A 57,671-nucleotide genomic window follows, 5' to 3' on the forward strand; every position below is an offset into this window, starting at 1 on the left:
GCATCGGCCAATATGTTTTTGATCATAACCGCCAGGAACTGAAACATGAAGCAGCTACCATCCGGCTCTCCCTCCGGGAAGCAGATATGCTGCGCATGCTGGCAGAACGCCCCAACACCACCACCCACCGGAAAAGCATGCTGCTGGAATTATGGGGCGATGATAATTTTTTCAATGCCCGTAACATGGATGTATATATCAGCAAACTCCGGAGATACCTGCAACACGACGCCACCGTGCAACTTATCAATGTAAGAGGACAGGGATATAAGCTCGTCTTTTAACAATCATTCACACTATACTCAGGTTCGTTAACGGTTACGTGTACACGATGATCCTACTTTCGTATCGTTCAATTACAAACGATGATACAAAAAGCAGCGATCCTTCTTTGTACCCTGCTGGCAGCGGCTGTCAGCAGCCATGCACAGGCCACCAAACAACTGAAGGAAGTAGTTATAAAAGGTAAAGCAGACATCCGCGCGAAAGGAGATACCCTGGAATATGATGCCGCGCGCTACAAAACAAAAGACAATGCCGTAGTGGAAGAACTGCTGCGCAAGCTGCCCGGTGTCCGGGTAGACCGCGCCGGCAACATCATCGCCCAGGGTGAAACTGTACTAAAAGTATTGGTAGACGGAAAAGAATTCTTTGGCAACGACCCCGCCATCGCCACCCGTAATCTCCCGGCCAACATGGTCGCCAAAATCCAGGTGCTGGATAAGAAAAGCGACCAGGCCGCCTTTACCGGCATCGACGATGGTAACAGCACCAAAACCATCAACATCGTTACCAAAAAAGAAATGAAAAAAGGATACTTTGGCAATGCTTCAGCGGGCGGTGGCACCCATGAACGCTATGAGGCCGGGGTAAACGTTAACAGCTTCGCCGGTGATAAACAGCTCTCTCTTTTATTCAAAGCCAACAACGTAAATAAGTCGGGCTTCAGCGCAGGCGAACTGCTTCGCCTCGCCGGCAGCAACCCCGAAATATTTGACCAGCTTCCTTCCTACGCAATGGCCGAAATCCTTAAAATGAAAGGCGTACAGGCAACAGCAGATAACCCGGAGGAACTGGCGCAGCTCTCTAATCCCACAGGATTAAACAATACCCAGTACGGCGGCGTGAACTTTAACAACGACTTTAGCAACAACACCGCTCTGCGCAGCAGCTATTTCTTTAACCGGTTCGCATCACGGAATAATTATGATAACCACCGGTTTTATCAACTCCCCGACACCAGTTATCACTACTACCAGCAAGGCCATCAAACAGATATCAATAATAACCACCGCGTAAATGCCAGCATCGATATACCTGTAAATGCACAGAACAGTATTAAAATCTCCCCGGTATTCAACAGCATCCAGTCTTCCGGTGTCAATCAACTCTCCTATCGCTCCCTGAATGAAGCGCAAACACAATTGCTGAACAACGGCACCCAATACCATGAAAGCAATGCCAGCAGCTGGCAGTCGGCCACCGATATTCTTTTCCGGCACAAATTCCGGCAAGAACGGCACACCTTATCACTCACCGTAACTCCCGCCTGGCTGGAAAACAATAACCAGGTACGAAATATCTCCCTCAACAATATCTATAACATTAAAATACCCCGCACAGATACCATTAATCAACAGCTCCGGATACAGGGCCATGGCTTTTCGGTAAATAATCAATTCGTATATACCCTGCCGTTATCACGCACACATACGTTGCTGATCAGTGAAAACTTCTTCTACAGCAATACCCGGCAACAACAAACCGCATTCAGCTTTGATCCGGTGCAACAACAATACACATTGCCCGATGAACGCTACCACGACGACTTCTCCACAACCAACACCCGCAGCACACCCGCTGTGGCGGTGTCCGCAAAGTATAAGCGTTTTAGTTACACCGCGGAAGCAGCACTGCAAATCAACTGGCAGCAAAGTAATTCGCGGGTACAGCACTACCAGGTGAATAACACCTATCATAACCTGCTGCCCCGTATCAACGCCCGGTACCAGTTTTCTCCGGCACGCAAAATCAGCGTCGATTACCAGACCAGCGTTCAGCTACCTGCCATTTCGCAGCTACAGTCCCTCCCCGATATCAGTGATCCGATGTATGTGCGCCAGGGAAACCCTGCTCTGAAACCGGCTATCAGGCGCAGTATACGTGCATCTTATCTTTTCACAAACGCGGATAACGGCAGTTATACCAATATTATGGCGAATGGCAGCATAGTAGCCCGCCAGTTTACTGACTATGCCGTTACAGACAGCAGCGGTAAACAACTGATCACCACTATTAATGCTAACGGATACGCCAACACGAATGTATCATTCCAGCACTTTTTTAAAACAGACGACGAAGGATCAGGTATCACCTATGGTCTGCAGCTGGCTTACAATGCCTATCCATCGCTATTCAACAGCATACAACGCAACAACCGGCAATACAGCGTGGCGCCCGATATCAGCTTTAATTACTATCCTGCGGCATTCCTGAATATTTCAGCGCACCTCAACACTGCCTGGAACAACACCACAATGCTGCAAAAACCCTACTGGTTGTTTAACTACGATCTGTCCGCTGTCGCTACGCTTCCCTGGAACATGCAGGCAGAAAGCGAATGGACAGGTTACACCACCTCCGGCCTCAGTAACAACTATAACACCACCGCCCTGTTATGGAATGCTTCCCTCAGCAAAAACATAGGCAAAAAGTATACACTGAAAGTAGCCGCCACCGATTTGCTGCGGCAAAACAAAAATGTGATGCGGATGGTGCGGGGCGGATATACGGAAGATCAGCGGAACAACATGCTGGGGCAGTATTTCATGGCAAGCCTTGTTTACCAGCTCCGCTCTTTCAAAAAAAAGTAATTCATCTCACTAAATATATATTATCATGAAAACAACTTCCATCTTAACATTTGTATTACTGGCCGCTGCTTATATGCCAGCGGCTGCGCAGGACAAAAGCAGCGGAAAAATAAGCTATACGCTTACCATGAACCTGCACGCTAACCTGAAGCCGGAACAAATGCAATACAAAGACATGATTCCCGAAACTGCTACGCAGGACGCGTCATTGTGGTTTAACAAACAGCGTTTCAAAACATTCTATAACGCTAACCAGAAAAAGGAAGGAGACGACGTGGAAGTAAACGTAAACATTCAGTCTGATAACGGGGATGAATTGTATGTGGATCTCGACAGTAAAAAACAATGGGCAAAGAAAAATGGCAAACTGAAAGAAGCGCCGTTAGACATACGTAAAGGCGAAAGCATTGCCACCGGCGCAACAAAGGAAATCCTCGGTTATCCCTGCCAGCAGCTTATCCTCGTTAATAAAAAAGATTCCACCACAATATGGTACACCACTGCCCTGCCGTTACATGCAGGCAGTCCTATTGGCATGTTCACCGACAAAGGCGTGGTACTGGAAATGCAGCACAGGAAAATGAGTTTCATGGCAACCGCGATTGAATTTATGCCCATCAGGGACGAAGAGTTAGCCATCAGCCGTTAAATAAAAAAACGCAGCGGGAGATGATCCCGCTGCGTTTCCTTCTCAAAAAAAATATTATAAACTCACTACTCCCTTTACCGGTGCAGCTGTTTCCTGGTGCAAATCAAACACTACAATTTCATTGGCGCCTTTCTTTAGCCATGGAGCAGGACAGTACAGATTTTTCTGCGGTCCTATTTCCCAGTAGCGGCCAAGATTGTGACCGTTTACCCAAACAATTCCTTTCTTATATCCCGACATATCGATGTAGGTATCACCGGGTTTATCCAGGTTAAAAGTGGCTTTAAAAAACTGGCCGGGTTTAGCAGCGTTACCGGAAGAAGCGCTCAGTTCCTGTACGAATTTTTCCGTCATAGGCAGGCTGTACACTTCCCAGTTCATCAGCGTCATACCGTTCAGGACTACACGATCTGTGATTCCTTTACGGTCAATCAGCGCTTCTGCAAAGTTGATGCGGCCCATGCCCTCAACGAGGATTTCCAGTTCGGGATCTTTCACATCGCTTACCGGCAGATCAATTGTTTTCTCCCCAAGCCGGCGGTCAATTTTCCCGATGTACTTGCCATTGAGAAACACGGTTGCATAGTCGTGCAGGTCTTTTACACTCAGCTTGCCGCTTTTATGTCCTATCAGCGTGGTTTTATACACCATAAAGCCATAGTCCTGCCCATAGGCTTCAAATGGCTTTGGCTGCGGGGATTTAACCGGCTGTGGTAAATGATCCCATACCGAAGTGAATGGGGTAAGATTAAATTCAGGAATTGTAATGGCCGGAACAGGCTTTGGTATGGCAGGTAATTTTTTGCCCTTCGGGAGATAGGAACCGATCAGCTGACGCAATGCCTGGTATTTAGGCGTCGCATTTCCCTGCTCATTGATAGGCGCATCATAGTCGTAGCTGGTTACATCGGGTTCATAGCCCTTTCCGCCGGAATTTGCGCCGGCAGTATAGCCGAAGTTGGTACCGCCATGAATCACATACAGGTTGAATGAACGTTTGGTATCCATCAGGAATTTCACTTCCTTCGAAATGCCGTCTATGCCCGGCCGTTGCCATTGTTCGCCCCAGTGGGTTAACCAACCCGGGTAAGATTCGCTGCTGAAGGCGGGTACATTGGGGTTTTGTTTTTTGGCGGCGGCGAAATCAGCTTCCGATCCGCCGGAGTCGAGCCCGATGGCGGCGCCTTCCACGCCTCCTGCTTCCAGCATATAGGCGGTAGCGCCATCGGCCGTGTAGAATGGAACATTGATGCCATTCTTTACCCACATATCTTTCAGCGTATTTAAATATTCTTTATCGTTACCGTAACTGCCGTATTCATTTTCAATCTGCACCATTACTACCGGTCCGCCGTTAGTTACCAGCAACGGCTTTATTTCTGCCGCCAAACGATCTACGTAGGTGGATACCGCGGCTATATAGCGCGGATCCATACAGCGCACCTTTATATCCGGTGTTTGCAGGAGGTAAGGAGGCAAACCACCAAATTCCCATTCTGCACACACATAGGGACCGGGGCGCAGTAATACCCACATGCCTTCTTCCTGGGCTATTTTAATAAATTCCGCAATGTTGTGATTACCGGTACTGAAATCAAACTGGCCTTTCACCGGTTCGTGATAGTTCCAGAACACATATGCCGCAATGGTATTACAACCCATTGCCTTCGCCATCTGAATGCGGTGACGCCAGTATTCGTGTGGTATACGGGCCGGGTGCATCTCTCCGCTGATCATCTGGAAGGGTTTGCCATCCAGCATAAAATCAGTTTTACTTAATGCAAAAGAATGTTTGTTTTGCGCCTGCACTGCCTGCCCCGTCCAACAGGATAGCGCCAGCATGCCGCTTAGGATTACTTTCTTCATTGTTCAAATAAGTTGCAGATAAGCGTACAAAATACACCAAAATATTTGATTGGAAATATTTTTTATAAGACGCCTGGCTTTACTCCTGAACACTGATATCCGCTACTATGGCCCGGTGGTCTGATACATACACTTTCAACACCTCGTCATAACCGCCGATATTATTATACCGGGTTACTGAGAAGCGGTTTACCGGGGTGGTCATGATGTAATCAATGGTGCGATCCGGCTTATCTGAAGGAAAAGTAAGCGGACATTGCTGGAGGCAGCCCAGGTTCATGAAACTCCGCATAATGCCTATGGTCTGCGATGCGGGAATAGCATTAAAATCCCCGCCCAATATCAATGGCTTCCCCAGTTCCGTTACTGCCTTTTTTAATTCCGCTGCCTGTAATAAACGGCTGTCTTCCTGCGCCAGGTGGTCGAGATGAGTGGATGCAAAATAAAATTCCCGGCCGTCTTTTTTCACGCGGATCATAGCCATTGTCCGGAACTCGCCACCTATATCCGGTGCCACCGGCAAGGCATAGCGTTTCCGTTCAAGAATGGGTAACCGCGAAAGCACGGCATCGCCATACTCTCCTCCGGTTACATCCATTGCTTTTGTAAAGTACCAGTCCATTCCTGTAAGCTTTGCCAGTTCTGCTGCCTGGTGAACGTTCACACCGGTACGACGGGTATACACATCTACTTCCTGCAGTGCCACCAGGTCCGGCTTTTCCTGGTTGATCACTTTGGCCAGGGCCTCCAGGTTGGCCGGCGGACCGGAAGAAGCCCGGGCGCCGTAAATGTTATAAGTCATCACTCTTACCATTGTTTTCGGACGCGCCGGTTCTTCCGGTGAAGTATTTACTGTTTCCCGCTTGCCACAGGACAACAGGCAGCTGGCTAAGCCTATCAACCAAAATATCTTTCTCATCATCAAAAGGCGTTGATCTCCGCAATATGCGTCAGGTAGATATCTCCCTGGCTGGTGTTCACGGTCAGTTTCACAAACCTGGCCCACTGCGCATACGCCAGGTAAACGGTGCTTACTTTATCATTGGCCAGTGTAAAGGATTCGGCATAGTTCCAGGTGGCGCCGTCGCGGCTCAACTCCACGATAATATTTTTGGGGTTGCCGGTAGCCTTTACCTCCCCGGTATTTTTATCTGTCCGGCCAGTAATACTGATACCGTGTATCTTTTGTTCCACCTGTGTATCAATGGTAATATAATGCGGAGGGCCGGGCTTCGACGCTTTCCACCGGGTGCTCCAGAAGGTGGCTGTATCGCCATCCAGCGCGTGGATAGCATGGCCGTTGGCTGCCCCTTCGCCGGTGGTTTCCTCCGATGAGAAGCCGGTAATATTCCAGTTGCTGCGATCCAGCATAGGAAACGGATTGGCAGCATAACGCCCGCTGATCAGGAAGTAAGCAGTGCGTAGCTTCTCATTTACTTTCATGCTGGTTTCAATAGTCACCGGCAACAGGTAGCTGCCTACGCCATCCAGTTTATCCATATGCACTACCAGGTTTAACGGCGCCGTGCTGAATCTCCCTGCCGGGATTGTGGCGGAAGACTGTTCCAGCTCATAGCTACCCTCGGGTAATACCGGGTAACTGGTAAAGTTGTTAGTGTTGAAATGATCTGTCAGCGAAGCATCTACTTTGAATTTTACATTTATATCAGATGCCGGTGAATGCGGCCCGCCATAACAGGCGCCATAAACAATACTGTCGCCCTTTCCGGATATTTCAAATGAATACACTGCGGGAGCAATAACTGCCTGTGGCATGTACACAACAGCGGTGCTGTCGGATATATTTTCCAGTTCGGCACTGTTGTTCCGGCAACCGCTCCAGGCAGTGGCCGCAGCAAGCGATAATATCAATAATTTTATCTTCATTTTTCTAATATTGATCATCAGGAAATAATTTACCAGCCTGGATTTTGTACCAGCTTTCTGTCACGGTCTATTTCCGATTGAGGAATAGGGAACAGGTAATAATTCTTCAGGAAAACCCTCCGCTCAAATATGGTTCTTTGATAAAAAACCTGGTCGGTAAGTTTGGTACCTGCGTCTACGTTCATGCCGTAGAAGTTTCCGCCATCGGTTTGTTCAGCGATCTTCCAGCGGCGGGTATCGAAGTAACGGAGGCTTTCCAATGCCAGTTCCACTCTCCTTTCATGCCTGATCTTTGCGCGCATGGCGGCCTGTCCCAGCCCACCTGCAACATCAGGTACGCCGGCCCTGTTACGGATTTCGTTCAGGTATTTAAGGATATCCGGGTTACCAGGCTCGTACTCGTTCAATGCTTCGATATAGTTCAGTAATATTTCCGCATAACGAATCAGTATAAAAGGCCTGGCCACATACTGGGTGATCCTGGGATTACTGTCGGGATGCACGTTTTTCCGGGCGATGTAGCCGGTACGCGGAAAGTCCCACGATCCTTTCTTACCGGTATTGCCGGTGAAGAAAGTTTCAATCACTTTATTGCCTTCGCTTTTATTGATCCAGAGACTGCCATTGTAACTAACATTTACATAAAACCGGGGTTCCCTGTTTACATACATGTTATAGGTACCGGCAGTTGTATATTTAGTAGCAGTAGAAGAAAAACCGGTTTCTTTATAACCCGATCCGGATTCATAGATCCCTTTTCCATTTTCCATTTCAAATTCATCTACCAGTTGCTGCGTAACAGCCACCGCGGCGTATCCGCTGGCTAAACGGGGTGTTACGGAACGTTCCCAGTCTTTCAGCCCGTTAGAAGTCCTGGTGAAAATCACTTCCGAATTCCAGGGATCCAGGAATACATCGCGGGTAGAGAGATAAGGATCAAAGTTTCCGCTGGTATCATTCTTACGGTACAGGGAGAAACTGAAACCGGTCATTACATCTTTGGCGGCATCGGCGGCACGTTTCCATTTTTCACGATCATATTGCGCGCTTACCAGCTGTTTGCCATCCAGGTTGCGGAAGCCGGCGTAGTCGGGGTTACCGTTGAACTGCGGACTTGCCGCCAGTAACAGCACCCTGCTTTTAAAAGCTTTGCATGCGGCCTGTGTGGCGCGGCCATAATCATTTTCGCCCTGTGCGGTAAAATGTTTGGGAAGTTTCTGCGCGGCGAGGTCCAGCTCTGATACAATGTAGTTAACACATTCGTCGTACGAATTCCGTGGCTTTTGCATCTCTTCATCGGTAGGCGCCAGGTCGCCCGCAATCGGGATATCCCCCAGAATAATAGCGGGGCCATATTGACGGATAATACCGTAATAAAAGAACGCCCGCAGGAAACGCGCCTCGGCTTTATATTGGTCAATAAGATCCTGGCCGTTAGGCAGCGCCAGTATCTCTTTATTCCCATCAATATGCTGCATAAAATAAGTAGCCGAACGGACACCCTGGTAGAATTTAGTCCAGTTGTTCATGTAATCGGATGCCGCACTCCAGTTACCCAGGTTCATGGGATAGGTGTTATAACCGGAACCGGGCCGGTCGTAGGTAATATCTGCATCATCTGAACATCCTTCCCAGGCGCAGGTATTGCGGTAGGCTTCATTGGGAATGGTAACGTAAATATTAGCAAGGTATTCTTCAGAATATCTTCTTCGGTTAAATACCTGCTCAATAGTGATACGGTCGCTGGGAACCTGGTCAAGGAAGTTACTGTTACAGGAAGCCGTTTGTAAAGAAACGCCGACCAGTAAAATGTGAACCATCTTTTTTATTTTCATCCGGAGAGAATTATAATGTTTAGGAATGATCGTTGTTATCAGAAGTTGACGGCAACGCCGGCAGAATATGATTTAGTACTTGAATAAGAGGCGCCTCTTCCATTGCCTACCTCTACATCCCAGAGCTTAAACGGTGAGAAAGTGAGGATGTTTACCCCTTGCAGGAAGATGTTGGCGGATTTAAGTTTCGCGCGTTTCATCCAGGCAGCGGGCAGGTTATAACTTAGCTGTAAAGTCTTTAACCGGATATAGTCGCTGTTCTTTATCCACCAGGTACTGGCGGCATAGTTATCATTCAGTGATCCTGCCATCAGGCGGGGATAAAAAACGTCCTGGCGTGGATTTTCTTCGGTCCACCGGTCGTTGATATTGCTGAATAAATTTCCGCGGCTCAGTCCCTGCTGGAAAGGCATGGTGCCTTCACCGTTCAGCAGTACATCCACATGAGCGGCGCCCTGGAAAAGGGCCGACAGCCCAAACGCTTTGTAGCCGAGTGTAAAACCGAAGCCATATACCATTTCAGGAACATCGCCATATCCGATAGGCGCCTGATCATAGGAATCGATCACGCCGTCGCCGTTGATGTCTTTGTATTTAATATCGCCGGCCCGCACATCGCCTGTTTGCCTGGGTGAGTTCTGTACTTCCTTATCGCTTTCAAAAAGTCCGAGTGCGATGTACCCGAACCGCTGTCCTACGCGCAGCCCTTTGCGGTCCAGCCAGGGATACTTCCAGCTGGGATCATCATTCTCCACTACTTTATTCCTGTTATAAGTAAAATTGCCCAGCAGCTGCAGGGAGAAGTCGCCGAAGCGGCGGTTATAGGTGACGGATGCATCTATTCCTTTGTTGTCAATAATACCCACATTACCAAACGGCGCGTTGATCATCCCTATATAACCCGGTAACGATTTCCGGCGCAGGAAAATGCCGCTGCGGTATTCCCGGAAAAGATCCACCTGCAACGTGAGATTATCATGCAGTAGCCCGATATCAAAGCCCAGGTTGGTTTTGCGGGAGGTTTCCCATTGTACATCCACGGCATATTCACCGATTTCCTTACCGGTAAATTTCTGGTTGATGTTCTTTCCAAAATAATAATCGCTGGTATTGGCTACGGTTGCCAGGTAGGCAAATCTTCTGCCGTCGATGTTGCTATTGCCTACGATACCATGCGAAAAGCGGATCTTAAAAAGTGATACTGTATTTTTAATACCGGAGAAGAAATTCTCTTCAGATACTACCCAGCCCAGGCCTGCGGAAGGAAAAAGGCCATAACGCTGATCGGGGTAAAAGTTTTCCGATCCGTTATATCCAAAATTTATTTCTGCAAAATACCGGCTGCGGAAACCGTAGGTGAAACGCCCCGCCAGTCCCTGGAACCGGTAAGGCAATGATGTTTCCAGGTCGGCCGCATAGGTATTGGCTTTATCACTGCGATTATAGAGCAACATACCGGATACATCGTGCTTACCAAAACTCCTGTTATAGTTGAGTCCAAATTCAGAGTAGAAGGTGCGTTCGCCCTGGTTACTTTTTGTATACTGGAGAAACTCTGTACCAATGGCCACCTGGTCAAACACCAGGTTACCATCGGCATCCCGGCCGGTGGCCAGCCAGGTGTCCGGTATTTTCGTATAGCGGTTGCTGGTATAGTTATAGGCGTCGAATGAAAACATACCCGTTACAGATAATCCTTTAGTAAGGAAGGGCAGCTCCTGCGTGAGGCGCAGATTAGAGTACACCTGGCTTCTCCACTGGTTGGCATAACCACCCTGGGTAAGGCTTGCCCAGGGATTGGACAAACCGCCGGAACGCACGTCTGCCACTTTACCATCCGGGTAACGGGTTGGAATCTGCACCGGCGTCATAAAATATGCATCCGTAAAAATATCGGATACGCCGGTAGTGGGCAGGTTTACATTACTCAGGTAACCTTGTATGCCTAGCTTAACAGTAGTAGTGGCGGAAGGCTTCAGGGTGATATTGGAAGTAACGTTATACCGTTTCAGAAAAATAGAGGAATTGTATTTGGTGAGTTCATCTGTTTTATACATTCCCAGCTCATCGTAGTAACCAAGACCGATATAGTATACCGCTTTTTCTGAACCGCCGCTGATATTGGCGTTCGCATTTCGTACTTTTCCATTGTTGCGGAAAAGTTCTTTAAACCAGTCCACATTAGGATACAGGTAAGGATCACTGCCATCGGCGGTTTTCCGGATAGCCTCGTCAGAATACACCGGCGCGCTGCCACGGGTGGTCAGCGCTTCGTTTGATAATTTCATATAGGTAGGGCCGTCTGCAAACGAAGGCAATTTGGTAAACTGGGTGATGCCTTCTGTATAACGCAGGTTATAGGCGGGCTTACCTGGCTTACCTCCTTTGGTGGTGATCAATATAACGCCGTTGGCGCCGCGCACGCCGTATACTGCGGTAGCGGAAGCATCTTTGAGTACAGAAAAACTTTCAATGTCTTCAGGGTCTACATTGGAAATACTCCTGGGCACACCGTCCACCAATGTGAGCGGTGCGCTGAAGCCCTGCGTAAAAGTGGAAATGCCGCGGATGTAAATATTGGCATCGTTGTAACCTAATTCCCCGCTGCGTTGTACGGATACCATTCCTGCTACGCGGCCACCGAGCGACTGTGTAAGGTTGGATACCGGCTGCTTGAGTTCTTTGGGGGTAATAGTGGCCTGCGCGCCCACCAGGCTGATTTTTTTCTGCTCACCAAAACCCACTACCACTACTTCTTCCAGCGCGGAAGATGCTTCCTCCAACACTACGTCTATTTTGTTTTTCCGCTGTACCGGTATTTCCTGCTTACGGAATCCCATCAAACTAAAAACCAGCACTGCGTTATCATCTACTGATAAAATAAACTTACCGTTGCCGTCGGTACCCGTGCCCAGACGGGTGCCTTTAATGGCAACGGTTACGCCTACCATCGGCTGACCAGTAGAATCCACCACTACACCGGTGATTTCCCTTTTGCCTGCGGCTGCAATATTAACGGCAGGAGGCGCTTCTTTTGTAGCTACTGAAATATTCTGGCCGGAAGTTCTGAACTGCAAACCGGTACGGCCTTCCAGATCCTGTAACAGTTTGGCAACTGCCATATTCTTATAGTTCACGGTTAACTTCTTTCCAAAAGCTTCCAGTGACTTATCATACAGGAAACGGAAAGTGGTTTGTTTTTCAATGGCGCGAAAGAGGGTGGTCACCGTGGCATCTTTCAGCTGGATGGTGACTGTTTGTGTTTTGGGGTCCTGTTCCTGTGCGTGTAGCGGCGCCATATAAACGGCTGCCGCCAGGAATGAGCACAGAACGACCCTCACGGCCCTTTTCAGGCCGCGTGAAGCGGATAATAAAATTAGGATCATACGTTAGGTTTTGTTAGCGTAGTATGTATTAAAACAGGATTAGCGGTTTATTTTTTATCTATACGGATTATATTTCCCTGGCGATGATATTGCAGATGATAAATAAAACAAATGGATTCCAGCACAGATTCCAGCGAAGTATTGGCCTGTTGCCCGGACAATACATGCCGCCCCATTTCCGGTGTGCCCAGCACAATACGTACACTGTACCATCTTTCCAGCACGGTGGTAACTTCCTTCAGGGTAAGATTATCCATCGTGATAATTCCCTGCTGCCAGGAGTTCATTTTATGCGGTTCTTCCCTGAACCTGGTGAAACCGTTGCTGGCGCTGTCGTAACTTACTTTGCTGCCTTGTTCCAATATGGCCTGTTGACCTTCAGCCGCCATTACTTTTACTTTTCCCGTGACAACGCCCACTACCAGCTTTTCGCCGGGATAATGCTTCACATTAAAAGAGGTTCCCAATACCTGCGTTTGTACATGCCCGGTGTGTACGATAAAAGGGGCCTGGCGGTCGGGATGTATCTCAAAAAAAGCCTCGCCATCCAGCATTACCTCCCTGGATGTGCCGGTATATGCTTCGCTGTAACGGATCACCGACCGGGCGTTTAATATCACCGCGGAACTATCGGGAAGCACTATACGTTTTATTTCTCCGTCGCCGGCAGCAATGGTGGTATACGACGGCTCATGACGGGGCCATAGTATCATCAGCCCCAGCAATACCAGCAGCATGGCCGCATAGGGCAACCAGCGGCGGAAATGACCGCCGCGGATATTTCTTTGCAGCGCCATGTTCACTACTTTATTTTTCAATCCGGCAGATAGTGGTTCCGGCTCGCTTTGAAACCATTCTTCAGGCGGCATCAGGTCGCCCTGGTTGTTTTCTTCGAGCAACTGTAAAAGCAACCGGAGCTCCTTCTGGCTGGCAGTATTATGTTGTACTTTTTCTATCAGCTCCTGTAACAGGCCGGCATCGGGTTTCATCATATACAGTTCACTTCTACCTACATATACACTAAAAAAAAGGAGGCTACTTAGTGGAAGAAAAAAATTATTTCAGGAAGAATAATATCAGCAGCAAAATATAGGAATCTTTCAGCTCAGCTTTTATTACTTTCAGACTGCTGTGGATGTGCGCTTCTACAGTACGTATGGAGATACCCAGTTTATCAGCGATTTCACGGTGCGATAATCCTTCTTCCCTGCTCATACGGAACACAGCCCGCTGCTTATCGCCCAGCGAGTCCAGCACGCCCTGGTATTGCTTGTACAGTTCATTATAATCCAGCCGGTGTAAAATACTGTCGGCCGGCTGCAATAAGGCATTCTCAGGATCCGTAGTCATTAGCCGGCGGCTGACTTTATTGCGGATAAAATTCAGGATATGATTTCTTGCGATCGTGAATAGCAATACCTGTATATCAGCAGTCTCATCCAGCTTTGCGCGGAAATGCCAGAGTTTGAGGAAAATGTCCAGCAGTAATTCTTCTGCATCTTCCTCAATACCCACCTTTTTCCTGCAATAGCCTAAAACGCGCGGGCCCAGCAGATCCAGTAAAGAACGCAGTGCTTCTTCGTCGCCTTCACGGAAACGGCGCAACAGGAAAGGTGAAATAAGAATAGTTGTATTGTCCATGCAGGAGACAAAATTAATAAGCCATTGTTAACGTAAGGTTATCATATGATTAACAGCGTGCAGTCTATAATTTTCATTGTTCGTCTGGTGGAATTTTACGTCCATCAATATTAATAAAAATAATCTTGTGGAGAAAGAAATTCCGGTGATCTCTTTTATTAAAATATACAGGTCAGTGGCCGGTTGCTAATTACTACTCCGGGGATTGTTCGGGGTCAACGGTAATCTTTGCAGTATGCCTGCTAAAAACAAAAGGGAAACCGGTAAGCTGGTTTCCCTTTTGCGCTGTTTAAATATTTCCTTTCTTCAGTTCCTTAACGGCATGATCACATGCCCGCGCAGTAAGCGCCATATAAGTAATAGAAGGATTCACACAGGAGGAAGACGTCATGCAGGCGCCATCTGTTACATATACATTTTTAGCGGCGTGTACCTGGTTAAAACCATTCAGTACAGATGTTTTGGGATCTTTACCCATGCGGGCGGTTCCCATTTCATGAATGCAATGTCCCGGAGGAGGCGCACCGTCGTAGCCATGCACATTTTTCAATCCTGCTGCTTCCAGCATTTCTATTGCACTGGCCTGCATATCCTTGCGCATGGCCATCTCATTGCCTTTAAATTCGCAGTCGATATCAAGTGTAGGCAATCCGTATTTGTCTTTCTTATTTTTATTCAGCACTACCTTATTTTCAAAATAAGGCAGGTGCTCACCCCAGGAACCTATGCCCATGCTCCATTTGCCAGGTTCACCCTGGGCTTCTTTCAACTGAACGCCGATACCCTCCATGCTGGTGCCACGGCCCCTTCCTGCGCCGCCCTGGTAGCCAAAGCCACGCACATAGTCTTTTTGCATGGTGTTGGCGTTGGTGTTACGGAAACGGGGAATATAAATGCCGTTGGGTCTGCGGCCGCTACTGTAATACTGGTCTTCAAAACCTTCATAATCGCCGCCGGCGCCTACGCCATAATGATGATCCATGAGGTTATGCCCCAGTTGTCCGCTGTCGTTGCCAAATCCATCCGGGAACCGGTCTGACACCGAATTGAGCATGATCCAGCTGGTACCTAATGTGGAACCGTTCAGGAAAATAATATCAGCATAGTATTCTACCGTTTTCAGGGTATGGGAATCCATCACTCTTACACCGGTAGCTTTACTTTTATCTTTATCATATAATACTTCCAGTACAATGGAATCCGGACGCAGGGTCATATTACCTGTTTTGGCGGCAGCAGGCAGGGTAACGCCGTTGCTGCTGAAGTAACCGGTAAACGGACATCCGCGGGCGCACAGGTTACGGTACTGGCACGGACCACGGTCCTTTAATCCTTTTGTGAGATGCGCCACGCGACCTATGGTCAGGATACGGTCGTTATACTTCTCTTTGACGCGTGCCGCAACATGCTTCTCCAGGCAGTTCATTTCCATTGGCGGCAGGAAAACGCCGTCGGGCAGCTGTGGCAGGCCTTCCGCCTGGCCGCTTACACCGATATATTCTTCCACATATTTGTACCAGGGGGCAATATCTTTGTAGCGGATAGGCCAGTCAACACCATGACCATCTTTCGCGTTGGCTTCAAAGTCCAGGTCGCTCCAGCGGTACACCTGCCGGCCCCACATGAGGGATCGGCCGCCTACCTGGTATCCACGCAGCCAGTTGAAGGGCTTTATTTCGTTATAGGGGTTCTCAATATCATTTACCCAAAACTGCTGCGTGCCTTCATCAAAAGCATAGCAACGGCTCTGGATGGGGTGCTTCTCCCGCATTTCATTGGAGGTATTGAGATGATGAGCAAATTCCCACGGCGCTTTCATCGCGGTAGTGTAGTCCTTGATGTGCTCTACATTGCGGCCTCTTTCCAATACCAGCGTTTTCAGTCCTTTTTCACTGAGTTCTTTGGCAGCCCATCCGCCGCTGATACCGGAGCCCACTACGATGGCATCATACGTATTTTCCTTCTCTGCCTTTATATTCAGGTTCATATCGTTGTGTTTAAAGCCGCAAGCGGCCAGGAATGAGCTTCTGAAAAGCTATCCCTGACCGCTACGCACCTATTGTATTTTTAAATATTGCCTTTCTTCAGTTCTTTCACGGCATAATCTACTGCGCGGGCAGTTAACGCCATATAGGTGAGAGAAGGATTTACACAGGAGGCGGAGGTCATAGCCGCACCATCTGTTACAAAAACGTTCTTCACCGCATGCATCTGGTTAAAGCCGTTGAGCACAGATGTTTTAGGATCGCGGCCCATACGTGCGGTACCCATTTCGTGAATGGCCATACCCGGATAAGATCCGTTGTCGTATGTTTTCACGTTTTTAATACCTGCTGCTTCCAGCATTTCTGCGGCATCATTCATCATGTCTACGCGCATTTTCTTTTCGTTCTCCTTGAACTCTGCATCGAATTTCAGTACAGGCTGGCCCCATGCATCTTTCACGGAGGTATCCAGGGTTACCTGGTTGGCTTCATAAGGCAAACATTCACCGAAACCACCTAAGCCAATGCTCCACTGACCGGGTTCGGTGATCATTTCCTTGAAGTCTTTACCCACGCCCATTTCGGCAATACCGCGGCTCCATCCTGAGCGGCTGGCGCCACCCTGGTAACCAAATCCGCGGATATAATCACGTTTATCGTCGCCGATGTTGCGGTAACGGGGAACATAAATCCCGTTGGCACGGCGGCCGAAATAGTATTTATCTTCATATCCTTCTGCAGTACCGGAAGCGCCTGTACGGAAATGGTGATCCATCAGGTATTTGCCCAGTACGCCGCTGTCGTTACCCAGTCCGTTCGGGAAGCGGGAAGAAGTGGAGTTCATCATTACAAAGGTAGAACCGAGGGTAGAACCATTGATGAAGATGACCTTCGCATAGTATTCCACCATTTCTTTGGTGTGCTTATCTATCACTTTTACACCTGTTGCCTTGCCTTGCTTTTCATCATAGATGATGGAATTTACAATGGAATCAGGGCGAAGTGTGAGGTTACCGGTAGCTCTTGCTGCCGGCAGCGTGGAAGATTGTGTGCTGAAGTAAGCGCCAAACGGGCATCCGCGGCTGCAGAGGTTACGATACTGGCATTTCTCACGACCAGGAAGCGGTTGGGTGATGTTGGCTACGCGACCCATCGTAATGTTACGGCCTTTGAATTTTCCTTCTACGCTGGCCTTCAGATCTTTTTCCACGCAGTTCATTTCCATGGCGGGCATAAACTGGCCATCAGGCAGTTGTGGGAGACCTTCGCGGGTACCGCTGATACCGGCAAATTTTTCTACGTAATCGTACCAGGGGGCAATGTCTTTATAACGGATAGGCCAGTCCACCGCAATGCCATCTTTCAGGTTGGCTTCAAAATCAATATCGCTCAGGCGGTACGACTGACGGCCCCACATAATGGATTTACCACCCACGATATCCGGGCGGTACCAGTCGAAACGTTTTACTTCATTATATGGACTTTCGGAATCGTTGATCCAGTATTTTTCGTTGTGTTCACTGTAGGGGTAGTCGCGGCTCAGTTTAGGATGTGTTTCGCGCTGATCTACCGTGATACGGCCGCGGTGTTTAAATTCCCACGGATCTTTGGTGGCCGTTTCATAGTCTTTCACATGTTCCAGTGGTTTACCACGATCCAGCATGAGTACTTTCAGGCCTTTTTCTGTCAGTTCTTTGGCTGCCCATCCACCACTCACACCTGAGCCAATTACGATGGCATCATAAGTATTTTCAGCCTGTGCTTTTATATTCAGGTTCATTTAATTCAGTTTTAAAAAGTAAAGAGAAGATTACACTGCCCAGGCTTTTTCTCCTTTGGTGTAAGGAGTACAACCTTCGTACTTGCCCGGAACGGGAACATAGCGCAACGCTTTGGTGGCACCCGGTTCGGAGGTGAAATAACCCAGCAGGGTTAATTCTTTCAGGTACTGGAAATAATGGGTAGGATCTCCTTCTTTTTTATCTTTACGCTTGTTGTAGTCTACGCGCTCTTTTTCAATCCCTGTGAGGAGCTCGGTGCGCTGTTCCGGTGTAATGTCCATGAAGCCTTTTTTGAATTGCTTCTCACTTGCCTCATTGATTTTTGACAACCCATCGAGGAATGCCTGCTGATCTTCTTTCTTGTAACAATCGTTCATCATTACAATGATAAAGTCTTCTACTTTGGCATCTTTTGCTCCAGGAGTGCTGGTTCTGGGTATGATGGTTTCCGCTATCTCCGCCAGCAAAGCTTTGGTTTCCGGCTTATGAAGATCGTAGTTCTTAGGACCAGAACCTGTGCAGCTTTCTAAAGCTGATAACGTGGAAGCGGAAATGGCAGTACCCAACAAAATCGCCACATTCCTTATTGCGTCTCTTCTGTGCATAAATAGTAAGTTGATTTGACCTTCGAACAAGTTGGAAAAAATTCTTCTAAAAACCAAATAAACAGGGGTGAAATATGCATGAGCGGCTAAAAATAGGAAGAAGTAAAAAAGAAGATGGGTAGATGTAAGTCTGTAATGCGACTTCCATCTACCCATCGGCCTGTACAGTGTGGCAACTGTTACAGGATATATTTTCCTTTGTCGTCTACCAGTACAACCGGCAGGCGGTGGTGTTTTTCGAAATAATCATAAGCCGACCGGAGTTCTGCCCAGAATTGTTTGGAAGAGCTGTCGGTCATGGTAAAAGTGCCCAGGTAGTTCATGGAACCGGGGTTGCCGAACTTCACGGGGAATACATGCACCGGTATGAAATCCTGTCCTGCGTTCTTTGCATTTACTGCCAAAATGTATACCTCATCAATGAATTCATCGGTTAAGGGAATACAACCTACGGTGATGCAGTTGCCGTGGATATAGATTTCACCACCGGGGTTCTTCGGATCGCTCAGGATGCGGTCGGAGAAATTCGGGTAGTTGATACCCAGCGACAGGTGATAGTTGCTGTTCGGGTTAAAATCGTTGATATAATAGAATCCTTCCGGCACCTGGCGGTCCCCTTCCTTACGCTTGGGTCCCATTTTACCGGAAAGTGTACACACCCGGTAAGATTTGAACAAACGGAAAGTGTCCTGGGGGTTATTTTTCACCCAGATCTCCATTTCGCTGTCCAGTTTGAAGGAACGGACAAACATATATCTTGCAGGGTAGGCAAGGCCCTTCTTTTCGAATTCTTTTTTCAGCAACTCCTCTTTTTCACGGTATGCCTCCCCTACTTTGGGAAACATTTTCTGGTTGTCGAGGAAAGATTGCTGGGCAAAAATTTTACCTGCACCCAACAAAATCAGGACGATTACAACAAGTCGCTTCATAATATTATTCAACAAAATTTTAATATTTATACCAGGTTTATATAAGCAAGATAAAACAATAACAGGGCAAAAATAAAATATATCACCATACTCACTTTCCTGTTGGCTATCTTTAAAATATAGTGTTTGTGCCCCTGATAGATCAATATCGCCGTAAAGGCCTGGAAAATCCCACCTAACAAAAACAATACACCGAACAGCGTTTGCATCCTCATAAAAACGGAACTCTTATTTTAATATTGTAAAGTTACACGTTTATTGCTTTACTGTAGCTTTATCCATTCCAGTTTTATGGTAGTCTCGTCCATGCCGGAGCTGAAAGTGGCGCGCACGGGGTACTTCCCGTTATAGGCGTAGGTATAGGTGTTGGTGATCACCCTGGAAGTGTTGGGACTGCTAATGTTTTCGGTGAGCACGTTGTGGGCCGAGAGGCTTCCGCCACCGCCATCCAGCAGGATACCCAGCTCTGGTTGCAGCTGCTGCGGGTTCCGCATGCGGTCGTAGGTGTAGCTAACAGAAGAGGTATACACAAACTTGCTGTATCCCGGCTGTTTGCCATAGGTATCCATCCGTTCCACGTCTCCTTCCTGATTCCAGGTATACTCCAGGTATCCGCTGTTTTCCCACGCTGCTTTGGCGCCATTATGGCCAAACTGGTAGCGCCGGGCTATTTTGCCACTGGCATCATACGCCAGGGAATCATAGGAATACACGGCGTTGTCGCGGTAATAACTGATCCTGGACACCTTGTCGCTGCTGTACTCAAACGACAGGTAAGGATCGCCGGTAACGGCTTTTTCATCGGCAGCCGACAGGCACTTCACCAGGCGGCCATTTTCATATACCGGCAGCTGGACATCGCTGTAGGTAGCATTTTCCGATTTCCGCAGCTGTATGATCCGGCGAATGGATTTGTCGGGGTTATATTCCACCGTTGTTTGTCCTGCGGGCGATACCACCTTGTGCAGGTAAGTTTGCTGATCGCCACCATTACGGAAGCTGATATGGTTGCCTTCGCTACGGAAAGCAGTAAGGATGGTGAACGATGTCACCAAAGCGGCATAGATAGCCCTGCGGGCTATGGAAGTTGTGTGCATAGGTTACAAATATTAAATATAAATATACTGTATAAAAATAACTAAAGTGTGGCTAATGTGGGAAAAGACGCAATATATACGCGCATTTTGACAAGTTGGTTTAAAATAACAAGTTATTTACATATCGTTAACATTCGCATGCGTAGGTTGTCTTACTCAGGATTAAACTTATTACACTGATTACGCTAATTTGATCACTTTTGATTTTTAAAGGATTTGGGGAGATGTTAGCGTAGGTTGTCTTTCTCAGGATTACGCTGATTTTACTGATTACCTGGATTTTACTTTTGGGATTTTTTAAAGGATTCGGGAAGATATAAGCGTAGCTTGTCTTTCTGCCTGATTGCGATTTTACTTTTTTCTTTGGGAGATGGGTATTTAAAAAAGCTGACGTGAAGACGGAATAGCCCATGCCTTACATCTGCTTTGTATATGCTTTGCACATGCTTTGCACATGCTTCGCATTTGCTTTATATGTGCTTTTGATTTGCTGTTAATGTGGAGGTGACGTGGACTTGATCGGTAACGTATTGTGCATCAATGCGCCAGAGCGGGTTTTAAGATATTCTTTAGACAGGTTCCTCAGAAAAAGAACCTGGATATCAACGCTTTAGGCATATTATAAAGATAAACATAATCAGGCAAAAAGACAACACCTGCATTTTTTTAGATTTAAAAGATCAGGGAAGATAAAAGCGCATATTCCGCTTCTATCTTCCCTGATCTTTTAATCTAAAAAACTCAAAAAAATAAAATCAACTTACACTTATATCTCCCCAAATCTTTTAAAATCAAAAAGTGATCAAATCAGCGTAATCAGTGTAATAAGTTTAATCCTGAGTAAGACAACCTACGCGGCGCATTATAAATTGCCGCGCAGTGCCTGTTCTCTTTCTATAGATTCAAACAAAGCCTTGAAGTTGCCTTTACCAAAAGATTGCGCACCCTTGCGCTGAATAATTTCGAAGAATACCGTTGGCCGGTCCTGGATAGGCTTGGTGAAGATCTGCAACAGGTAGCCTTCATCATCGCGGTCTACCAGGATGCCCAGCTTTTGTAACGGCGCAATGTCCTCATCAATCTTACCCACCCTGTCCAGCAGGGTTTCATAGTAAACCGGTGGCACCGTGAGGAATTCCACGCCCCTGTTTTGCAGTTCAGTCACCGTGTTCACGATGTCGTTGGTGGCAATGGCCACGTGCTGAACACCGGGTCCGCCGTAGAAATCAAGGTATTCTTCAATTTGTGATTTCTTCTTTCCTTCGGCGGGTTCGTTGATGGGGAATTTCACACGGCCGTTGCCGTTACTCATTACCTTGCTCATCAAGGCAGAATATTCGGTGGAAATATCGCTGTCGTCGAAAGAGATCAGGTTCCTGAAACCCATCACGCGCTCGTAAAATCCAACCCAGGTATTCATCTCATTCCAGCCCACATTACCCACGCAATGATCTACATATAACAGGCCGGTATCTGTTGGACTGTAATTCGTTTTCCATTCCTTGTAACCCGGCATAAACAATCCTTTATAGTTTTTACGTTCTATAAAAAGATGCACGGTGTCGCCGTAGGTATGGATACCACTCCGCACTACTGTGCCAAATTCATCCTTCTCTGTAACCGGCTCCAGGTAAGGCGTGGCGCCCCGTTTCACGGTTTCTTCGTAAGCCGACCGGGCGTCGTCTACCCACAGGGCCAGTACTTTCACACCATCGCCATGTTTGGCAACGTGACGGGCAATTTCGGTATCGGGCAACAGGGAGGTGGTGAGTACAAAGCGCAGTTTGTTTTGCACCAGCACATAGGAAACCCTGTCTTTTACACCGGTTTCAGGACCGGCATAAGCCACCGACTGAAAGCCGAAAGCAGTTTTGTAATAATGTGCCGCCTGCTTGGCGTTGCCTACATAAAACTCTACGTAGTCGGTACCATTGAGTGGTAAAAAGTCCTGCTGACCGGTTAAGTTGTCCGCATTCACTAATGCTGTTTCCATAACATTCAATTGTTTTGGTTTTATAAGTTGGTTGGTTTTTGTGAATCATTTATTCTGCCCAGCTCATGACGTAGCTGCCATCTTCAATACCCAATGCTGCTTCGGTGATCTGCAAAGGGTGAAAGGTATCTACCATCACTGCCAGCTCTTTTGTTTCTTTTGCGCCGATACTTTTTTCCACGGCTCCGGGGTGAGGCCCATGCGGGATGCCCGCAGGATGTAAAGTGATCATCCCCCGCACCACATGCTTACGGCTCATAAAATCGCCGTCTACATAATATAATACCTCATCACTGTCGATGTTACTATGATTATACGGCGCAGGGATTGACTGCGGGTGATAATCAAATAACCGCGGACAAAAGGAACATACTACAAAGTTGTTCCCTTCAAAGGTTTGATGCACTGGTGGCGGCTGGTGTACCCGCCCGGTGATTGGTTCAAAGTCGTGGATGGAAAAGGCAAACGGGTATTCACATCCATCCCAGCCAATTACGTCGAAGGGATGATGTTTATAATGAATGGGATAGATCACCCCTTTCTTTTTTATACGAATGAGGAAATCGCCTTCCTCATCAATGGTTTCCAGGTGCTGCGGCTGCCGGATATCCCGCTCGCAGTAAGGGGAATGCTCCAGTAATTGTCCATATTTGCTCAGGTATCTTTTTGGATAACGGATAGGACTAAACGATTCCACTATAAACAGGCGGTTATCTTCCGTATTAAAAGTGATCTGGTAAATAGTACCGCGGGGAACCACCAGGTAATCGCCATAGCCAAATTCCAGCTGGCCGTATTGTGTTTTCAATACACCGCTTCCTTCATGCACGAAGATCATTTCATCCGCATCCGCATTCTTGTAAAAATATCCTTCCATGCTTTTGCGGGGCGATGCCAGTACAATATGAAGATCACTGTTTACCAATACTGCTTTGCGGCTTTCCAAGAAGTCGTCTTCCGGTTTAATATTAAACCCCATGAAGCTCCGGTGCTTCAGCATCTTTTCTTCCGCCACCTTTGGTGCAACGGAATAGGGTTCATCTACTTTTACAATCTCCGTAGGGGGGTGACAGTGATACAACAGGCTGGAGTGGGAAGAGAATCCTTCTGTAGAAAACAACTGCTCCGAATACAGCTGGCCGTCCGGTTTGCGGAACTGGGTATGGCGCTTATGCGGTATTTGTCCTAGTTTATAATAATGTGGCATGACAGGTGGTTTGAAAAAATTGTTCTGGTGTACAATTAAAAGATTGAATGGGTGTATGATTCATTGTACTGGTGTACGATCCATATTTATATGATACAGTGCAACCTGCTGATGGCAGCAAAAAATTAAGATACACATGCGCAGGAATAGCAACTGAATACTATTACAAAGTTACGGTATATAAATACGAAGGATGGCCGGTAGCGGCCGTTGGGAAAGGTTATGCCAAAGTCGAATCCATGGCAAGCGTGGCCATGAGAAAGTAGTAGTTAAGCTGACTATTGCTTGTATATTTCAGTGAAATGGACAAGTGGCAATTGTTTAGGCGACTAAGGTAAGGAAAAACTGTGATTCCAAAATGATTTTTGTCACGGGCAATTATCAGTCACATAATTGTCATAAAACAACCATTTTGTCCAATGTCAGGAATTATGAAATCGCAACTATCTTATTTATATTTTGAATATAATTCTAAAAAATAACCATAATAAGTATCAAAAATCAACAAACGACCCTAAATTTAAAACATTTCTAAAAATCGCCACTGCACTTTTATTTACCAGTGTAATTGTAGACTTTTGTTACACAATCGTCATATTCCAATAGTGATACCGTTCTACACATACCAGTTCTCTTCGGTTTCTGCCTCCAGGCGGATAGCGGACACTATGGCGACAACGACCACCATTATTACAACCCCACTGCGGGGTTAGTTTTCACATATTATCCAACGACCACAAGGGTGGTACATAACCGGGAGGACCCGGACTTATCTACGTATAAATTTTCCATATGCAAGTATTAAAATTTGGCGGCACTTCAGTGGGAAGCGCCAAAGCAATAGAACAGGTTTGCAACATCCTCAAACAATATAAACCGGCCGGTAAATATGCCATCGTCGTATCTGCTCTCGGCGGGGTAACGGATAAGCTTATACGCTGCGGACAACTCGCGGAGCAAGGCAACGAAGACTATAAAAGTATATTACAGGAAATTGAAGCACGGCATCTCGATACCATCCGTGAATTATTCCCTATCACCGCACAAAGCGGGCAAATCAGCCAGCTGAAGAAAAAACTCAACACCCTCGAAAACCTCTGCGACGGCATCTTCCAGGTTGCAGAACTCAGTCCGCGTACCCTGGATAAAATCATGAGCTACGGCGAACTGATGTCCTGTGTTATCGTCGCTGAAAAGCTAAAACAGCAGGGATTCTCCGCTACCTGCAAAGACAGCCGCGAACTCATTGTAACAGATAATCACTTCGGCCACGCCACCGTTAACTTTGTTGCCACCAATCACCATATTATGCAGTTCTTTGCACAGTCGCCCGCCGATTATGTAGTACTGCCAGGCTTTGTAGCCGCTACCCCCGATGGTGAAACCACCACCCTCGGACGCGGCGGCTCCGACTACACCGCCGCCATCGTGGCGGCCGCCGTTAACGCCACCGTACTTGATATCTGGACAGATGTGAGCGGCATGATGACCGCCGACCCGCGCATGGTGTCACAGGCTATTCCCATCTCACACATTTCTTATGTGGAAGCAATGGAGCTGTCGCATTTTGGCGCCAAAGTCATTTATCCCCCTACTATCCAGCCGGTGATGAGTAAACGCATACCCATCTGGATCAAAAATACTTTTGCCCCCGAAGATCATGGCACCCTCATACAGGACAGCGCCGACCGCAGCTTCCCGGTAACAGGCATCTCCGGCATTCCCAACATCGCCCTGCTCACCCTCGAAGGAAGCGGCATGGTGGGCATCCCCGGCTTCTCCAAACGGTTGTTTGAGTCACTCTTACGGGAACGCATCAACGTAATTCTTATTACACAAAGCTCATCTGAACACTCTATCACTGTAGGTATTCATGAAACAGACATGCTGAAAGCCAAAACTGCGGTGGACAGTGAGTTTGCACAGGAGATAAGCGAAAAACGCATTGAACCCCTCCTGGTGGAAAAAGACCTCTGCATTGTGGCTGTAGTGGGAGATAAAATGAAAAACCATCACGGCACCAGCGGTAAGCTCTTTGGCACCCTGGGCAGGAACGGGGTGAACGTAAGGGCCATCGCACAGGGATCTACCGAGAAAAATATCTCCGCGGTGATCAACAAAGCCGATATCAAAAAAGCGCTGAACGTTATGCACGAAACCTTTTTTGAAACACCCCTCAAACAGGTGAACCTCTTTATCGCCGGCGCAGGAAATGTGGGCAGCAAACTGCTGGAACAACTGGAACAACAACAATATTACCTCCAGCACGAGCTGGGTTTGCAGATCCGGGTAACCGGCCTGGCCAACAGCCGCCACACCCTCATCAGCGAAACCGGCATCACCTTACGTGAGTGGCGCGAACAACTGGAGCAGGCCAAACATATCAGCACCGCCGATTTCGTGCAGCAGATAAAAAACCTGAACCTCCGCAACAGCGTATTCGTGGATAATACTGCCAGCAGCGACATTGCAGCTGTATACCACGAGTTCCTGCAACACGGTATCTCCGTAGTTACCTGCAATAAAATTGCCTGCTCATCAGACTATGCTTATTATAAACAACTGAAGGACCTCGCCCGCAAATACAACGCCTCCTTCCTGTTTGAAACCAACGTGGGAGCAGGACTACCGGTCATCAATACACTGAATGACCTGATCCGCAGCGGCGACAAAGTACACAGCATCGAAGCCGTGCTGTCCGGCAGCCTCAACTTCGTATTCAACCATTTCTTAAATGGCACCAGTTTCCGTGAAGTAGTAAAAGCCGCGCAGGACGAAGGCTACACCGAACCAGATCCGCGCATCGATCTCAGTGGTAAGGACGTTATGAGAAAGATCCTCATCCTGGCCCGTGAAAGCGGCGCCGCCATTGAAATGGATGAAATCACCAACTACTCATTCCTGCCCGCCGAATGCCTCGACGCCCCTTCTGTACCCGCCTTCTACGAAGAGCTGGATGTACACGCCGCTCACTTCCAGGGACTGCGCGAAACCGCAGAGGCTGAAGGTAAACGCCTGAAGTTCGTGGCCCGCTATGAAGATGGGAAAGCCTCCGTGGGCCTGCAAAGCGTAGCCCCCGATCATCCGTTCTTTAAACTGGAAGGGAAGGACAATATTGTGCTGTACACTACCAGCAGGTATAAAGACCAGCCACTGATCGTAAAGGGCGCGGGCGCAGGAGCAGATGTTACCGCCTCCGGCATCTTTGCAGACATCATCCGGAGCGCCAGATTGTAAACTTTCCATGAAATGAGTTGCAATCCTGACAATCAATTATTAAATTAAACTAACTTAAAGGTGATATGGACAGTATAAAAGTATTTGCGCCGGGAACAGTGGCCAATGTAGCTTGTGGGTTTGACGTGATCGGCCTGGCGCTGGACGCGCCGGGAGATGAAATGATCCTTCGCAGGAGCAGTGAACCAGGCATCCGCATTACTGCCATCCATGGCGCAGACCTGCCCCTGGAAACATCCCGTAATGTGGCCGGCGTAGCCGTTCAGGCATTATTACAGAAATACGACCAGCCGGATATCGGCATTGAAATAGAGATCTTTAAAAAGATCCACCCCGGCAGCGGCATCGGCTCCAGCGCCGCCAGCAGCGCCGGCGCGGTAGTAGGCGTTAATCATTTACTCGGGGAACCCTTCACCAAAAAACAACTGGTAAGGTTTGCCATGGAAGGAGAACGGCTGGCCTGCGGATCAGCGCATGCAGATAACGTAGCCCCGGCCATCCTCGGCGGCTTCACCCTGGTAAGAAGTTACCGTCCATTGGATATTACCACCCTCCATACACCGGAGCATCTGTGGGTGACCGTTATACATCCTCAGATAGAAGTAAAAACGTCTGACGCCCGCGAAATACTGAAACAAAAAGTGCTCATGACAGATGCCATCCGGCAATGGGGCAACGTGGGCGCATTGGTGGCGGGACTTTACCAAAACGATTATGAACTGATCAGCCGCTCGCTGGAAGATGTGATCGTGGAACCGATCCGTTCCATCCTCATCCCGGCCTTCCACGAGCTGAAACTGAAATGTAAGGAAGCCGGCGCCCTCGGCGGCGGTATCTCCGGCTCCGGCCCCTCTGTATTCATGCTAAGCAAAGGAGAAGAAAATGCCCGCAAAGTAGCGGCTACGATGGATAGCGTTTACGCACCACTTGGCGTGGATTATAAAATCTACGTTTCCCAGATTAACACCGCCGGTGTAAAAGTGATTGACTAACTAATTAACAACGTTTTATTCATGCAGTATTTCAGCTTACAGAACAAGCAGCACCAGGTAAATTTCGAAACAGCAGTAGTACAGGGATTGGCGCCAGACAGGGGACTCTATTTTCCGGAACAGATACCAGCACTGGATAAAGACTTCATCAATAACCTGCATAATTATACGGACCACGAGATCGGACTACAAGTTATCCGCCCGTTTGTTGGCAATGAAATACCCGAAGAGGCTTTAAAAAAGATAGTAACCGATACACTACATTTTCCTTTCCCGGTGCAGAAAGTGACCGGTCATACCTACGCCCTGGAACTGTTCCACGGCCCTACCCTTGCATTTAAAGATGTGGGCGCCCGCTTTATGGCCGGCGGCCTCGGCTATTTCCGCCGCAACAGCACCACTCCTGTAACCGTACTGGTAGCCACTTCCGGCGATACCGGCGGCGCCGTAGCCAGTGGTTTTTATAATGTGCCCGGCGTGGAAGTGGTGATCCTCTACCCTTCCAAAAAGGTGAGTGTATTGCAGGAAAAACAACTCACCACACTCGGCAATAATATTCATGCACTGGAAATAGAAGGCACCTTCGATGACTGCCAGCAGCTGGTAAAAACTGCTTTCCTGGACCAGGAACTGCAGGCACGCCGGCCGCTTACCAGCGCCAACTCCATCAATGTAGCCCGCTGGCTGCCCCAGATGTTCTATTATTTCCTGGCATACAAACAAATGAAGGCAGCACATCCCAGGCTCGTGTTCTCCGTACCCAGCGGCAATTTCGGCAATATCTGCGCAGGCATGATGGCCGCTGCCATGGGATTGCCGGTATCACATTTTGTAGCCGCCACGAATATCAATGACACCGTGCCCCGCTTTATGGACAGTGGTAAATATGAACCAGGCAAAGCATCGCCTACCATGTCTAACGCTATGGATGTGGCAGATCCCAGCAACTTTGTACGTATCCTGGAACTATTCGGCAACAGCCTCCCTTCCCTTGCTGAAAAACTCACCGCCTACAGCTTTAATGATAAAGATACCGCCCGCACCATGGAACAGGTATGGAAAGAAAACCATTATATGCTGGACCCTCACGGCGCCGTAGGCTTCATGGGACTGCAACGTTACCTGGAACATTCCCCGGAGCTGACAGGCGTTTTCCTGGAAACAGCCCACCCGGTGAAATTTGAAGACACAGCCCCTAAATCTATCCGGGAGGAAATATATACTCCGGCGAAAGTGATGTCTTTATATGGTAAAGAAAAACAGGCTACCCTGCTGGCCGCCGATTATCCTGCTTTCAAAAACTGGTTAATGCAATAATGATTCTGTAGTTTTGGCGCCAGTATGAAGTATTTACCTATCCTCCTGTTATTAATGGGTGCGCAGGCATGTAATAATGCCGGCACCCGGCAGCAAAATACTGCCAGCCGCCCGGACTCCGTGTTGTACAGCGATATCATCCGGCCGGTAACAGATTCTATTTCACAGTTTCCCGACCATCCCGATCTGTACTATCACCGCGCACTGCTGTTGTTTAATACCAACCCTGCACTGGCGCAGGCCGATTTTGAAAAGGCCGCCTCCCTGATGCCGGAAAATACCGACTACTGGGCAGGGGCAGGCGAAGCCGCCCTGATCGTAAATGATTATAAAAAGGCAGCCGCAAATTTTCAGAAAGCGCTGGCTACCGCTCCCGGCTATACGTACCTGGAATACCGCCTGGCCACTGCACTGATAGAAAATAAACAATATGCCCAGGCAGACAGCATCGCTAACGTGCTCGCACAAACGACAGATGCCCGCGATAAGGCATTCTACCTGAAAGCCCGCATGGCAGAAGATAAACAGGATACCACCTCGGCTATCCGTCACCTTACCTCCGCCATTCATGCCGCCGGGAAACAGCCTGAATTTGAGGCGGTCATGGAACTGGGCGACCTGCTCCGCAGCCGCAAAGCCACTGCCGCCCTCAACTATTACCAGCAGGCATGGCAACTGGATACTACCAACGCGTATCCTTTATTTGAAGCCGCTCAATTCCAGGAAGAACTGGGCGACCTGCCCGCCGCGCTCGGCGCGTACCGGAAATGCATTGTAACAGATCCCGGCTTTGAACAAGCCTACCTGGCACTGGGGAAAATTTACAGCAATAAAAAGGACTGGAAAACGGCGTACACCTATTACAACCTGGCCGCCAAATCAGCGCCAACAGACGCATGGGCCTATTACTACAGGGCTATGGCACAGGAACAACTAGGCAACAAAGCACTGGCTATAGAAGACTATACCAAAGCTACTTCCTTTAAAAAAGATTTCAGCGAAGCAAAGGAAGCCCTGAGAAGATTGAACCCGTAATTACTTAAATTTACATCATTCAAAAATAGAGCACTTGGAAAAACATCCTGTTTTAGTGGCGCCATCTTTACTGGCAGCAAATTTCCTGGAGCTGGGAAAAGAAGTGGATATGGTGAACCGCAGCGAAGCCGACTGGTTCCATCTCGATGTAATGGATGGACGGTTTGTACCTAATATCAGCTATGGCTTGCCCGTGATTGCACAGATCAAAAAGAAAGCGCAGAAACCCTGTGATGTGCACCTGATGATCGAAGAACCGGAGAAATACGCAGCCGACTTCAAAAAAGCCGGCGCCGACATACTTACCGTACACTTCGAAGCCTGTATCCACCTGCACCGGAACATCCAGCAGATCAAAGGACTGGGCATGAAAGCCGGCGTGGCACTGAATCCGCACACACCGGTAGGGTTGCTCGAAAATGTGATCCGGGATATTGACGTAGTGCTGATCATGAGCGTGAATCCGGGCTTCGGCGGACAAACATTCATCGAACAAACCTACCAGAAAATAAGGCAACTGAGACAACTGATCACAGACAATCACGCACATGCGCTCATTGAAGTAGATGGCGGCATAGGCACAGATAACGCCGGACAACTCATCCAGGCGGGCGCAAATGTATTAGTGGCAGGCAGTGCCATCTTCTCCTCTGCCGATCCTGAAAAAACCATTCACACGCTCAAGACAAGTGTGAAATAATTTCCTTTGATAGTGGCTTGGTGAGATATCCTGTTACAAAATTGTAAGCATTCACACGCTCCCTGTCCTTTTCATCAATGGAGGAAGTCAGTACAAAGATCCTGATTTGCTTCGGCAACTCCGCCTGGAAAACGGCATATTCTTCCAGGAACTCCCAGCCATCCATCACAGGCATATTGAGATCCAGCAATATAAGATCCGGCAAGGCCTGTGCTTCTCCTGCATTTTCCCGGAGAAGGTCCAATACATCCTGTGCGTCGGAAAATACACGGATATTACTGCTGATAGCCTGACGTTCGATCATGATTTTGGCAATCTGCTGGTGAATCGGGTCATCATCTACAATAAAAATCGTATTGATTAAACTCATAAAGGGGGTTTATTCTGATCTAAAAGTAATAATAAATTTGGTTCCCTCTCCGGGATGACTTTCTGCTCTTATATTACCACCCATCGCTTCTACCTGCGTTTTCGTGATAAATAAGCCTATTCCCTTCGCATCTTTATTTTTATGAAAGGTTTTGCGGAAGCCAAAAAGCTTGTTGCCAAACCGCTCCATATCTATCCCCACACCGTTGTCTTCCACACTCAGAATGATGTTATCATTTTCTTTCCAGCTCCGCAGATGCAGTGCAGGCGTACGTTCTGAAGAACGGTAGCGGATAGCGTTGGTAATAAAATTCAGCAGGATACTGTCGAGGTACACCCGGGGATATTCAATCACCGGCTCCTCCTCAAAATCATAGGTGATCTGGATATTGCTGGTTTCTATATCTACCAGCAAAATATCTTTTACCTTCTGTAATCTTTCGGCAAACGACAGTTTTTCTTTTTCCACATTCACATCTTTCCGGATCTGCACTACCTCCACCAGGTCGTTCAGTGTTTCATCAATCTTCTTTATCACCTCGTGTACCATGCCCAGGTAAAGATCCTTTTCCTGCTGGGCGGCAGCTTCATTGTGCATCTGCATCAGCGCCTTCAGGTTGGCAATAGGCGCCCGGAGGTTATGGGAAGTGATGTGGGCAAAATCTTCCAGCTGCTTGTTCTGGTTCAGCAGGTTTTTGTTCAGGTTAGATAACTGCTCGTTGGCCTTCCGGAGCTCTTTCTGCAATTTCCGGCTGTCCGTGATATCGCGCATAAACACGGAGATCCCGCCGTCCTGCATCGGGGTAAGCAGGAAATCGTACCATTTGTCTGCCCCCGGGAAGTAGATGCCGAACGACTGTGATGCCTGCTGCTGGATGCATTCCTGCAGCCGTGCATAAAACACGGTGCCGCTTAAGCGCGGAAATTCCTTGAAGATATTGCTGCCCATGGCCACAGGGTGACCAATCATTTTCTCGGCCTTCCGGTTCAGGAAGTTGAGGTTCCCTGATTTCTCCATAGCGGCATATCCCATATCGATGGTATCAAAGAAAAGACGCATCAGCTCTGTGTTCCGGGTGAGTGCGTCCCTGATTTCCAGTTGTTCGGTGATATCCTGCACTACCCCGTACATGCGTACCAGCCGGCCGTTTACATAACCGGGTTGTCCAATAGACCGAACCCTTTTTACCTGTTGTTTGGAAGAAATGATGGTGAGCTGGGCATCGAACGGCCTGCCTGTTTCCATACATTGCTGCATCAGCGCTTCGAGGCTTTCACGGGCCTCTGGTGTGTAATAGCCCAGTGCTTTTTCAAGATCGACGGGGGTATCTACGGGGCAGTCGTGGATGTGATACGACTGGTCCGTCCACCGCACCTGGCCGCTGTCTACATCCAGTTCCCATCCGCCTATCTTACCGATGGTACCTGTTTGCTGCAGGAATTCCTGGTTCTTCTTAATCTCCAGCTCCTGCAGTTTTTTGTCGGTGATATCATTTACCAGCGCTACCACAATCATTTCCTTGTCCACCGGTTCAATCACCGGGAACACGGTCAGGTCGAGGTATACTTCCCGGCCTACGGTCGTCCATCGCTTGTCCTGGGAGAAGTCGATCCGCTTTTCCACGCGGAGTGATTTATTCTGTTCCAGCGCCTGTACAAACAGTTTGTCCAGTTCAAACATGGTGGCCAGTTCATCGTTCATCACGTTGAAAGGCTGGCGGCTCATGGGATGCGGCGAATTAAAGAAGAAGCGTTGTGTTTGATTGATCCGGCGGATAAAGCCAAAATTATCAAACTGGATATAACCGATGGGCAGGTTTTCGATGATATTGTCGAGGAGTCGTTCGCTTTTCTGGAGGCTGAGTTCCGATAATTTTTTCTCGGTGATATCATCCAGTATCAGGAAGATATTATCCATATTCCTTTGCTGGTCTGTGAGGGGGAATATGGTCGCTTCGAAATATACGGGATAAAGCCTGGTGATGTTTTCGTGGTGTTTCTCGCGGTAGCTGAGGAGGATTTCCCGTTTGATCGTTTTCCCTGTTTTGCGGGCTTCCTCGAACATAACGGCGAGACCATTAAGCCGGTAGAAAGGGTCTTTCAGCCATTTATAATCCGGTTGGGTAAAGAAGGCGTGGTGTTTGCCCCAGATCTGCCGCTGGCGGGTGTTCATGTCCATACTATCACCATCGGGCGAGAACTGTTGCAGTCCGAGCGGAAGATTTTCCAGCACCTGGCCATAGTACACTTCATTACGGGCGCGTTTTATTTCGGTGAGTTTCCGCTCTGTGATATCGATGCCGATGAGCATACAATGCGTAAGGGCGCCGGCTTCACTGAAAAACGGGGTAATGCCGGCTTCCAGCCACAGTGGTTTATTTTCGGAATTGATAAGAAAGCAGAGCTGTTCCTGTACCGGTTCCCCTTTCATCAGGGTAATCCAGAGATCCTGCCAGTGTTCCGGGTTATCAGGCCGGAAGAGGGCGGTAAAAGGGCGGCCGGTAAGGGGGCCTTCTGATGGCTGCAATGCCGCTATCACCTGCGTATTAACCGCAGTCACCGTACCTGCCGCATCTATGGTGACAGAGAGTGCAAAGGCATTAATAGCGGTTTCAAGATGCTGTAAGTGGCTGTAATGCTGTTGCAGCATAACTACATTCATATGATAGCAGAATCTAAAATCGTTGTGTCAGGAAACGCCTAAAGTAGGCATTATATAATAAAAAACACTATTGGACAGGTAAAAGTAATAAATTGTTAGATATTGGTCAATTCCCTATAAACGCAGAATTAACAAGGGAAAGAGTGGATTGGTTCAATCATTTATCCACCTGTTGTGGATTTTGAGTTTTCCGAAATTGTTAAACGATCAATATCTTTGGGGTATCTTATTACATTATTATTTTTAAAATATTATCAGATGAAAGTTTTGATTATCATGGGTTCCGAGAGTGACAAGCCTGTAATGGAAGAATCACAGAAGCATTTACAGTATTTTGGAATTGAAAATGAGATGATAGTGGCTTCTGCTCACCGCAATCCTGATAAAGTAAGAGAATTGTGTATAACCGCTCAGGAAAAGGGTTTTGGCGTAATTATTGCCGCAGCGGGCATGGCAGCAGCCTTACCGGGAGTTGTATCAGCTTACACTTCGCTGCCTGTTCTTGGAGTTCCTTTAGATGGTGGTTTACCGGGCGGAATCGATGCCTTGTATTCAATTGTACAGATGCCTGCGGGATTACCGGTAGGTACATTGGCGGTTGGAAAAGCGGGTGCGCGTAATGCGGCTATACTGGCTGCACGTATCCTGGCTTTGGGAAATAAAGATATCGCCGCTAAAGTAGAAGGCTTCAAACAGAACGGGTACAGAATTTAGTGATAGCTTAACAATTGCGTTCTCCAGGTTATACTAGATTTAAATATATTCGGATTGAAAAATACCGATCATTTCCTGGACAATTAAACCTTAGAATCATTGACTGAATCCATTATCAATTTAGACAGTATTAATCCCATTGAGTTTTTCGGCGTTAACAACGGAAAGCTTGATCTGCTGAAAAAGAAATTCCCATTGCTTAAGATCCTGTCCAGGGGCACCCAGTTAAAATTGAGTGGGGCACCGGAAGAAGTGGCTACAGCGGAGGAAAAAATCGGTCAGATCGTTAAATACCTGGAGCGGAACGGTAACCTGACAGAGAACTATTTTGAACAGATTCTTGGAGATGAGGAAGGCACTAAAATCGACAATTTCAGTGAGCGCAATCCCAACGAAGTACTGGTATTTGGGCCCAACGGCAGAACCGTAAGGGCCCGTACAGCCAACCAGAAAAAGATGGTAGCGCTGGCGGAAAAGAACGACATCATTTTTGCGATAGGTCCTGCCGGTACCGGTAAAACCTATACTGCCGTTGCTTTGGCGGTTCGTGCTCTCAAAAACAAAGCGGTTAAAAAGATCATTCTCACCCGTCCTGCGGTAGAAGCAGGAGAAAGCCTCGGTTTCCTGCCGGGAGATCTGAAAGAAAAGATCGATCCGTATCTGCGGCCATTGTACGATGCGCTGGATGATATGATCCCTGCGGAAAAGCTGAGTTACTACATGACCAACCGCGTGATTGAAATTGCACCATTGGCGTATATGCGTGGACGTACCCTGGATAACTCCTTTATTATCCTGGATGAAGCGCAAAATGCCACCGACCTGCAGATCAAGATGTTTCTAACCCGTATCGGTGCATCTGCACAGGCCATCATCACAGGTGACCTTACACAGATAGATTTACCCAAAAATCAGCAATCCGGTCTGGAAAGGGCTACCCGCATCCTTCGTAACATCGATGGTATCGGTCATGTGGAACTTGATGAGGAAGATGTGGTAAGACACCGGCTTGTTAAAGCCATCATCAAGGCTTACGAAGCCAATAAGGAAAAATAAGACAGTTGATATCCTGTTATCTGATAGCTGGTTATTTGTTTGGACGGCACAACCGCCACCAGACAAGCAATCAGCTATCAAAATAACAATTATCTAAATATTTAACTCTTTATTAACGGCGATTGCCGTAAGTTCACCTGTTTTTATCCAAGGGAGACATTCAGTCCGGAAGCCTGTGAATGTGCTGAGCTATAGCCGATGACTTTGCAGTATTGAAGTTTACCCCTATTTTTGTTGTGATATATTATAATTTATCGACCGCATGACCAATTTTTTTCGAATCATGACACTGGCATTGATTACAACCTTGCTGTTAGGCAGTTGTAAGAAAAGGGCTTCCCCTGAAGAGGTGGCGCTGGCGTTTATGCATGCGATTCAGGATTCGAACTACGACCAGGCCAGGGATTATGCCACAAAAGAATCCCAACAGGTATTACAGATCTATGCCATCTTTGACGGCCGCCGCAGTGGCGCTGAAAGAGAAAAAATTAAAAACGCCCGCATCGAGGTAGTTAATATCGAAGAAAACGGCGATAAAGCGGCTGTTACAATACTGAATTCCTCCGCTCATCAGAAAGAAGTTTTGCAGATGGTGAAAGAAAACGGCCAATGGAAAATATCCCTGACGTTCGACAGCATCATTCCCAATTACACACCGCAAACCGGTGGTAATGCAGCCTTCGACTCTACCGCGTTACCGGCAGACAGCGCACCTGTCAACGGTTTAACGGCGCCGGGAAACTAAATAACTACCCTCTCTTTTATATTTTACATAAAAGGAAAGGATAATTTTTAGCTATTAACGGCTAGTTCCCTTAATTTTGCCACGCATTAATGATCAGATGTGTGGCTTATTCCTGTTTTACTTACCGGAAACCTGACCATATCTCCATGAAAAGTGAGGTGAATACTTTATTCACTTTTCAACATTAATCCAATATTGAACAATAAACCTTAAAGTAAAGTAGATTATTATGATGACAAATCCCTGGCACAGTGTGAGTCCCGGCTCTGAAGTGCCTAATGTTGTAAATGCAATTATAGAGATTCCAAAGGGATGCCGAGCTAAATATGAACTGGATAAAGAAAGCGGTTTGCTGAAACTGGACCGGGTTTTATATTCTTCTGTATACTATCCTGCCAACTACGGTTTTATTCCACAGTCTTACTGCGATGACCATGATCCGCTGGATATCCTCGTTATCTCCCAGATCGAATGTGTTCCCATGTGTATCATCGATGCGAAAATAATCGGTGTAATGCAAATGATAGACGGCGGCGAAGCAGATGACAAAATCATCGCAGTAGCAGCCAACGATATGAGTGTAAACTACATCAACGATATTACCGAACTGCCGCCTCACTTCATCGACGAAATGCGCCATTTCTTCGAAGAATATAAAAAGCTGGAAAAGAAAACCGTTGTGGTGGAAGAATTCCAGAATAAAGAGAAAGCAAAACAGATCATTCTCCAAAGCTTTGAAGATTATAAGAAGATCTTCAGACAGAGCTAGCGGATTTTGTCTTTCCCACTGATTACGCTGATTATACTGATTAGCTTGATTTTACTTTTTTTGATTTTTTTTGATTTGAATAATAATTAAGGGAGATAAGAGCGAATATATCCGCTTCTATCTCCCTTAATCCTTTATAAAATCCAAAAGAATAAAATCAAGCTAATCAATATAATCAGCGTAATCAGTGGGAAAGACAAAATCCGCGCTCTTAAAAGTATCTCTTTATGATCCGCAGGTGATGCGTACGCAACCCCGTATCTGCGTTTATAATTCCTTCGTTATCTATCGGATCAATCCGTACCTTTCCGGAGGAATGGATAATTTCATGATCGTTCAGCAAAATACCAACATGCGTAATCCTCCCCTCTTCGTTGTCAAAAAAGGCGAGATCCCCCAGGCGCGCTTCCTGTAAAAAGCCAACAATTTCCCCCTGGGTGGCCTGCTGGTAAGCATCCCGCAAAAGCGGAATACCGGACAGCTTAAACACCTGCTGCGTAAAACCGGAGCAGTCCACACCAAAAACGCTGGAACCTCCCCAAAGGTAACCGGTGTTCAAAAACTGCTCTGCGGCGCTTTTTAAGGCAGTAATATCTACAGGGCTATGATGGGTAAGCGGAAGCGGTTTATCCTCAAATTTTACAGCAATAGTTCCCCACTGCGTGGAAATATCGCTATCGCTCTTTACAAGGCAGCCAAAAGGTACCAGCATGGGACGGTTATTCATGGTAACCCGGTTTACCCAGGCCGGGAAATAGTATTTCGCCGGAGCCAGGTACAGCGATTCATCTATCGTTTCCAGGTGGGCCGCTGTGGCCCAGCCGGCATAACCGTCGTACTGGTTTATAACTTTCACCCAGCCGTCGGGAGCCGTTTCGGTGATTTCCACCCCTGCTCCCCATAAGAGCTGGGAAATCATTTCGCTTTTATGTGAGGTAGCACTCCTTAATGGCGCAACTGGCACAATGACAATGGCGTATGGCATATTAATTGTATAAATCCCTTTTACTATTCAATAATCTTATGCGCTAAATGAACTTTTTCCGCTTTTGTACGTAAATATAAAGTAATAAGTTTATGCAACAACAGTTAACCAATTTATCGGACAAGGAGTTAATATCCCGCGCCAGGAAACAGCTTGACCGGGAGGCGGAAAGCGTATTGATAGACAGGTACAGTCATTTACTGGTGGCTGTTACCATTCCTCATTTGAGTAGCCAACCGAATCTCGACCCCAACATTGTTTTCCCGGCCCTTCTGCAAAGATTAAATGCCAGTCTTAAAACACAAACCATCTATAAAGCCAACGAATGGATCCTGCATATACAAAAAGGATACCTCGGGAAGCCTGAAAAGAACACCCCCTTCTATCCATCCCGCGACGGAAGAGACCTGCTGCATATCGAAAATACGGTAGACAAAGCCGCTACCCATATCATCGACCGACAGGACCTCATTGTGCGGCTGGAACAGGCGCTTCAACGGCTGAGTGCAGATGACAATGCACTGATCACGCAATTCTATCTTGAAAATAAATCCTTTGCCGACCTTACAGCTGCTACCGGACTTCCAAGAGAGAAGTTAAGATCGCAACTCAAAGCCGCCAAAGCGAAACTTGCCAAGTTATTTATGAATCAGGGATATGCTAAGTAACAAACCGAATAATGAGAAAGTACTGAAGATCTTTTCTGCCATCCGGTGCCTCAGCAGGGACCAGCTGCCCCGTTATATGGAAGGCAGGCTGACCGATGTGGAACGGCACCTGGTAGAACAACACCTCACCGACTGCGATCTCTGCTATGATGCATTAACCGCACTGGAGCAGGAAGAGAATACCGAAAGATACCAGGACCTCACCAATAAGCTGCAACGCTATGTACAAAACAGCATACAGCCTGTTTCGCACGTACAAAAAGTAGCGCAATACACCCGTAAGGAAAAGAATAAGGAACACATGCTGGCCTATTTCTGGATCATTGCCTTCATCGGCCTTGGTGTGGGCAGCGTGTATGTGTTACGCGGACATATGCGTAATCAGCCACCGGTGCGTATCATGGCGTCGTCACTGCCGCAGAAAGACTCTGTGCGTGAAGAGGTGGCTACCGGCGTTCCACTGGTAACAGCTGCAGAAAATAATCCCGGAACAACTACGCCGGCCCCTGCTGCTACGCCTGCCATTCAAACATCAGCAAAACCAGCGGCAGCCCTGGTTGACTCCGCCGCGCTGAAAAAAGCAGCCGCTTTAAAAGCGCTGCAAAAGAAAGCCGCGGCAGACAGCATCAAAAAACATACACTATTGCAAAAACAGGCAGACTCCCTTAAAAAGGAAACCGCCGATAAAGTACCCGCCAAAGCAGAAGAAAAGAAACCGGAACAACGATCAGAACAAAAACCTGCGGCGCCCAAAGAAAAACAGAAAGAACTGGCGCCACCACCGGACCCTCCAAAAAAAGAAACACCCTCCACAGCTGTTAACAGCGATGAATACCTGTACAAAGCAGCCATGGTATACCAGCAACAGGGAAACCTTAATGAAGCCATCAACAGGTACAAAAGAATAGAGTCCGTGAGCTCAGGCAAATACGTGGAAATGGCCCGCTACCAACTCGCTATCTGCTACCGCAGCAAAGGACAGGCCGGCAAGGCCCGCCGCATGTTTAAAGAAGTGATCAGGATGGATGGTTCCATGAAAGCCGCTGCCCAACAGGCATTGGATGGTATGTAAAAAATAAAATATCAAATAATTATGGATTTTTGCAAATGCTGCATCTTAGATGCAGCATTCCATTTATTAGCCTGTGAATAATCCAGATATACAACAACTAACAGACCAGGAGCTATTGCAACGGTTCAAAGCTGATAATAACAGTGATTGGATAGGTGTGCTGTTTGACCGCTATGCCCTGCTTTTGCTGGGTATGTGCATGAAATACCTGAAGAACGAAGAAGATGCACGCGACGCCGTGCAGCAAATCTTTCTCAAGATGTTATCCGACATCAACAGGCATGAAATCCAGTATTTCCGGGCCTGGATTTACCAGGTGACCAAAAACTACTGCCTGATGCAACTGCGGCAGAAACATATGAAATACAAGGAAGAAATCTCCGACAAACATATGGGTGGTATTGCCGCTGATCCCGAAGATAAGCAGGTGTACCAGGAAAAGGATATCTTGCTGGAAAATATGGGGCAGGCTATGAGCCAGCTAAACCATGAACAAAAAATCTGTGTTGAATTGTTTTACCTGCAAAAGAAATCCTACCAGGAAATTGCTGATCAAACCGGGTATAGCCTCCTTCAGGTTAAAAGCTATATTCAGAATGGAAAGAGGAACCTGAAACTTTTATTGGAAAAACAACAACGCGCAAACAAAAGTTAATTTGCATCAATAGTGATATGAACGAGCATTTCAACGATATCTTTGTAACTACAAGCTGTCCTACGCAACAGCAGCTGCTTGACTATGTTCAGGGTAAGCTGTCTGCGGAAGAACAACATGAAGTAGAAATGCACCTGTCTGACTGTGAGCTTTGCAGCGATGCATTGGAAGGGCTGGCGGCTATAAAAGATAAGGAGAAGATTCCCGGATGGATTATCCAGATGAGATGGAGTCTTCTTAAAAAAATACACAAACGCTACAGGACCAGGAGAAAATCAGAAAACTATATATCCCTGGCCGTTATTATTCTCTGCATCCTTTTTTTACTGCTTGCATTGTTCTGGGCATACCATTTCTCTGTAAAACATTAGCGGGGGGAAGTATTTTTTCCTCCGCTACATTTAGCTGCTAATACAACTTTTTATCCCCCTTTTCTTTCCATCTCCGGAAAACATTCAGCGCCTCCTGATCAGGTAAAGCAATCAGCGGAATTTTTTTATCCGCATGATCCTTCTCTATTTCCGGTAAATAAATGAATCATCAAAATCAATGGCAGCCGCATCTTCCTTTGTATTCGCGTAGTAAACACGTTGTGGCCTCGCCCAGTAAATAGCACCCAGGCACATCGGGCAGGGTTCACAGGAAGTATATATTTCACAGTCGTGCAATTGGAAAGTGCCCAGCTTCTTACATGCTTCGCGGATCGCTACCACTTCTGCATGGGCAGTAGGGTCTGTGTTTGCCAGCACCTGGTTCCAGCCCTCTCCTACAATCTCATCTCCCTGCACCACTATTGCACCAAAAGGACCGCCGTCACCATTATCCATTCCCTTACGCGACAAGGCAATGGCATGCTGCATAAATCTTCTTTCTCTTTCTCCCGGCATACAGTTACTTTTTGATTCACTCAAATTTAACGAAAGCTGGCCACACATAAAAAAGCCCCGCGAAGAATCGCGGGGCTTATCGTTAACTATGTATCGTCGTATTTAGAATTACTTGTTTCTGATTACTACTACGCCATCAAACACATCAATTAACACTGGTTTGGATTTATCAATATCGCCTGCCAGTATCTTCTTACTTAACAGGTTAATGATTTCCTTCTGGATGAGGCGTTTCAGCGGTCTTGCTCCAAACTGCGGGTCGTAACCCTGTACAGAAAGATACTCAAGCGCATAGTCTGAAAAGTCCAATATCATGCCATTCTTTGCTACCATATCCTTCAGTTGCTGTAACTGAATGTTAATTATTCCCTTAATTTCACTTCTCAGCAACGGCTGGAACATAATCACCTCATCTACCCTGTTCAGGAACTCCGGACGGATGGTTTGTTTCAGCAATGTCATCACTTCATCTTTCGTTTTATCTACTATCTCTTCCCGGTTGGTATCGTTAATGTTCTCAAAATTTTCCTGGATAATATGGCTACCCATGTTACTGGTCATGATGATGATCGTATTCTTGAAATTCACCACACGGCCCTTGTTATCCGTTAACCGGCCATCGTCCAATACCTGTAACAGAATGTTAAAGGTATCCGGGTGTGCTTTCTCAATTTCATCGAGCAGTATCACAGAGTATGGTTTGCGGCGTACCGCTTCTGTCAGCTGGCCACCTTCATCATATCCCACATATCCCGGAGGCGCTCCTACCAGGCGGCTTACGGAGTGTTTTTCCTGGTATTCACTCATGTCTATCCGGGTCATCATGTTTTCATCGTCAAACAGGTACTCCGCCAATGCTTTGGCCAGTTCTGTTTTACCAACACCGGTAGTACCAAGGAAGATGAATGAACCGATAGGTCTGCGCGGATCCTGCAATCCTGCGCGGCTGCGGCGGATAGCATCAGACACCGCGATGATAGCTTCGTCCTGTCCTACTACACGCTGATGCAGTTCTTCTTCCAGGTGCAGTAATTTATCCTTTTCACTCTGCATCATTTTTGATACCGGGATACCCGTTGCCTTTGCCACGTTTTCCGCGATATCTTCCGCGTCTACTTCTTCTTTAAGAAGACGTTTATGATTAGCAGATATTTTATTTAGTTCTTCTGTAAGATCTGTTACCAGTTTTTCCTGTTCCTTTATTTTACCATAGCGGATTTCTGCCACCCGGCCGAAATCGCCGTTACGCTCTGCCTGTTCTGCTTCCAGCCGCAGGTTTTCAATCGCTGATTTGGCACTCTGGATCTGGTCAACCACTTCCTTCTCTGCCTGCCATTTTGCTTTGAATGTATTCCTTTCTTCTCCAAGCCGTGCTATTTCTTCACCCAGCTCACGTAATTTATCTTCGTCGTTTTCTCTCTTAATCGCTTCTCTTTCAATTTCCAGCTGACGGATCCTTCTTTCCAGTTCATCCAGTTCTTCCGGCATGGAATTCATTTCCAGCCTCAGTTTAGCCGCGCTTTCATCGATCAGGTCAATAGCCTTGTCCGGTAAAAAGCGGTCTGTTATATAGCGCTGCGATAATTCTACCGCAGCAATAATTGCTTCGTCTTTGATGAGTACGTGGTGGTGACTTTCGTATTTCTCTTTCAGTCCACGCAAAATGGAGATGGCATCTTCCACGGAAGGTTCATCTACCAACACCTTCTGGAAGCGGCGTTCCAGGGCTTTATCTTTCTCAAAATATTTCTGGTATTCGTTCAGGGTGGTAGCACCAATGGCCCGGAGTTCTCCTCTTGCCAGGGCCGGTTTCAGGATGTTGGCCGCATCCATTGCGCCTTCCATAGCGCCTGCGCCTATCAGTGTGTGGATTTCATCTATAAAGAGGATGATTTCCCCGTTACTTTCGGCTACTTCCTTTACCACGCCTTTCAATCTTTCTTCAAACTCACCACGGTATTTAGCGCCTGCCATCAAAGCGCCCATGTCGAGGGCATAGATGATCTTTGATTTCAGGTTTTCGGGTACGTCGCCATTAATGATCCGGTGGCCCAATCCTTCTACGATAGCGGTTTTACCGACACCTGGTTCACCTACCAGGATGGGGTTGTTTTTAGACCTGCGGGAGAGGATATGCAGGGTTCTGCGGATCTCCTCATCACGGCCGATCACCGGGTCGAGCTTTCCTTCCCGGGCCATTTCATTCAGGTTCTTGGCGTATTTCTGAAGCGTGTTATACTGGGTTCCACCGCTTTGGGAATTAACGGTATCTCCTTTACGGAGTTCCCGGATAGCGGCTTTGAGACCTTTTTCAGTAAGACCGGCATCTTTCAGTAATTTGGCCGTATCATCGTTACCGCCGAGGATGCCCAGGAGCAGGTGCTCCACGCTTACAAATTCATCTTTAAATTCTTTGATGGCCGCTCCTGCACGGAGGATCACGTTATTGGCGTCGCGACTGAGCGACTGGCCGCCTTCACCTCCTACCATGCGGGGGTATTTATTGATCTGCTCATTTAGCTTATTGTTTACAAATGAGGTGTTTACATCATTCTTTTTCAATAAGTATTCAATCGGGCTATCTTCATCATTTAACAAAGCTTTGAGCAGGTGCCCGGTTTCAATCGACTGATTCTGATTATTAAAGGCCAGTTGCTGGGCCTGTTGCAGTATTTCCTGCGATTTTATAGTGAAATTATTCAAGTTCATATCTGTTGTTTTTTCTTCTTTTTTGATGTTATCAAACGTCTTCTGGTAACAACAAACCATGATCCAATGTTGCAACTCCGGAAATTATGACATATAAGGGAAAGGATTACTGCATTTTTAGCAGAAAATTAGCCTAGTAACTGCTAATTTTTCATTATAACCGCCCGTTTATTCCGGGTATATTTATGGTTTACCTCAGATGTTATGAAAAATATATTTGCCTGTATCGTATGTGCAGTACCGTTATTCCTGTTCTCCCCTGTGCTGCTGGCGCAAAAGAAGCCGGCCATACCACTGCTGGTATCTGCCCATCCCTCTGCAAAGGATGGCAAACCGCCTATGAGTTTAAAGACCGCCATGGGGTTGGCGCATACTTACCAGCAACAGCAACCCGGAAGAAGTATTGAAATACAATTCCAGCCCGGTACCTATTTCCTGGACAGCACCCTGCTGATAACCGCGGGCTATTATAATGGTAACATTACGTTCCGGCCGGCCGGAAAACCAGGCACGGTAACTTTCAGTGGAGGAAAGCCATTGCAGTTGCAATGGACACCCTGGAAGAATGGCATATATAAAGCCTCCGTGGACATTCCTTTTGAGTTCAGCCACCTTTATATTAACAATAAACAACAGATCCGGGCACGTTATCCCAACTACGACAGCAGCGCAAAACATTATAACGGTACCGCTGCAGATGCGTTGAGTCCTGCCAGGATAAAAACCTGGCAACATCCCGAAGGCGGCTACGTACACGCCCTTCACCGCTCAGAATGGGGTGGTTATCACTACCGCATCACCGGTGTGAACACAGATGGCACGCTCCAACTGGAAGGTGGCTACCAGAACAATCGCCAGATGGGTATGCATGAACAGCATCGCTTTGTAGAAAATATTTTTGAAGAACTGGACGCGGAAAAAGAGTGGTTCTATGATAAAGCCACTAAAACGCTTTACTATAAACCGGCAGCGGACATTAACCTGAAAACGGCTGGCGTAGTGGTTTCCAGGTTCTCTGAAATCGTCGTTCTGAAAGGAGATGCAGCGCATCCGGTTAAAGATATCACGTTTAAGAATATACGTTTTGCGCATACCAATGCCACGTTTATGGATACACGGGAACCGCTACTGCGGAGCGACTGGGCCATTTACAGAGGTGGAGCGGTGTTGTTGGACGGTACGGAAAACTGCGTTATCAACGGTTGTGAATTTGACTATAACGGGGGCAATGCTGTATTTGTCAGCAATTACAACCGCCATGCTGATATCAGTCATTGTAACATCCATGATGCCGGTGGCAGCGGTATCTGTTTTACGGGCAACCCCGATGCCGTAAGAGCGCCCTTATTTGAATACCAGCAATCCCCCGTATTTGCCGGCATGGATACAGCAGCAGGTCCGCAAAGCCTCAACTATCCCGATTCCTGCCTGGCATACGATAATCTTATTTACCGTACCGGCCGCATAGAAAAACAAAGCGCCGGCGTGCAGATCTCTATGGCAATGGACATCACTGTTTCACATAATACCATATACGATGTGCCGCGTGCGGGCATTAACGTTAGTGAAGGTACCTGGGGCGGGCACCTCATCGAATACAATGATGTATTCAATACTGTGCTGGAAACCGGCGACCACGGGGCGTTCAACTCCTGGGGCCGCGACCGCTGGTGGTATCCCGACCGGCAGGTGATGGACAGCATGGCTGCATTGCATCCATGGCTGGTGAAACAGGATGCTGTGAAAACAAATATACTCCGCAACAACCGCTTCCGTTGTGATCATGGCTGGGATATTGACCTGGACGATGGCTCTTCCAATTATCACATTTATAATAATGTTTGCTTAAACGGCGGGCTTAAACTAAGGGAAGGATTTTTCCGTACTGTAGAAAATAATGTGATTCTCAACAACTCTTTTCATCCGCATGTGTGGTTTGAAAACAGCCACGATATTTTCCGCTATAATATTGTAGGCAGCAGTTATAAACCGATTGGCATCAGGTATTGGGGAGATATCATCGACTTTAACGTATTCCCGGATGCAGCGGCCATCAATACTCCTACGGATAAACATTCACAGACAGGTGACCCCTTGTTTGTGTCCCCTTCAACGGGCGACTACCGGGTAAAACCAGGATCACCGGCGTTGAAAGCCGGGTTCAAAAATTTCCCAATGAACCAATTTGGCGTGGTATCGGCTAACTTAAAAGTGCTGGCTAAAAAAGCACCGCTGCCGGTCCTAAAAGCAGCCACTGATGCTTCATCCACCATCAGCAACTGGCTGGGCGCGCAGGTGAAGAACATAGAAACACTGGGCGAACGCTCGGCTGCTGGCTTACCTGATAATAAAGGCGTGTTCCTGGTGGCCGTACCCGGAAGTTTTAAATATGCCGTAAAAACAGGCGATGTGATTTTACAGCTTGGAGAACGAAGCGTGAATAACGTGGATGACCTGCTAAAAGCAAGCACTTTCTATACAGATAAAAAAGTACCGCTGGTAGTATTCAGAAATCAACAGCGGGTTACTGTCAATTGATATAGGGGGTTGTTCCTTTGAGCGCTCAAAGGAACAACCTTTCTTTTATTCCCGTCCTTTAGCCAGCTCCTGGTTTTTACCTCTTCTGCAGCTTTGTTTAATTATGCCTCGCCGGAATTACCGGAAAATATACATCTTGTTATAAATCAACATCTTGCGGACAATCATTTAGATGTTAGAACTTATATCCGGATGTTTATTATTGAGGTAATCAAACAACACGGCGGCCTCCGTTGTTATAAAAGTCCTTGAAACACAAACTGTACATTCCTGCTTACGGCCGGATGATTCAGCCTAAAAAACTGGTCACCACATTCTTCATCACTAAACCCTACAATTATGTCTTTCGATTTACTGGAAAGCGCTAAAAGTATTTTCAACAGCAATGTCGTTAGTCAGGCCTCCTCACAACTCGGAGAAAGTGAAGGCGGCATTCAGAAAGCCATCAGCGGTATCATACCGATTGTTTTAACCGGCCTTCTCAATAAGGCGGGGTCCTCCGGAAACGCCGGCGGTTTGCTCGACCTCGTGAAGGGGGCAGCGGGTGATGCCAACCCTTCCGCCATTACGGGTGCGCTGCAGGGTGGTGCTGGGGGCCTGCTCAGCAAAGGCGCCGATTTGTTACGCAGCCTGTTCGGCGATAAGGTGAATTCCATTATCGGTATGTTATCTTCCTATGCCGGTATCAAGGAATCGTCTGCCAGTACCCTGCTGCAATCCGCTACCCCTGCTACGCTTGGTACAGTAGGTCAATACGCCGCCCAAAACAATTTATCTCCCAATTCCTTTCTTTCCCTGCTGGACTCACAAAAAGATAAAATACTGGGCGCTATACCCGGAGGACTGAACATTGCCGGCGTACTTGGTTTGGCGAATATCGGCGACCTCGGTAAAAAGCTCGGCAGCCTGCTGCATATGGACACCGCTACTACCACCGGCGGCGCTGTAAATATCAAACCGGATGCAAAACCCGGCAGCAGCCGCTGGATATGGTCACTGCTGCTCATTCTCATTGCCATCATCCTGTTGTGGTACCTGATGCGCGGTTGCGGTGCCAATAAACACGACGGCGTTCCTGTTACGGACAGCGTTACTACCAGCCAGATTGCAGATTCGGCTACCATGGCTGTTACAGAAGGCGGCCCGGTGGTTACCCGTGAAAGCATTAAGGTTACCCTTCCCGATGGCGTTGTATTGGATGCCTATAAAGGGGGTATAGAAGATCAGCTGGTGGTGTTCCTGAAGGACAACAGCCGTCCGGCCGGCAAAGATGTATGGTTTGACTTCGATAACCTTAACTTCAAAACCGGCAAGGCTGAACTAACAGAAGAAAGTATGAAACAGGTAGGTAATATTGCCGCTATTATGAAAGCGTTCCCTAAAGCCAAAATAAAGATTGGTGGTTATACTGACCGCACGGGCGACAGCACCAGTAACCTGCGGCTGTCTAAAGAACGTGCGGAATCTGTAGTTGCGGCATTAAAGAAAAGTAACACCAATCCGGCACAGTTACTTGGTGCAGAAGGCTATGGTTCACAGTTTGCAAAGGCGGCTGCAGATGCTTCTGAAGAAGAAAAGAAAAGAGACCGGCACATTTCTGTAAGTGTTCGCGAAAAATAAAATCCTATAAGCAAAAAGGGAAGGCTGAATGGCCTTCCCCTTTTTTTATTCTTTTACCAGCACCAGCCGGCTTCTGTCTGATTTTAGCATAGTAGCATAGAACTTCACCAGCTCGGGGTAGTCTGCCGCCGGGAAAATCCCCGCTTTTCTTTCCACTTTTCGTATATAGTTCAGCGTATTCCCTTTGATAGAAACCGCCGCATTATAACTGCCAAATTTAGCGGTTACAGATACCGGCGCCGGGAGCGATTCCGGTTTATATCCCGCTGGTAAAGTGATCGTCACGCTATCCACATCCCGGTAAGCAAAATCAAACTGGATATCCGATTTGCGGCTGGTGTCAGGTTCCAGCTTCACCCCATCGCGTGTGAGAATATTGGGAACAAGGAACATTCGTTTACCCGTTACCGTTGCATAGTTGTTTCCTTTGATGCCTAATTTCTCTTCAATGGAAGGAATAGGTGTTTCCAGCTCTGTGCAGTGATAATTATTGATATCATAACTGGAAAGACTCAGTTCTTCACGTAGCTCTTCCAGTTGCTTCTCCCTACTCAGAGAATGCAGCTTGTCACGTAAATCATCCTGCTGAAGCCCACTGTAGACGGTTCTTGCTTTAATATCGATGTTACCCGTAGGATCAATAACGGCATCCACATGGCGGATCTGTTCATTGCAATCCATTCCGTAAGCGGGGGTACGTATTAATTTGCTGTCGGTTGCATCTACCAGGAGTACCGGCCGGTTGTCGGTAAAGGAGCCGAGGTAGCCGGCGGGGTTCGTGTTACTGGTACATTCCAGCCAGGTGGTATCTTTCTCACCCGGTACACAGAGTATCTCGTGATTAAACTGGGAAGACGGGAAATCTTCACGCAGGGTATGCTCATCGTCTCCTGCTTTTACCAGTACACAATTTGATTTAATGCCAGCTTCTTTCAATAACGCCATCATATAATTAGATAAGGCCTTGCAATCGCCATAGCCATTAGCAGCCACAGATGCCGCATCAAAGGTTTGCCATCCGCCTATGCCTAACTGAATACTGATATAACGGTTATTTTGCTGAAGAAATTTATACAGTACCCTGATCTTTTCCTGGCGGCTGCTGATACCATCAACCAGTTCATGTACTTTGGCTTTGATATTGCCGGGCAACACATCCCGGCCTGCATTGAGCTGGTATGCAAAGTTTCCGAAATCTTTCCAGGTGGTCATTTTGCCCTTATAGCTTCCCAACTCAAAATCCGTTGGAGCCAGGAAAACGCACGGAGTCCGCTGGTACAATTCAACCGGGTAAACTTCATATTTCCTGGCAGGCAACTGGTTGACTTCCCACGTGATCGTTTTGTTGCCTTTCTCCGTGGTGATGACCGGTTTACCTTCATAGAGATAACTGCGGTAACGCAATTCATAGTTCTCCGGGTAAATAACCGTCAGCCTGCTTTTTTCAACAGCCGTGTAAATACTCGCCTGCGCCTGCAAACCAGGTATCCCGTATATTGTATTGAGGCGCAGCTCAATAGTATATTCCACCGTATAGGGGTATACGTTATAGTAGAACTGGTGAAGCTTCGCACGGGTATCAGACATCAGGCTGCCATCCCCTACCGCACTTATATCGCGGATATCGCTTTGTTTCAAACGTTTCAACTGCTTGCCTTCAGCATCATATAACGCGCCACTAATAGAGCGGATCTCTGACAGCTTATCATAATACATCCCCATTTTCATATGTTCAGCTCCTGTCTCATCCAGTACAGTAACCACGTAATGAGAAACAAAACGGGCATCTGTGAGATCGTTTATTTTCAAAGTAGCCTCATCTAACCTTTTTACCAGGTGCGCATTGGCCCTCAATGAATCAGGAATAGCGCTCACCGGATAAAACGGATCTCCTGCCAGCACTGTATGCGACACGGTAAACAGGAAAAACAGGATGGCTATCGACAATTGCTTGCGCATATTTTATTTTTTCTTTTTTAACACAATTTGTTCTGCTTCTTTCTTTACCACCAGGTCATAAAAATCGCGCAGGGTCGGGTATTCTTCCGGCCCAAAGTTGGCTTTGTTTAATTTTACCCGGCAGCGCAGCTGTATGTGGTTTTCTGTTTGCTGGATAAGGTATTGAAACAGGCCTTCATCTCCATTATAATTCGCTGCAGCAGATTTCGGCATTTCATCCACTATATATCCTTCGGGCACTTCCATATTAAAGGAATATACTTCATCAGACACGCTGTTCATTTCTACGGGGAACTTACGCTCCATCGCTTTAAAGGGATTGCTTTTATGGGCTTCCGACAACAGCGGGTTGATGTATAGTACTTCGCCGTCGCCTACCTGCATTTTAAAATCGTACTTTACCATCACAGGTGACTCCAGTTCTTTCAGATCCTCTACCGCCTTATTCTCCAGTTCTATTTCACCGGTATAGGATTTTGCTATCCGTTTAAAAAATTCTTCGGGGTCTTCATCTTTTACAGCCGTCCGTATTTTGTAAGACTCAAAGTAGGTGGGCCGTTGCATAAAAGTGCCCGACACCATGCCGTTTTCTATCTTTCCCAAAATTACACTGGTAAACCGCTGTTCCTTCAGGGAATCCGCTCCCAGGATCACGGGGGTGGCAAAGTCATCCAATGAACGGGCGGCGCCATTGTAGCATTCTGCCGGGAGCTTTCCGAAGCCCAGCAAAGGTTTTGAGGCATCCAGCTTCAGGTATTCTTCTCCCAGGTTCACGCCGGCAATTACGTAGTTAAAGTGGGTATATAAAGGATAGAACTGGTATACATATCCATTGCTGCGGGTACTCAGCAGCAGCGGGGTAGCAAAAAGGTTTGCTTTCTTCAGCATTGCCACCAGCAACATGTTGATGTCGGATACGTTGCCGTTCTTTGAATTAAAAACGGTTTTGAGTGACTTGCCCATCCACAGGGCGCTGTGATCTGTGCAGGTAAAATTATCGCGGACCCAGGTATAAATTTTCTGTACTTTCTCCTTATCGGTTTTAGCGTCTTTTACCAGCTCTTCTACTTTATCAGAAAGAAAACCGTTGTTTGTGGTCAGTACTTTGCCCAATTCTTCTTCCTTCATCAGGTCTTTCATCAGCTCTTCCCAGGTACTCTGCACCGGCTTACGCGGCTCTCCCGGCCAGTTGTAGGCAGACAACTGGAATTCCACCCTGTTAACATAGTTATCGGTAGTAGTGATATAGCTCTCGTCGTAAATCGGCGGCACATCTTTCAGCGCCCATTTATAGGTGGTGATAGAAGGCGTTACCGTTACCAGATTGGAAGGCCCGGTAGACCCCTGCGACTCGTTACGGAAGGTAAATGTGGAACGAGAATAGGTTTTCGTTTTTACCACATAGGGCTCATATCCCTGTGGAATGAGCATATAGTCGAAGTATTCCGGGATGGCTACGCTGTATTCGCTCCACAGGCAGGGATATTTTCCCTGGAAATCCCAGGCGCGTAAATGCCGGTAAAAGGGAGAGGCGATAGAAAAGGTGTATTCAATAATAGACCCTTCCTTTACAGCGGGCAGGGTGAATTTCTTTACCAGCAGGGATTTATCCTGCTTGTCGTTGAATACGTTTTTGCTTTCCATCCTGGTTTCTACCACTTCCCCGTTTTCGAGGTTGTAGGCAGCTGCTTTCAGGTTCAGTAATTTCTCTTCCGACGTTTCTGATTTATATATCGGTACGTGAACGGTGGCCTCATCATAACCATTTTTATCAACGATCTTAATGCGCCGGTGTACTTTGTACACCAGGCGAAGGTCGTTTCCATCCGACTCAAAAATGGAGGAGCCTATCTCAGACAGGATAATGGCGTGGGCGCCGGTATCTTTCTCTGATCTATTAATAGCAAATTCTTCTTTGGACACTTTTCCAAATTTCATTTTACTTCCGTCCTGGGCAAAGGTGGACAGGGCGAACAAACAGCTGGCAATGGGAGCCAGCATAACAAAGGTATAGCGCATCAGTTAACAGGCATATGGGATATATATGCGGGTCGAAGATATAAATAATATGCTAATTTTGCCCGGATGACCCACACTTTATTCATAAAAGAGCTGGCAAAAGAGTTAGGATTTGACCATTGCGGCATTGCGAAGGCAGTGCAGCTGGACGACGATGCCCGCCGGCTGGAAACCTGGCTGAATAAAGGCATGCATGGTAACATGCAGTATATGGAGCATCATTTCGACAAAAGGATAGATCCCCGTAAGCTGGTCGACGGCGCGCAGTCGGTGATCACCTTGTTGTTTAACTACTTCCCTTCCGAACAGCAGCGTGCCGACGCCCCGCGCATCTCCAAATATGCTTACGGCCAGGATTATCATGAGGTGATCCGGGCGCGGCTCAAAACGATGTTGCTGCGGATGCAGGAGCGGATAGGTCCCGTTCAGGGCCGGGGATTTGTGGACTCCGCCCCCGTGCTGGAACGCGCCTGGGCCACCCGCAGCGGATTAGGCTGGATCGGCAAAAACGGGAACCTGATCCATAAACAGGCCGGTTCCTTCTTTTTTATAGCGACCCTGATTACCGACATCGAACTGGAATACGACGGTCCGGTGGCCGATTACTGCGGCTCGTGTACCCGCTGCCTGGATGCCTGTCCTACGGAAGCGCTGGTAGCGCCGGGTGTAGTGGATGGCAGTAAATGTATTTCTTACTTTACCATAGAGCTGAAAGAACAACTGATCCCCGATAAAATGAAGGGACAATTTGATAACTGGATGTTTGGCTGCGATACCTGCCAGGACGTTTGTCCCTGGAACCGCTTCTCCAAAGCCAACCAGGAAGCGGCGTTTACACCTGTGCCGGCGATCCTGAACTTTTCTACCCGCGATTGGGAGGAGCTGACAGAAGAAGCTTTTAAAGACATCTTCCGTCATTCTCCTCTCAAACGCAGTAAGTTTGCCGGTATCAGGAGAAATATCAACTTCCTGAACACCTAGCGACTGGTGGCTTTAATCAGCCATTGGGTCAGGTCTGTTGCTGCTTCATAGTTTTGGAAAGATGCCGGCAGCTTCTTTCCGTCCACATATTCGTTATAAAACCAGGGGTCGCCAACGGCGAAAACCTTGCCTTTTCCCACTTCAGCTACTGCCATAACAACATATTCACCATCCTTGTAAACCGCTCGCGCAGGGGCTTTCAAGGTCAAAGTGGATAATTCCTTGATATACACCTGCCGGCCAGCCTGGAATATTTCATGTCCGGCCGGGATCCGGAAAGTACCCTGCTCCCAGTTTTTGCCTTTTACACGGTTGCGACTGTCGCCATTAAAATGGATCCCGAATTTTTCACTCAGCTTGTTAAAGTGCGAAAATTCCGCGTTGGCAGAATCGTTCTCCAGCAATACCAGCACCCCGCCAGCCTTTACCCAGTTATAAATACTACGGGCGTCCTTTTCGTTCATATAGTTGGGCGTGGGCGATTCCTTGTCCGTGTCCGGATCAATGATCATATAAATATCCGTGTGTTTCAGGTTGGCGGCCGTGGGCGCCTGCAGCAGGCTATCCCTTTTCACCCCGAGGGAGTCGAAAATATGCCCCCAGAGCGACACGCCGCCGTTGTCTGTTTCGCCCCAGATGTAATGCCACCTAACCGGATTACCGGCATTGTCCTTTTTGAATTCATTATTGTAATAATAATCCAGCGTCACGGTGAGTTCCTTTGCAGGCGACTGCTGCGCGAAGGCGGTCAACCCCGTTCCTCCCAGCAGCATCATACATAAAGTAATACGTTTCATGGTTTTCATATTGGCAAAAAAGTACTCAATAATCTCCAAAGATTATAACCCTCAAAGCGTGAAATTATCCAGCCAGCGAAAAAAATATCGCCCTGTGGTGTTTTTTACTTTTTTTTAAATAATGTTTGCTAATTTCTTGACAATCGTTTTACCTTAACCTACTTTTGTAGTAAAGTGAACGCAAAACCCCATAACAAACCGCAAAATATCATTTATCATATACCGGCTATGCCGGATTTTAGCTGATTAACTTTTTATGGACCTGAGTGCCATAACGTGGAATTTTAGCAATAAAGGTCGAATTCTTTCGACCTTTCTTTTTTTATATCCGTTTTATGTTATATTGCCGGGCAATTCTATTAATTGTCAGACCAACAATTTTTCAACCAGGTAAGGCGTGTGTACATGCGGAAGCGGGTCTTAATATTCATCTTGTTATTCCTCCATACTTCGGTAATGCGGGGACAAACTCTGCCCTATCAATTCAACCGGATTGATATCAACCAGGGGCTGTCCAACAACCAGGTTAACTGCGTTTTCAGGGATAGTATGGGTTTCATGTGGATTGGTACCGTATCTGGACTGAACCGGTTCGACGGGTATCACTTCACCGTATACCAGCATGATCTGCGCGACACCACTTCTGTTTCCGACAATAACATCAATAAAATCATGGCCGGCCCGGGGCAGCAGCTCTGGATCCGGACCCGCTCGGGGATGAATATCTATGATCCTGTAACGACCCGTTTTAACCGGCGCCCCGAAAACATTCTGCGTCAATGGGGCTTTTCCGGAAACGTGGTTACCGATATTGTGAAAGACCCGTCCGGCGGATATTGGTTCCTGCATCCTTCAGCAGGCATTTTCCTGGTAGATAACGGCAACAGGGCGCAACAGTTTACACATACCAGTGATGGTGGCAGCATTGGCACCAACAGCGTATCGGCACTGCTACCCGGCGAAGCAGGTCATTACTGGCTGCTGCATAGCAATGGCCTGCTGGAAAGGATGGACGCCCGCAGCCACCGCATCGGCTACCGCAACAACACGCTCGTCAGGCCAGATATTGCCGGCGCCACCTGGTCGATGGTGGCGGATGCCGATGGCGACCTGTGGTTGTTCAGCACCAATGAAGACAACGGCGTTTACTTTTTCGATATCCGCTCCCAACAGTTCCGGCATATTGATCAGAATACCCCCGGCCTGGCGCTGAACAACAACATTGTAAGAGGCGTGGTTGCGGACAATAACGGGTTAATATGGATAGGTACCGATCATGGCGGCATTAATATCATTAATAAGAAAGCACAAAGCATCCGTTATATTGAGAATATCAACGAAGATGAACGCAGCCTGAGCCAGAACAGTATTAATGCTCTTTATAAAGATAATACCGGCATTATATGGATCGGGACCTTCAAAAAAGGATTGAATTACTACCATGAGAACATGGTAAAATTCCCGCTCTATCAATACCAGGCGTATAGCCGTAACAGTTTGCCCTATAACGATGTAAACAGGTTTGTGGAAGACGCGGCCGGCAATTTATGGATAGGCACCAATGGCGGCGGCCTGATTTACTTTGATCGCAGCCGCAACACATTTACCCAATACCGGCACGAAGCCGGTAACAACAACAGCATCGCCGGCAATGTAATTGTAAGCCTCTGCATAGATCACAACAAACAACTATGGGTAGGCACCTACTTTGGGGGCCTGGACCGGTTCGACGGCAGCCGGTTTATCCATTATAAACATGACCCGGCAGACAGCACCAGCGTGAGCGATAACAGCATCTGGGAAATACTGGAAGACAGCCGCCACCAGCTGTGGATCGGCACCCTCGGTGCGGGACTTAACCGGATGGACCCTGCCACCGGCCGGTTCCAGCGTTTCCCGCAGGTAAAATCCAAGTATGTTTCCGCCCTGCTGGAAGACCGCCAGGGAAACCTCTGGATAGGCACTTCCGATGGTATCGATGTGCTGCACCTGGCCACCGGCGTTTTCAAACATTACAACAACGTTCCCGGTGTAAACGGCAGCCTGAGTCATAATAACGTAGTATGCATTTTCCAGGACAGCCAGCAACGCGTATGGATAGGCACCCGCGAAGGACTGAACCTGTTCAGTCCAAAAAACAATAACTTCCGCACCCTTCGCAAAGAAGACGGTCTGCCGGACAATTCTGTCCTGAATATCCTTGAAGCCAACGATCACAGCTTGTGGATGAGTACTCCCAATGGTTTGTCTAATATGAAGATCGGGCCGGACGCCTTTACCTTTAAAAATTATGACGAATCCGACGGCCTGCAGGGAAAAGACTTCAACGAAAACGCCGCGTTGAAAACCAGTCGCGGGGAACTGATCTTTGGCGGCGGCAACGGGTTTAACCTGTTTTATCCCAACGCCATTGCCCTGAACAACAATATTCCGCCGGTAGTGCTCACGGATCTGCAGATATTTAACAAAAGTATACTGCCGGGCGAAAAGATCAACGGGCGGGTATTGCTGAAAGCGGCTATCCCGGAAACACAAAGCATTACCCTGAAACCCGGTGAAAACGTGTTTTCCATTGAATTTGCCTCTCTGAATTATTTCCACCCGGAGAAAAACAGGTATGCCTATATGCTGGAAGGATTTAATAAAGACTGGCTCTATACCGACGGTATGGAAAGGAAAGCCACCTTTACCAACCTGGACCCTGGGGATTATACCTTCCGGGTAAAGGCTTCCAATAACGACGGCGTATGGAATGAAAAAGGGATTACGCTGAAAATAAAAGTACTACCCCCCTTCTGGAAAACCTGGCCTGCCTTCCTGGGTTATGTGTTGCTGATACTGGGCGCCCTGTTACTGGCCCGCCGCATCATACTGGAACGGGAAAGACTGAAGTTCAGGATGGAGCAGCAAACACAGGAAGCCGCGCGCATGCATGAGCTGGATGCACTGAAAATCCGTTTCTTTACCAACGTAAGCCATGAGTTCAGAACACCGCTCAGCTTAATCATCACCCCGCTGGAAAAGATTATCCGGCAAACATCTGAAAGTACCTTAAAAGTGCAGCTGGAACTGATGCAGCGGAATGCACGACGTTTACTCAACCTGGTGAACCAGTTACTCGACTTCCGTAAAATGGAAGTCCAGGAAATAAAACTCCATACCGCGGAAGGCGATATCATCGGTTTTGTAAAAGACCTCACCTCGTCATTTTCAGACTTGTCTGATAAAAAGCATATCCAGCTTAACTTTCAGAGCAATGTACAGGAGCTGAAGATGTTGTACGACGCAGATAAAATAGAGAAGATCATCTTTAACCTGCTTTCCAATGCCTTTAAGTTTACGCCTGAAAATGGCAGTATATCCGTTCACGTTAGCTACCAGGAAACAACCGCGCAATTGGAAATTGCGGTAAAAGATAATGGTATTGGCATTCCACCGGAGAAGCAGGAGT

At 47.4% G+C, this 57,671-nt stretch carries 42 protein-coding genes (1 of these 42 running past the window's edge); 20 read left to right on the forward strand and 22 right to left on the reverse strand.

From position 1 onward, the window contains the following. From QFZ48_RS00005 to QFZ48_RS00015, 3 genes are all read left to right on the forward strand, one after another. Window positions 1–284, forward strand: a 284-nt coding sequence (locus QFZ48_RS00005) for a winged helix-turn-helix domain-containing protein (protein ID WP_429060536.1), incomplete at its 5' end; no start/stop codon positions are given. Window positions 285–365: 81 nt separating this feature from the next. After that, window positions 366–2,873: an outer membrane beta-barrel protein gene (locus QFZ48_RS00010; protein WP_429060537.1), complete on the forward strand. Its 2,508-nt coding sequence runs from the start codon at window positions 366–368 to the stop codon at window positions 2,871–2,873. 25 nt (window positions 2,874–2,898) lie between these two features. Then, the gene (locus tag QFZ48_RS00015) at window positions 2,899–3,522 is read left to right on the forward strand and encodes a GLPGLI family protein (RefSeq protein WP_429060539.1); all 624 of its coding nucleotides are present in this window, start codon (window positions 2,899–2,901) and stop codon (window positions 3,520–3,522) included. A gap of 54 nt (window positions 3,523–3,576) precedes the next feature. On the opposite strand, the gene QFZ48_RS00020 is transcribed toward QFZ48_RS00015, so the two are convergent. From QFZ48_RS00020 to QFZ48_RS00085, 14 genes are all read right to left on the reverse strand, one after another. Next, on the reverse strand, window positions 3,577–5,388 hold the full coding sequence (locus QFZ48_RS00020; RefSeq protein WP_429060540.1) for a glycoside hydrolase family 35 protein: 1,812 nt from the start codon (window positions 5,386–5,388) through the stop codon (window positions 3,577–3,579). A 79-nt stretch (window positions 5,389–5,467) separates the two neighbouring features. Next, entirely contained in the window at window positions 5,468–6,307 is an 840-nt protein-coding gene (locus QFZ48_RS00025; RefSeq protein WP_429060542.1) for an endonuclease/exonuclease/phosphatase family protein, read from the reverse strand. Window positions 6,308–6,309: 2 nt separating this feature from the next. Continuing rightward, complete coding sequence (locus QFZ48_RS00030; protein WP_429060544.1) at window positions 6,310–7,275, reverse strand: BT_3987 domain-containing protein; 966 nt, start codon at window positions 7,273–7,275, stop codon at window positions 6,310–6,312. A gap of 29 nt (window positions 7,276–7,304) precedes the next feature. Then, entirely contained in the window at window positions 7,305–9,095 is a 1,791-nt protein-coding gene (locus tag QFZ48_RS00035; protein ID WP_429046660.1) for a RagB/SusD family nutrient uptake outer membrane protein, read from the reverse strand. Window positions 9,096–9,148: 53 nt separating this feature from the next. Beyond that, window positions 9,149–12,496 carry a SusC/RagA family TonB-linked outer membrane protein gene (locus tag QFZ48_RS00040; protein ID WP_429060546.1) on the reverse strand — a complete coding sequence of 1,116 codons (3,348 nt, stop codon included), beginning with the start codon at window positions 12,494–12,496 and terminating at the stop codon, window positions 9,149–9,151. A 47-nt stretch (window positions 12,497–12,543) separates the two neighbouring features. Next, window positions 12,544–13,488 (reverse strand): FecR family protein, encoded by a 945-nt coding sequence (locus QFZ48_RS00045; protein WP_429060548.1) that lies wholly within the window; start codon window positions 13,486–13,488, stop codon window positions 12,544–12,546. A 64-nt stretch (window positions 13,489–13,552) separates the two neighbouring features. After that, a complete protein-coding gene (locus QFZ48_RS00050; protein WP_429046654.1) occupies window positions 13,553–14,137 on the reverse strand; it encodes an RNA polymerase sigma factor in 585 nt (194 codons plus the stop codon). Between the two features lie 289 nt (window positions 14,138–14,426). Then, window positions 14,427–16,124, reverse strand: a complete 1,698-nt coding sequence (locus QFZ48_RS00055) for a GMC oxidoreductase (protein ID WP_429046652.1) — start codon at window positions 16,122–16,124, stop codon at window positions 14,427–14,429. 80 nt (window positions 16,125–16,204) lie between these two features. After that, window positions 16,205–17,902 (reverse strand): GMC oxidoreductase, encoded by a 1,698-nt coding sequence (locus tag QFZ48_RS00060; protein WP_429046650.1) that lies wholly within the window; start codon window positions 17,900–17,902, stop codon window positions 16,205–16,207. A 30-nt stretch (window positions 17,903–17,932) separates the two neighbouring features. Further along, on the reverse strand, window positions 17,933–18,508 hold the full coding sequence (locus QFZ48_RS00065) for a gluconate 2-dehydrogenase subunit 3 family protein (protein WP_429046648.1): 576 nt from the start codon (window positions 18,506–18,508) through the stop codon (window positions 17,933–17,935). A gap of 179 nt (window positions 18,509–18,687) precedes the next feature. After that, on the reverse strand, window positions 18,688–19,437 hold the full coding sequence (locus tag QFZ48_RS00070) for a L,D-transpeptidase family protein (RefSeq protein ID WP_429046646.1): 750 nt from the start codon (window positions 19,435–19,437) through the stop codon (window positions 18,688–18,690). A gap of 263 nt (window positions 19,438–19,700) precedes the next feature. Continuing rightward, window positions 19,701–20,534: a hypothetical protein gene (locus QFZ48_RS00075; RefSeq protein ID WP_429046644.1), complete on the reverse strand. Its 834-nt coding sequence runs from the start codon at window positions 20,532–20,534 to the stop codon at window positions 19,701–19,703. 862 nt (window positions 20,535–21,396) lie between these two features. Next, entirely contained in the window at window positions 21,397–22,527 is a 1,131-nt protein-coding gene (gene hppD / locus QFZ48_RS00080; RefSeq protein ID WP_429060550.1) for a 4-hydroxyphenylpyruvate dioxygenase, read from the reverse strand. Between the two features lie 49 nt (window positions 22,528–22,576). Beyond that, window positions 22,577–23,734 carry a homogentisate 1,2-dioxygenase gene (locus QFZ48_RS00085; protein WP_429046640.1) on the reverse strand — a complete coding sequence of 386 codons (1,158 nt, stop codon included), beginning with the start codon at window positions 23,732–23,734 and terminating at the stop codon, window positions 22,577–22,579. A gap of 792 nt (window positions 23,735–24,526) precedes the next feature. Here QFZ48_RS00085 and thrA point away from each other — a divergent pair. From thrA to rpe, 5 genes are all read left to right on the forward strand, one after another. Beyond that, window positions 24,527–26,971, forward strand: a complete 2,445-nt coding sequence (thrA, locus tag QFZ48_RS00090) for a bifunctional aspartate kinase/homoserine dehydrogenase I (RefSeq protein WP_429060552.1) — start codon at window positions 24,527–24,529, stop codon at window positions 26,969–26,971. 65 nt (window positions 26,972–27,036) lie between these two features. After that, a complete protein-coding gene (locus tag QFZ48_RS00095) occupies window positions 27,037–27,963 on the forward strand; it encodes a homoserine kinase (RefSeq protein ID WP_370911326.1) in 927 nt (308 codons plus the stop codon). 21 nt (window positions 27,964–27,984) lie between these two features. After that, entirely contained in the window at window positions 27,985–29,280 is a 1,296-nt protein-coding gene (gene thrC / locus QFZ48_RS00100) for a threonine synthase (RefSeq protein ID WP_429060553.1), read from the forward strand. A gap of 24 nt (window positions 29,281–29,304) precedes the next feature. Beyond that, window positions 29,305–30,315: a tetratricopeptide repeat protein gene (locus QFZ48_RS00105; protein WP_429046633.1), complete on the forward strand. Its 1,011-nt coding sequence runs from the start codon at window positions 29,305–29,307 to the stop codon at window positions 30,313–30,315. Window positions 30,316–30,349: 34 nt separating this feature from the next. Further along, window positions 30,350–31,015 (forward strand): ribulose-phosphate 3-epimerase, encoded by a 666-nt coding sequence (rpe, locus tag QFZ48_RS00110; protein ID WP_370911323.1) that lies wholly within the window; start codon window positions 30,350–30,352, stop codon window positions 31,013–31,015. On the opposite strand, the gene QFZ48_RS00115 is transcribed toward rpe, so the two are convergent. Continuing rightward, the gene (locus tag QFZ48_RS00115; protein WP_370911322.1) at window positions 30,996–31,385 is read right to left on the reverse strand and encodes a response regulator; all 390 of its coding nucleotides are present in this window, start codon (window positions 31,383–31,385) and stop codon (window positions 30,996–30,998) included. The genes rpe and QFZ48_RS00115 overlap by 20 nt on opposite strands. Before the next feature lie 9 nt (window positions 31,386–31,394). Beyond that, entirely contained in the window at window positions 31,395–34,046 is a 2,652-nt protein-coding gene (locus QFZ48_RS00120) for a PAS domain-containing sensor histidine kinase (RefSeq protein WP_429046631.1), read from the reverse strand. A 174-nt stretch (window positions 34,047–34,220) separates the two neighbouring features. Between QFZ48_RS00120 and purE the strand changes: the two genes are divergently transcribed. The 4 genes from purE to QFZ48_RS00140 all read left to right on the forward strand — a co-directional run bounded on the left by purE (window position 34,221) and on the right by QFZ48_RS00140 (window position 37,330). After that, complete coding sequence (gene purE, locus QFZ48_RS00125) at window positions 34,221–34,760, forward strand: 5-(carboxyamino)imidazole ribonucleotide mutase (RefSeq protein WP_370911320.1); 540 nt, start codon at window positions 34,221–34,223, stop codon at window positions 34,758–34,760. Window positions 34,761–34,859: 99 nt separating this feature from the next. Then, window positions 34,860–35,816 (forward strand): PhoH family protein, encoded by a 957-nt coding sequence (locus QFZ48_RS00130; RefSeq protein ID WP_142685064.1) that lies wholly within the window; start codon window positions 34,860–34,862, stop codon window positions 35,814–35,816. A gap of 262 nt (window positions 35,817–36,078) precedes the next feature. Continuing rightward, the gene (locus tag QFZ48_RS00135) at window positions 36,079–36,561 is read left to right on the forward strand and encodes a hypothetical protein (RefSeq protein ID WP_429046630.1); all 483 of its coding nucleotides are present in this window, start codon (window positions 36,079–36,081) and stop codon (window positions 36,559–36,561) included. Between the two features lie 229 nt (window positions 36,562–36,790). After that, window positions 36,791–37,330: an inorganic diphosphatase gene (locus tag QFZ48_RS00140; protein ID WP_370911317.1), complete on the forward strand. Its 540-nt coding sequence runs from the start codon at window positions 36,791–36,793 to the stop codon at window positions 37,328–37,330. Between the two features lie 211 nt (window positions 37,331–37,541). On the opposite strand, the gene QFZ48_RS00145 is transcribed toward QFZ48_RS00140, so the two are convergent. Continuing rightward, on the reverse strand, window positions 37,542–38,315 hold the full coding sequence (locus QFZ48_RS00145; protein ID WP_429046628.1) for a C40 family peptidase: 774 nt from the start codon (window positions 38,313–38,315) through the stop codon (window positions 37,542–37,544). Between the two features lie 92 nt (window positions 38,316–38,407). Between QFZ48_RS00145 and QFZ48_RS00150 the strand changes: the two genes are divergently transcribed. The 4 genes from QFZ48_RS00150 (at window position 38,408) to QFZ48_RS00165 (ending at window position 41,081) form a co-directional block, all read left to right on the forward strand. After that, a complete protein-coding gene (locus QFZ48_RS00150) occupies window positions 38,408–38,983 on the forward strand; it encodes a hypothetical protein (RefSeq protein WP_429046627.1) in 576 nt (191 codons plus the stop codon). Next, window positions 38,973–40,055 carry a tetratricopeptide repeat protein gene (locus tag QFZ48_RS00155; RefSeq protein ID WP_429046625.1) on the forward strand — a complete coding sequence of 361 codons (1,083 nt, stop codon included), beginning with the start codon at window positions 38,973–38,975 and terminating at the stop codon, window positions 40,053–40,055. The genes QFZ48_RS00150 and QFZ48_RS00155 overlap by 11 nt, the downstream gene beginning before the upstream one ends. A 73-nt stretch (window positions 40,056–40,128) precedes the next feature. Next, window positions 40,129–40,710, forward strand: coding sequence for an RNA polymerase sigma factor (locus tag QFZ48_RS00160; RefSeq protein WP_370911313.1), 582 nt, complete (start codon window positions 40,129–40,131; stop codon window positions 40,708–40,710). A gap of 17 nt (window positions 40,711–40,727) precedes the next feature. Then, the gene (locus QFZ48_RS00165) at window positions 40,728–41,081 is read left to right on the forward strand and encodes an anti-sigma factor family protein (protein WP_370911312.1); all 354 of its coding nucleotides are present in this window, start codon (window positions 40,728–40,730) and stop codon (window positions 41,079–41,081) included. Between the two features lie 144 nt (window positions 41,082–41,225). On the opposite strand, the gene QFZ48_RS00170 is transcribed toward QFZ48_RS00165, so the two are convergent. After that, window positions 41,226–41,597, reverse strand: coding sequence for a nucleoside deaminase (locus QFZ48_RS00170; protein ID WP_429060555.1), 372 nt, complete (start codon window positions 41,595–41,597; stop codon window positions 41,226–41,228). Window positions 41,598–41,705: 108 nt separating this feature from the next. Further along, on the reverse strand, window positions 41,706–44,306 hold the full coding sequence (clpB, locus tag QFZ48_RS00175) for an ATP-dependent chaperone ClpB (protein ID WP_429046623.1): 2,601 nt from the start codon (window positions 44,304–44,306) through the stop codon (window positions 41,706–41,708). Window positions 44,307–44,510: 204 nt separating this feature from the next. Here clpB and QFZ48_RS00180 point away from each other — a divergent pair, with 204 nt between their 5' ends. Both QFZ48_RS00180 and QFZ48_RS00185 read left to right on the forward strand, forming a co-directional pair. Further along, a complete protein-coding gene (locus QFZ48_RS00180; protein WP_429060557.1) occupies window positions 44,511–46,844 on the forward strand; it encodes a right-handed parallel beta-helix repeat-containing protein in 2,334 nt (777 codons plus the stop codon). Window positions 46,845–47,183: 339 nt separating this feature from the next. Next, window positions 47,184–48,464, forward strand: a complete 1,281-nt coding sequence (locus tag QFZ48_RS00185; protein ID WP_429060558.1) for a DUF937 domain-containing protein — start codon at window positions 47,184–47,186, stop codon at window positions 48,462–48,464. Between the two features lie 45 nt (window positions 48,465–48,509). Here the strand turns inward: QFZ48_RS00185 and QFZ48_RS00190 are convergent, their stop codons facing one another. Both QFZ48_RS00190 and QFZ48_RS00195 read right to left on the reverse strand, forming a co-directional pair. Next, window positions 48,510–50,423, reverse strand: coding sequence for a DUF3857 domain-containing protein (locus QFZ48_RS00190; protein ID WP_429060560.1), 1,914 nt, complete (start codon window positions 50,421–50,423; stop codon window positions 48,510–48,512). Between the two features lie 3 nt (window positions 50,424–50,426). Then, a complete protein-coding gene (locus QFZ48_RS00195; protein WP_429060562.1) occupies window positions 50,427–52,424 on the reverse strand; it encodes a transglutaminase domain-containing protein in 1,998 nt (665 codons plus the stop codon). A gap of 84 nt (window positions 52,425–52,508) precedes the next feature. Between QFZ48_RS00195 and queG the strand changes: the two genes are divergently transcribed. Continuing rightward, window positions 52,509–53,423 (forward strand): tRNA epoxyqueuosine(34) reductase QueG, encoded by a 915-nt coding sequence (gene queG, locus QFZ48_RS00200; RefSeq protein WP_429046615.1) that lies wholly within the window; start codon window positions 52,509–52,511, stop codon window positions 53,421–53,423. Here the strand turns inward: queG and QFZ48_RS00205 are convergent. Beyond that, window positions 53,420–54,220, reverse strand: coding sequence for a hypothetical protein (locus tag QFZ48_RS00205; protein WP_429046614.1), 801 nt, complete (start codon window positions 54,218–54,220; stop codon window positions 53,420–53,422). The genes queG and QFZ48_RS00205 overlap by 4 nt on opposite strands. A gap of 456 nt (window positions 54,221–54,676) precedes the next feature. Here QFZ48_RS00205 and QFZ48_RS00210 point away from each other — a divergent pair, with 456 nt between their 5' ends. Then, window positions 54,677–57,671 carry the 5' portion of a two-component regulator propeller domain-containing protein gene (locus QFZ48_RS00210; protein ID WP_429046613.1) on the forward strand. 1,016 nt of this gene lie beyond the right edge of the window, so the window shows 2,995 of its 4,011 coding nt (coding positions 1–2,995); its start codon is at window positions 54,677–54,679; its stop codon lies beyond the right edge, outside the window.

Source organism: Chitinophaga sp. W2I13 (assembly GCF_050434005.1).
GTDB lineage: Bacteria > Bacteroidota > Bacteroidia > Chitinophagales > Chitinophagaceae > Chitinophaga.

Bases quoted from the DNA above. Each gene is read 5' to 3' on its own strand.
- QFZ48_RS00135 (WP_429046630.1), top strand. From the start codon at position 36,079: ATGACCAATTTTTTTCGAATCATGACACTGGCATTGATTACAACCTTG.
- QFZ48_RS00180 (WP_429060557.1), top strand. From the start codon at position 44,511: ATGAAAAATATATTTGCCTGTATCGTATGTGCAGTACCGTTATTCCTG.
- QFZ48_RS00025 (WP_429060542.1), bottom strand. From the start codon at position 6,307: ATGAGAAAGATATTTTGGTTGATAGGCTTAGCCAGCTGCCTGTTGTCC.
- QFZ48_RS00065 (WP_429046648.1), bottom strand. From the start codon at position 18,508: ATGCACAGAAGAGACGCAATAAGGAATGTGGCGATTTTGTTGGGTACT.
- QFZ48_RS00185 (WP_429060558.1), top strand. From the start codon at position 47,184: ATGTCTTTCGATTTACTGGAAAGCGCTAAAAGTATTTTCAACAGCAAT.
- QFZ48_RS00145 (WP_429046628.1), bottom strand. From the start codon at position 38,315: ATGCCATACGCCATTGTCATTGTGCCAGTTGCGCCATTAAGGAGTGCT.
- QFZ48_RS00010 (WP_429060537.1), top strand. From the start codon at position 366: ATGATACAAAAAGCAGCGATCCTTCTTTGTACCCTGCTGGCAGCGGCT.
- thrC (WP_429060553.1), top strand. From the start codon at position 27,985: ATGCAGTATTTCAGCTTACAGAACAAGCAGCACCAGGTAAATTTCGAA.
- hppD (WP_429060550.1), bottom strand. From the start codon at position 22,527: ATGGAAACAGCATTAGTGAATGCGGACAACTTAACCGGTCAGCAGGAC.
- QFZ48_RS00150 (WP_429046627.1), top strand. From the start codon at position 38,408: ATGCAACAACAGTTAACCAATTTATCGGACAAGGAGTTAATATCCCGC.
- thrA (WP_429060552.1), top strand. From the start codon at position 24,527: ATGCAAGTATTAAAATTTGGCGGCACTTCAGTGGGAAGCGCCAAAGCA.
- QFZ48_RS00045 (WP_429060548.1), bottom strand. From the start codon at position 13,488: ATGATGAAACCCGATGCCGGCCTGTTACAGGAGCTGATAGAAAAAGTA.
- QFZ48_RS00155 (WP_429046625.1), top strand. From the start codon at position 38,973: ATGCTAAGTAACAAACCGAATAATGAGAAAGTACTGAAGATCTTTTCT.
- QFZ48_RS00095 (WP_370911326.1), top strand. From the start codon at position 27,037: ATGGACAGTATAAAAGTATTTGCGCCGGGAACAGTGGCCAATGTAGCT.
- QFZ48_RS00060 (WP_429046650.1), bottom strand. From the start codon at position 17,902: ATGAACCTGAATATAAAAGCACAGGCTGAAAATACTTATGATGCCATC.
- QFZ48_RS00190 (WP_429060560.1), bottom strand. From the start codon at position 50,423: ATGCGCAAGCAATTGTCGATAGCCATCCTGTTTTTCCTGTTTACCGTG.
- QFZ48_RS00035 (WP_429046660.1), bottom strand. From the start codon at position 9,095: ATGGTTCACATTTTACTGGTCGGCGTTTCTTTACAAACGGCTTCCTGT.
- QFZ48_RS00120 (WP_429046631.1), bottom strand. From the start codon at position 34,046: ATGAATGTAGTTATGCTGCAACAGCATTACAGCCACTTACAGCATCTT.
- QFZ48_RS00055 (WP_429046652.1), bottom strand. From the start codon at position 16,124: ATGAACCTGAATATAAAGGCAGAGAAGGAAAATACGTATGATGCCATC.
- QFZ48_RS00115 (WP_370911322.1), bottom strand. From the start codon at position 31,385: ATGAGTTTAATCAATACGATTTTTATTGTAGATGATGACCCGATTCAC.
- QFZ48_RS00170 (WP_429060555.1), bottom strand. From the start codon at position 41,597: ATGCCGGGAGAAAGAGAAAGAAGATTTATGCAGCATGCCATTGCCTTG.
- QFZ48_RS00050 (WP_429046654.1), bottom strand. From the start codon at position 14,137: ATGGACAATACAACTATTCTTATTTCACCTTTCCTGTTGCGCCGTTTC.
- QFZ48_RS00165 (WP_370911312.1), top strand. From the start codon at position 40,728: ATGAACGAGCATTTCAACGATATCTTTGTAACTACAAGCTGTCCTACG.
- QFZ48_RS00105 (WP_429046633.1), top strand. From the start codon at position 29,305: ATGAAGTATTTACCTATCCTCCTGTTATTAATGGGTGCGCAGGCATGT.
- QFZ48_RS00075 (WP_429046644.1), bottom strand. From the start codon at position 20,534: ATGCACACAACTTCCATAGCCCGCAGGGCTATCTATGCCGCTTTGGTG.
- QFZ48_RS00140 (WP_370911317.1), top strand. From the start codon at position 36,791: ATGATGACAAATCCCTGGCACAGTGTGAGTCCCGGCTCTGAAGTGCCT.
- QFZ48_RS00070 (WP_429046646.1), bottom strand. From the start codon at position 19,437: ATGAAGCGACTTGTTGTAATCGTCCTGATTTTGTTGGGTGCAGGTAAA.
- QFZ48_RS00205 (WP_429046614.1), bottom strand. From the start codon at position 54,220: ATGAAACGTATTACTTTATGTATGATGCTGCTGGGAGGAACGGGGTTG.
- QFZ48_RS00195 (WP_429060562.1), bottom strand. From the start codon at position 52,424: ATGCTGGCTCCCATTGCCAGCTGTTTGTTCGCCCTGTCCACCTTTGCC.
- clpB (WP_429046623.1), bottom strand. From the start codon at position 44,306: ATGAACTTGAATAATTTCACTATAAAATCGCAGGAAATACTGCAACAG.
- QFZ48_RS00015 (WP_429060539.1), top strand. From the start codon at position 2,899: ATGAAAACAACTTCCATCTTAACATTTGTATTACTGGCCGCTGCTTAT.
- QFZ48_RS00085 (WP_429046640.1), bottom strand. From the start codon at position 23,734: ATGCCACATTATTATAAACTAGGACAAATACCGCATAAGCGCCATACC.
- QFZ48_RS00020 (WP_429060540.1), bottom strand. From the start codon at position 5,388: ATGAAGAAAGTAATCCTAAGCGGCATGCTGGCGCTATCCTGTTGGACG.
- queG (WP_429046615.1), top strand. From the start codon at position 52,509: ATGACCCACACTTTATTCATAAAAGAGCTGGCAAAAGAGTTAGGATTT.
- QFZ48_RS00040 (WP_429060546.1), bottom strand. From the start codon at position 12,496: ATGATCCTAATTTTATTATCCGCTTCACGCGGCCTGAAAAGGGCCGTG.
- QFZ48_RS00030 (WP_429060544.1), bottom strand. From the start codon at position 7,275: ATGAAGATAAAATTATTGATATTATCGCTTGCTGCGGCCACTGCCTGG.